Raw genomic sequence first — 55,327 nt, forward strand, 5'->3', positions numbered from 1 at the left:
GGGTGCGCAGATAACGACGGACGAGATCGCCGGCCGACAGATCCGCCTCCGCTGCCTCGCGCAGCGCCGTGGACACCCCGTCGCCCCGGGCCCACCGCTGGATCGCCCGCATTGCCACCGGGTCCGGTTCGGGGCTCGCGGGCAGGCCGTGCCGGCGCTCGGCGTCCGACACCTCCCGCCACAGCCGGACCGTCGCACGGTAGGCGGCGTCGACGCCGGCCGTGAGGGCCCCACCGCCGGGAGCCGGACGGCGCGATTCGCCGAGCACGCTCGACACGACGGCGGCCAGCTCCGCCGGGTCGAGGCCCGCCCACACGCCGGTCCGCAGGCACTCGGCAACGAGAAGGTCGCTGCCGCAATAGATCCGGCCCAGAATCCGGCCGTGGTCGGTGACCACTGCCTCGCCGGAATACGGATCGGACAGCAGGTATCCGCGTTCGTCGAGCAGTCCGAGGACCCGGTCGAACGTGCCCACCAGCCGGCCGGTGGCGGCCGCGACCTGTCCGCGCAGCACATCGGTGTCGGCGGCCAGTGCCCGCCGGCGTTCGGCGACGGCGATCAGGCGTTCCCGATCGGGGTACCGGTGACCGGGGTGCGAACGCACGGCCCGCGCAAGCGCGGTCACCGCGTCGGCGGTCCCGGTGGTGCGCGCGACGGCCAACCGTTCCCGCAACTGCTGGTACTCGGCGAAACCCTCGGCGTCCCCGAGTTCGTCGTCGAGCAGACGCAGCGTCGCGGCGTTCGTCGTCGCGGCGGAGGCGAGCGCGGCCACCGAATGCTCCGCCTGGAACTGGGCGAAGGATCGCCCCAGCAGGTCCCGGGCTCCGGCGACACCGAGCCTGTCGACGAGGTTGACGGCGGTGTTGTAACCCACCCGCAGGGAGCTGTTGAGCGGATAGGTGCGGGTGGAGGCGAGTCCCGCGACGGTGGCCGGCTGCACCTCGGGGCTCCACAACACGACCGCGTGCCCCTCCCGATCGACGCCGCGACGGCCGGCCCGTCCCGTCAATTGGGTGTACTCCCCGGCGGTGAGCCGGACCGGTCCCGCGGCAGTGTGCTTGACGAGGCGTTCGAGCACGACGGTCCGGGCCGGCATGTTGACGCCCACGGCGAGGGTCTCCGTGGCGAAGACGATCCGGACGAGGCCGAGGCCGAACAGTTCCTCCACGGCATGCCGGAAGACCGGCACCATGCCCGCATGGTGGGCGGCGAAGCCGCGTTCGAGCCCGTCGAGCCAGTCGGCGAATCCGAGCGCATCGAGGTCGGCGGGGGAGACCCCGGCCGTGTGCCGGTCGACGATGCGGCGGATGCGGGTGACGTCGGCGGCCTCGGTGAGCCGCAGCGACGAACGCAGGCATTCGGCGACGGCCTCGTCGCAGCCGCTGCGGCTGAAGCGGAACCAGATCGCCGGCAGCAGCGATTCGGCTTCGAGCCGCGCCACGAGTTCGGGCCGGTCGACGCCGGCCGGTCCGGGCGTGGCCGAGCGGCGACGCCGGCGTCGGGACGACACCGCGGGGGCGGCGTCGACGAGCTGGCGATGCGCGACGTACCGCACGAGATTCTCGTCGACCGCCCCGGTGGTGGGGGAGAACAGGTCGAACAGCCGCCCGCCGGCGAGCACGTGCTGGTGCAGCGGTACCGGTCGGGTCTCCTCGACGACGACGGTGGTCGCCCCGCGGACGAGGCCCAGCCACGCGCCGAACTCCTCGGCGTTGCTGACCGTCGCCGACAGGCTCACCAGCCGCACGGGGGCGGGGAGGTAGAGGATGGCCTCCTCCCACACCGCCCCGCGTTCGCGGTCGGCGAGGTAGTGCACCTCGTCCATCACGACGTGGGTGAGCCCGTCGAGCAGGGGCGAGCGGCCGTGCAGCATGCTGCGCAGTACCTCGGTGGTCATCACCACGACGGGTGCGTGCGGGTCGATGGAGACGTCGCCCGTGAGCAGCCCCACCTGCTCGTCCCCGAGCCGCGCGACCAGATCGGCGTACTTCTGGTTGCTCAGGGCCTTGATCGGGGTGGTGTAGAAGCACTTGCCGCCCGCGGCGAGCGCGAGGTGGACGGCGAACTCGCCGACGACCGTCTTGCCGGCTCCGGTGGGGGCGCACACGAGCACGTCCCGATCCTCGTCGAGGGCGCGGCAGGCGCGGACCTGGAAGTCGTCGAGGGTGAATCCGAGTCCCGCGGTGAACTGCGCGAGCCGCGGCCCGTCCTGCCTGCACACGCACTCCACGCTACGCGTGCCCGCCGGCGGGCCGCGCTCGTGTCAGTCCTCGGTGACCTCGAGCTCCACCTCGACGTTGCCGCGGGTGGCGTTCGAGTACGGGCACACCTGATGGGCCTTCTCGGTCAGTTCGAGGGCCTGTGCGCGCGGCACGTGGGGGAGGGACACCTCGAGGGTGACCTTCAGACCGAAGCCGCCGCCGTCGGTACGGCCGATGCCCACGCGTGCTCCGACCGCCGAGTCGGCGACGTCGGCCTCGTCCTGCCGGGCGACGAGCTGCAGCGCCGAGTGGAAGCAGGCAGCGTACCCGGCGGCGAAGAGCTGCTCGGGGTTGGTGCCCTTGCCGTCGCCACCCATCTCGGTGGGGACCGACAGGTTCACGTCGACCTTGCCGTCGGAGGTGCGGGCGCGGCCGTTGCGGCCCTCCCCGGTGGCGAGGGCTTCGGCGGTGTAGAGCACGTGCATGTGTTTCTCCTGTCGGTGGGGCGGGTCAGTTGTCCCGGTCGGGTGTGTCGTCGGTGATGCCGTGCAGGGCGGCGGTCAGGCGGTGGAGCGTGTCGCGCAGGCCGGCGAGTTCGCCGGGGTCGAGACCGATGGCGCAGGCCAGCTGCGCCGGAATGTCCTCTGCCTGTGAGCGCAGCGCGCTCCCGGCGTCGGTGAGGTGGATGCGCACGCGGCGCTCGTCCGTGCTCTGCCGGCGGCGTTCGACGAGACCGGCGGCCTCGAGCCGCTTGAGGAGCGGCGAGAGGGTGCCGGTGTCGAGGTGGAGGGCGTCGCACAGCTCGCGCACCCCGCGACTGTCGCGTTCCCACAGCGCCAGCATGACGAGGTACTGCGGATAGGTGACCCCGAGCCGGTCGAGCATGCCGCGGTAGGCGGCCGTGGTGGCCCGGGAGGCGGAGTAGAGCGCGAAGCAGACCTGCCGGTCGAGCGCGAGATCATCGGACACGAGAAATAAAGTAGCGCACCGCTATGTTGTGCACAATCGAAATCGGCGGGAGCCTACCGTGACGCACATCACTTCACGGTTGGAATTGACAGACGGCCCGCCACGTTAGTTGAGTGAGAAAGACTCAAGTCCGAGAGAAAGGCTTCGGAATGCCGGCATTCTTCGGGCCCGGTGGCCCTGGGCGTATCGACATCACCCGCTACCTGAGCCGTGGCACCCAGGAACTCATGGCCGCTGCGGCCCGATTCGCCGCCGAACGCGGTGACACGGACCTCGACGCCCTCCACGTCCTGCACGTGATGGCGGAGCAGGACCCGGTCCGGTCCGTCATGACCCGCGCCGGAGCCGACCCCGCCGAGGTCCTGGCCGCGGTGGAACAGCGCCTCCCGCAGGAACAGAGCCGCAGCGCAGTCACCGCTCCCGCCCTCACCGGGGCGATCAAGACGGTGCTGCTCGAGGCGCACCAGCTCACCCGCGCCCTCGGCGCGACCTACATCGAACCGCAGCACCTGTTCGTGGCTCTCGCCGCCGACCAGGAGCACGGGGTCGGGGGCCTGCTCGTCTCGGCCGGGATCACCGCGCAGTCGCTCCAGGCCGCGCTGCAGCCCGGTGCGGCGACGGAAGCGGGGCAGGAACAGTCCGCCACCCCCACGCTGGACAAGTTCGGTGTCGACCTGACCGAGCGGGCCCGTGGCGGTGGCATCGACCCCGTCATCGGCCGTGCCGACGAAATCGAGCAGACCGTGGAGATCCTCTCCCGCCGCACCAAGAACAACCCGGTTCTGGTCGGCGAGGCCGGGGTCGGCAAGACCGCGATCGTCGAGGGCCTGGCCCAGCGCGTCGTCGACGGCGACGTCCCGGACAGCCTGCGCGGCAAGCGGATCGTGCAGCTCGACCTGACCGGCATGGTCGCCGGAACCCGGTACCGCGGCGACTTCGAGGAGCGCCTGACCAAGGTGCTCGACGAGATCACCGCGCACTCGGACGAGCTGATCGTCTTCGTCGACGAGATCCACACCGTCGTCGGTGCCGGCGGCGGCAACGAAGGCGCGATGGACGCCGGAAACATCCTCAAGCCCAAGCTCGCTCGCGGGGAACTGCACATCGTCGGTGCCACCACGCTCGACGAGTACCGCAAGCACATCGAGAAGGATCCGGCGCTCGAGCGGCGCTTCCAGCCCGTCACCGTCGGCGAACCCGGCCACGACGACGCGGTCGCGATCCTGCGCGGTCTCCGGGACTGCTACGCCGAACACCACGGCGTGCGGTACACCGACGACGCGCTCGACGCCGCCGTCGACCTGTCGGTGCGGTACCTGCCGGACCGGCACCTGCCGGACAAGGCGATCGACCTGATCGACCAGGCCGGTGCCCGGCTGCGGCTGCGCAGCCCGCGCGTCGACGAGACGGCGCTGCGCGAGCAGCTGTCCCGGCTCGAGGCCGAGAAGGACCGTGCCGTCGCGGAGGAACGCTACGAGCAGGCCTCGCGACTGCGCGACCAGATCACCGAAGTGCAGGCCCGTCTCGACGCCGGGGCGCCCGCCGATACCGAGGTGCCCGAGGTGACCGCCGAACTGATCGCCGAGGTCGTCTCCCGGGCCACCGGCATCCCCGCGACGCGGATGACCCAGGTCGAGAAGGAGCGGCTGCGCGGCCTCGAGGACGAACTGCACCGGCGGGTCGTCGGGCAGGACGAGGCCGTCCGGGCCGTAGCCCGGGCCGTGCGGCGCAGCCGCGCCGGCATGAGCGACCCGCACCGGCCGGTCGGCAGCTTCCTGTTCCTCGGACCCACCGGCGTCGGGAAGACCGAACTGGCGAAGGCGCTCGCGGAGGTGCTGTTCGGCGACGAGCGCAAGATGCTGCGGGTGGACATGAGCGAGTTCGGCGAGCGGCACACCGTCAGCCGTCTCGTCGGAGCGCCCCCCGGCTACGTCGGCTACGGCGAGGCAGGCCAGCTCACCGAGCAGGTGCGGCGCAACCCGTACTCGGTGGTGCTGCTCGACGAGATCGAGAAGGCGCACCCCGATGTGTTCAACACCCTGCTGCAGGTGCTCGACGACGGCCGGCTCACCGACGGTCAGGGACGCACGGTCGACTTCACCAACACGGTGGTGATCATGACCAGCAACCTCGGCTCGGACATCATCTCGAGCCGAGGCGGGGCGCTGGGCTTCAGCACCGGGGATGCCGAGGCGGCCGAGAAGCCGCTGCGGGACCGGGTGATGGGCCGACTGCGCGAGTCGATGCGCCCCGAGTTCCTCAACCGCATCGACGAGATCGTGATCTTCCGCAAGCTCGACACCGAGCAGCTGCACCGGATCACCGATCTGCTGCTGAACGACAGCCGTAAGCGTCTGCAGGCCAAGGGCATCGAGGTCGAGTTCACCGAGGCCGCCGTCGACTGGATCGCCGAGCACGGGCACCAGCCCGAGTTCGGAGCGCGGCCGCTGCGCCGGTCCATCCAGCGCGCGGTGGACGACCGCATCGCCGATCTGCTGCTCGACGACGTGCTCGTCGAGGGCGGTCAAGTCCGCGTCGATGTGGGCGACGACGAGCTCGAGCTCTCGGTGGGCTAGACACCGGCGCGCGACGTGCGGGCGGTGACCGGAATCCGGTCACCGCCCGCACGCTTCCGGGCCGCGTCAGTCGGCCTGGGTCATCCGGCGAATCGCGTTCAGGGGCAGACGGATCCACTGAGGACGATGACGAGCCTCGTACACGACCTCGTACACGGCCTTGTCCAGCTCGTACGCGCGCAGCAGCGCGGCGAACTCGCGCGGATCCACGCCGGACTCGCTCGCGTAACCGTCACAGAACGCCGCGGAGTTGCGCTGTGCCCACTCCTGCGCCCGGAACTCGCGTTGCGCGGCAGCGGCCTCGGACGCCGCATCGTGCAGGGAGTGGTGGGCCGCATAGTCGAACGAGCGGAGCATCCCTGCGACATCGCGCAGGGCGCTGTCCGGTTCCCGGCGTTCGTCGAGAGACTTGGCGGGCTCGCCCTCGAAATCGATGAGCAGCCAGTGTTCCGGGGTGCGGAGCACCTGCCCGAGGTGCAGGTCGCCGTGGACCCGCTGGGCCGTCGTCGTGCCGGTGGCCGCAGCCTCCGCGAACCGCGCCCGCACCGCCGGGGCGACCTCCGCCAGTTCGGGTACGACGGCGCCGGCGGCCTCCAGGCGGCGCAGCATCCCGTCGACGATGTCGCCCACGTCCCGCTGGGACGTCCCGAGGGACTGCGCCAGCAGCGCGTGCACCTCGGCCACCGCCGCGCCCATCCGCTGCGATTCACCCGCGAAATCCGTGCCCACCTCGTCCGCCCGCAGGTCCGCCTCGAGCAGCAGGTCCCGCACACTGCCCAGTGCCATCGACCAGCCGTCGGCGGAGTTGGCCGCGAAGTCCTGCACCATCGCCAGGGTCGTGCGCACCCCGCCGATCTCGGCGTCGATCCACGCCCGCACCGGGGCCACCGACCGGCAGCCTGCCTCCCCGAGGGCGAGATGCAGTTCCACATCGGGGTTGACCCCCGGAGTGATCCGGCGGAACAGCTTGAGCAGCAGCTGCTCGCCGAGCACGACGGAAGTGTTGGACTGCTCGGCGCTGAGCGCCCGTCCCCGCAGTCCCTCCTCGATGACCGTGCCGGGCACGGTGTGCAGCTCGACCGGGCCGTACACCTGGCCGGTGGCGATCGAGTGCGCGTACAGGTCGATGATCTCCTGGTCGCGCAGACCGTCGTAGGCGTGGGTGCGGTCGTCGCCGCTGCCGTCGGGCCGCGGCAGCGCCCAGTGCGCCAGCTCGTCGGGCAGGTGCGTGCGGTAGCCGAGCGGCACCTGGTAGAGCTGCTCGTCGCCGGATTCGAACTCGACGGTCACCAGCAGGTGGTCCGCCCCGAACGCGGGCGTGTCGGTGAGGTGTTCTCGCAGCATGATCCGGACCGCGGCGACGGTCCGGCCCTTGGCGGCGAACCAGCGCTGGTGGGGGAGCCACTCGGCCAGCAGGGTCTCGAGCTCCGCGTCGGAGTAGTGCTGCAGCTGTGGGTCCGTCATGGCTGAACCGCCGCCTCGGCCTCGCTGCTCACCGGATGTTCGCCGACGCCTTCCTTCGTCGGATCCGGCTGTAGCGCAAACCAGTAGAAGCCGTGACCGGGCAGGGTGACCATGTACCCCTCCTCCGTGATCGGTGGGAACGGGACGGAACCGGTGAGCTCCACCGGAATCCACCCCGCGAAGCGCGACAGGTCCAGGATGACGGCCTGCGGATACCGGGACAGATTGTTCACGCACAGGATGACGTCGCTGTAGTTGCGGTCCGGTCCGAGCGGCATCTCCCGCAGGTACGACAGGACGGCCGGGTTGGCGCTGCCGAGTTCGGTGAACGCGGCCTTGCCGAACGCCGGATGCTGCTTGCGGACCTGGATCATCCGCCGCGTCCAGTGCAGCAGGGTGTTCGTCGAGTTCATCTGCCGCTCGACGTTCACGGACTGGTAGCCGTAGGTCGGGTCCATGATCGTCGGCAGGTACAACCGGGCCGGATCCGCCCGCGAGAAGCCCGCGTTGCGGTCCGGGGTCCACTGCATCGGCGTGCGCACCGCGTCGCGGTCACCGAGCCAGATGTTGTCGCCCATCCCGATCTCGTCGCCGTAGTAGAGCACCGGTGAGCCGGGCAGGCTCAACAGCAGAGCCGTGAACAGTTCGAGCTGGTTGCGGTCGTTCTCGAGCAGTGGCGCCAGCCGGCGGCGGATGCCGATGTTGGCCCGCATCCGGGGGTCGGTCACGTACTCGGCGTACATGTAGTCACGCTCTTCGTCCGTGACCATCTCGAGGGTCAGCTCGTCGTGGTTGCGCAGGAAGATGCCCCACTGCGCACTGCTCGGAATCGGCGGTGTCTGGGCGAGGATCTCGGAGATCGGGAACCGGTTCTGGCGACGGACCGCCATGAAGATGCGCGGCATGAGCGGGAAGTGGAAGGCCATGTGGCACTCGTCGCCGACCTCCGGTTCGCCGAAGTACTCCACCACGTCGCTGGGCCACTGGTTCGCCTCGGCGAGCAGCACGCGGCCCGGGTACTCCGCGTCGATCACCGCACGGCACTTCTTCAGGAACGCGTGCGTCTCGGGCAGGTTCTCGCAGTTGGTGCCTTCGCGCTCGAACAGATAGGGCACTGCATCGAGCCGGAACCCGTCGATTCCCAGATCGAGCCAGAACCGCAGGACGTCGATCATCGCGTCCTGCACCTCGGGATTGTCGTAGTTCAGGTCCGGCTGATGCGAGAAGAAGCGGTGCCAGTAGTACTGCTTGCGTACCGGATCCCACGTCCAGTTCGACGACTCGGTGTCGACGAAGATGATGCGCGCATCCTGGTAACGCTCGTCGGTGTCGGACCACACGTAGAAGTCGCCGTACGGACCCTCCGGGTCCGTCCGCGACTCCTGGAACCACGCGTGCGTGTCCGACGTGTGGTTCATGACCAGATCGGTGATGACCCGGATGCCGCGCTTGTGCGCCTCGTCGAGGAACAGGACGAAGTCGTCGACCGTGCCGAACTCCGGCAGCACCGCCCGGAAGTCCCGGATGTCGTACCCGCCGTCGCGTAGCGGGGAGTCGTAGAACGGGGGCAGCCAGATGCAGTCGGCGCCCAGCCACGCGATGTAGTCGAGCTTCTCCGTCAGCCCGCGCAGATCACCCGTCCCGTCGTGGTTCGAGTCGTTGAACGCGCGCACCAGGACCTCGTAGAACACCGCGGTCTTGAACCAGTCCGGATCCACCGCGAGATTTCTGGCGTGGGAGAAGTCCTCGGACTGGGCCTCGACCAGGTGGCCGTCGGCGGTGTGTTCCGGTCCTGTCCCCCGGGCGTGCTCGTCGGGTGAACTCGCTCTGGGCGGGTTGACGCCCAGGGATGGGGCGGCAGTTCCGCCGTCCAGGTCTGGCATGGCACCTCCGTGCTCGTCGCTTCGCGGGACAGACTCTCCAAGGGTGCCCCGGTTCGCGGGTTTCCACACCCCGAAGCGGCCCGACGGTCGAGCATTGTCGTGGTGCCGTCCCCCGTCCGGATTCCGGCCACGTTCCGCGGTCGGCCGCCGGACCCGATCGGCGTGCGCCGGAAATGCGGTGAAAGACGTTGTCGCACAGTAAGTCATGCGTGGAATCCGGGGCAGCCTGCGAACCCGCCCCCATACCCGTGCGCGTTTCTGGTAGCCCCCGCTACCGGAACCGCGCACGGGGGTGCCGTGGCGCGGGGGAGGGCGGCCTGTTACGGTGGTCCGCATGCAGCGCGCATATTTCTGGTTTAGCAGGCCGGCCCGGGGTGGGTCGGTCGGCGTAACCGCGCGCTGACCTCTTCCACCTACGAGCCGGACACGGACCGGCTCGCTGGAATCACCGAAGGTTCAGCCAGGGTCGGCCCGGGAACAGGAACCGAACCCCGATGACCACCAGCACCTCCATCTCCACCGCGAATCTCGACGAACAGCGGACCGTGCGGATCAGCCCGCTCGTCGCGCCGGCCGTCGTCCGCGGCGAGCACGCCCCCGACGAGGTCGCTGCCGCGACCGTGCGCTCGGGCCGCGCCGACACCGTGGCGATCCTCGACGGCACCGACGACCGGCTGCTCGTCGTGGTCGGGCCGTGCTCGGTGCACGACCCCGCCGCCGCGATGGACTACGCGCGACGTCTCGCCGCGAAGGCCGAAGAGCTGCGTGACGACCTGCACGTGGTGATGCGGGTGTACTTCGAGAAGCCGCGCACCACCCTCGGGTGGAAGGGCCTGCTCAACGACCCGCACCTCGACGGCACCTACGACATCAACACCGGACTGCGCATCGGCCGCAAGCTGCTGCTCGACGTCTCCGGCCTCGGTCTGCCCGTCGGGTGCGAGTTCCTCGATCCGATCCTGCCGCAGTACTACGCGGATCTGGTCACCTACGGCGCGATCGGTGCCCGCACCGCGGCCAGCCAGGTGCACCGGCAGCTGTGCAGCGCCCTGTCCATGCCGGTGGGCATCAAGAACTCCACCGAGGGCGACGTGCAGGTGGCCGTCGACGGTACCCGAGCCGCCGCCGCGAGCCACGTGTTCCCCGGCACCGACCTCGACGGGCAGGCCGCCCTCATCGAGACGGTCGGCAATCCGGACTGCCACGTCATCCTGCGTGGCGGCTCCGCGGGCCCGAACTACGATGCCGAGACCGTCGCGGACACGATGGCCCGCCTGCGCAAGGCCGGTCTGCCCGAGCGCGTCGTGATCGACGCCAGCCACGGCAACAGCAGCAAGAACCACGAGAAGCAGGTCGACGTCGTCACCGACATCGCGGAGCGGCTCGAGGCCGGCGAGCGGGGCATCGTCGGCGTCATGCTGGAGAGCTTCCTCGAGGCAGGCCGGCAGGACCTGACGCTCGGCCGGGCGGACGAACTCGACTACGGCAAGTCCATCACCGATGCGTGCCTCGACTGGGCGACCACGTCCGTCCAGCTCGACCGGCTGGCCGACGCCGTGCGCCGCCGTCGCTCCTGAGGTCGGAGCGGGGAACCGTGCCGGGGTGTCCCGCCACGGTCCCTGCCTTCGGCGCTCCGAGACCACGGTCCCTGCCTTCGGCGCTCCGAGACCACGGTCCCTGCCTTCGGCGCTCCGAGACCACGGTCCCTGCCTTCGGCGCTCCGCGGCGCGCGGACGGTCGAGGTAGCGTCGGAGGCATGCATCAGCACACGCTGTCGGTGGTCGTGCCGGCGTACAACGAGGAGCAGTACATCGGTCCGTGCCTGGCGGCCCTGCTGGAGCAGGAGGCGGACATCCACGAAATCGTGGTGGTGGACAACAACTCGACGGACCGGACGGGCGAGATCGTCGACGCGATCGCCGAGCGGTCTCCGATCGTCCGCCGGATCTCCGAGTCCCGTCCCGGTGTCGCATTCGCTCGAAACGCCGGATTCGACTCGGCGACAGGAGATCTTCTCGGCAGGATCGACGCCGACACGCGGGTCCGCCCCGGATGGGCCCGCACGATCCTCGACTTCTTCGCGCGTGCAGACGTCGAGAGCGTCGGAGCCGTCAGTGGACTCAACAACTCCTACGACTCGCCGTACCGGGAGCTCAAGCGCCGGTATATCGAGCAGCGCGTGCGCAAGGGCTTCTTCGGTGGTGAGCGTCGAATCGACAATCTGCACGGTGCCAACATGGCCGTGCGCCGGTCGGCGTGGCAGCGCGTCCGCGACGCGGTCAGCACGGATGCCGGGATCCACGAAGACCTCGACCTGGCCTTGTGCCTGCGTGAGGCCGACATCGAGATCGCCCAGCTCTCCGAATTGTTCGTCGACATCTCTCCCCGGCGTGCGCTGACGCCGCCGCGGGAGTACACCAAGTACATCCGCTCCGGAACCGCCACGTTCGAACTGCACGGCCGGATGAATCCGGTGCTTCGCCGGATTCTGCGGGCGCACTGGGTGTTCCACGTGCTCGTGTATCTGGCCTACCGCCCGTACGATCCGGAGCAGGGCCGGTTCACGCTCACCCGGTTGCTGCGCACACCGCGTGCCCGCACGCTGCCGATCGACGTGGCCGACACCGTCCGCGTATGAGTCCCGCGATGCGGGGTGCGCCCGGCCTGTCCCGGGCGCACCCCGCATCCGATCGGGTCAGCGCAGCGGGGTGAAGTCGCGGCTGCCGAGGTAGTCCGGTCGCGGCTTCGGCGCCGAGAACGGCTCGCCGAGCGTGTTCTCGACGCTGTTGAACACCACGAACAGGTTCGACCGGGGGAACGGGGTGATGTTGCCGTTCGAGCCGTGCATGCAGTTCGAGTCGAACACCGTCGCCGAACCGGCCGAACCGGTGAACGTGGCGATGCCGTGCTCGGCGGCCATCGAGGTCAGCGTGTCCTCGTCGGGCGAACCCGTGGGCGGGACGTGCGTGACCAGCGACTGCTGGTAGTAGTCGTCGGGCGTGGTGCCGGCGCACGAGACGAAGGTCCGGTGCGAACCGGGCATGATCATCAAACCGCCGTTGTAGCCGTAGTTCTCGGTCAGCGCGACCGAGATGCTCAGCGCCCGCGGACGCGGCATCCCGTCCTCGGCGTGCCAGGTCTCGAAGTCGGAGTGCCAGTAGAACGGACCGCCACGGAATCCCGGCTTGACGTTCAGCCTCGACTGGTGGATGTAGACCTCCGAGCCGAGGAGCTGGCGGGCGATACCGGTGATCTCCGGTCGCCGGATGATCTCGGCGACGGTGTCGGAGAGGCGGTGCACGTCGAACACGGAGCGCACGTCCCCGCTTCCCGCCTCCCGCACGACCCGCTCGTCGTCGGCCAGGTCCCGGCCCAGACGCGCTGTCTCGTCGAGCAGATTTCCGACGTCGTGCGCCGGCAGGAGCGCGTCCACGGTGTGGAACCCGCGCCGGTCGTATTCGGCGACGGCCGAGGCGTCCAACGGGCCCGCGGCCGATCCCCACACCACCGGATCCGGCCGGGACACACTCACGCACTTCGTGCGGTTCCGGGTGGGGTAGTCGTCGATGACGGCCGTCTGCATTGGTGCGAATCACCCTCTCGAAGTCGATATCGGTTCTCCTCGACGCTCTCACTCACCGTCGGCGGATGCAACCCGTCTCGGAGATCCGCGGCACGAACGTGCGCACTCGCGCTTGCGGCGGGAGTAGGGTCGCCCCTGGTTGCCGCCGCACAACAGGATGAGGGGACCATGACCGGGACGATGCGCGCCGCGCGCTTTCACGCCGACACCGGAACCAATGTGCTGGAAGATGTTCCGATTCCCTCGCCGGGCCCCGGCGAGGTACTCGTCAAGGTGGCGTTCTGCGGGATCTGCCATTCGGATCTGAGCCTGCTGGACGGGACCTTCCCGGCCTTGCTGCCCGTGGTCACCCAGGGGCACGAGGCCGCCGGAATCATCGCCGCCCTCGGGGACGGGGTGACGGGTTGGGCGGTCGGGGACCGCGTCGTTCCCGCGGCGGGGCGACCGTGCCTGCAGTGCCGCTTCTGCCGGCGGGGCGACCTGACCAACTGCCCGAACATTCAGCTGATGGCGTTCGCGTACGACGGGGCGTGGGCCGAGTACACCGTCGCCCAGGCCGGCGGTCTCACCCGCGTGCCCGACAACGTCCCGCTCGAGCAGGCGGCGATTCTCGCCGACGCGGTCTCGACCCCGTTCGGTGCGGTCGTGCGCACCGGGCAGGTGGCGGTGGGCGAGGCCGTCGGCGTGTGGGGAGTCGGCGGGGTGGGCACCCACATCGTGCAGCTCGCCCGGCTGGTCGGTGCCGTGCCGATCCTCGCCTTCGACATCAACCCCGCGGTGCGGGAGCGGGCCCTCGAACTCGGCGCCGACCACGTGTTCGATTCCCGCGACCCGGACCTGGTCCAGAAGGTCGCCGAGGCGACGGGTGGGAAGATGCTCGACGTGGCCTTCGACTCCGCGGGTCTGAAGGTCACCTTCGACCAGGCGCTGCAGTGCGTCATGACGGGTGGCCGCGTGGTGGTGGTCGGGCTGAGCGGGCAGGAGGCCTGCCTGGGCCCCACCGCCACGTTCGGCCTCTCGCGCAAGCACGTCATGGGACACCTCGGGTACCAGAACGTCGACATCGAGACGCTCGCGGCACTCGTCTCCCGCGGGCGGCTGGACATCTCCCGCTCCGTCAGCGAGGTCGTCCCGCTCGAGAACATCGCCGAGGGCATTGCGAAGCTGCGCGACCACGTCGGGAATCCGATCCGGATCCTCGTGCAGCCCTGACGTGTCGGAGGGCCGACGTACCGTCACCGCATGGGTTACGGATTCCAGGTGACGGTCGATTCGAGCAGCCCGCACACGCTGGCGAAATGGTGGGCGGCGGCGCTGGGCTGGCGGGTCGAGCCGAGCAACGAGGACTTCATCCGCGGGCTGGTCGCGGCCGGGCACGCCCGGGAGGAGGACACCGAGATCTTCGAGGGTGTCCTCGTCTGGAAGGCGGGCGCCGCGATCTCCGATCCCGAGGTGCCCGCGCGTCCGCGCGTGCTGTTCCAACTGGTGCCCGAGGGCAAGACGGTGAAGAACCGGCTGCACTTCGACATCCGGGCGGGGGAGGACCGCGAGGCGCTGGCCGGACGGCTCGCCGAGGCGGGCGCGACCGTCCTGCACCGGGGCCGGCAGGGACCGAACGAGTGGATCACGATGACCGATCCGGAGGGCAACGAGTTCTGTGTCGCGTGAACCGGTGACCTACCGGTAGGCGCGGGGCGTCTTACCGGTCCATCGCTTGAAGGCGCGCCGGAACGCACTCGGCTCGGAGAAGCCGAGTCGGGCCGACAGGGCGTCCACCGCCTCGCCGCGGCGCAACCCGGCGATCGCCGTATCCCTCAGCACCTCCTCGCGCAACTGCCCGAGAGAGGTGCCCTCCTGCCTGAGCAGACGCCGCAGATGCGGGGCGCTCACCGACAGCATCTCCGCAACCTCCTCGGCGGTCGCCGTGCGACCCTCCATGCCCGACTCGAGGATCCGCCGCACCTGCGACGCGGCGGTGGAGTCGTAATCGCGTTCCGACATCATCAGGTTCGGTGATTCGCGCAGGTAGTCCTCGAGGGTCTCCTCGGTCTGGACGATGGGCGACCGCAGGGCCGCGTTGTCGATCTCGAGTATCGCGCCGGCGGCGTCGAAGGTGACCGGCACCCCGAAGATCGCGTCGTAGTTCTTCGCCAGCACCGGATCGGGCTCGCCGTAGGGGACCGAGACCGAGGCCAGCCGTACGCGTCCGCCGACGAGCCAGGCCGCGAAGCGGTGCAGCAGGATGAGCAGGAAGTCGATGATGACGCGGCTCTTGTCGTCGCACGACTCCAGCACCACCTCGAGCCGGGTCGTCTGCGGGCCCGGCGTGAGCCGTAGTCGTGGCAGCGTCGGCAGCACCTGGTTGACCTGGATCATCCGTTCGAGGGCCTGCGCGAGGTCCCGGCAGTGGATCAGCGTCAGGCACATCACCCGGAATGTGCCGCGGGGTACGGGTCCAGGCCCGAGTCCGAACAGTTCGTCACCGGTCAGTTCCCAGGTCTTCTGGGTGAACCGGGTGACCTGCTCGGGGGTCAGGCGCGCGTGCGGGTGGGCGAGCACCGCGCGGCTGATCCGTGCCGCGTCCAGGGCCGGGGCCAGATCCACCCCGTTCGCATCGGCCAGCACCACCGAGCGGCGCACGAAGTCGGAGGGAATGGTGGCGGGGGCGGTCATGGTCAGCCGTGCTCCCGCAGGCTGCGCAGCCGCCGGACACCCTCCAGCAGGACGTCGTCGCGTTTGCAGAAGGCGAACCGGACCAGGTGATTCCACTGCCGGGGGTCGTCGACGAAGGCGCTGACCGGGACCGCGGCCACGCCGATGCGCTCGGGCAGGGTTCGGCAGAAGGCGACACCGTCCGTCACGCCGACGGGGGTGACGTCCGCGCACACGAAATACGTTCCGGCCGAGTCCAGCACACCGAATCCGGCGTCGGTGAGCGCTGCGGAGAGCAGGTCGCGCCTGCGCTGCAGATCGTCGCGCTGGGCGGCGACCCACGCCTGCTCGTGGGTCAGCGCGTACGCCACGGCGGGCTGGAACGGTGCTCCGGCGACGAACGACATGAACTGTTTCGCCGTGCGCACCCCGTCGATCAGTTCGCGGGGGCCGAGCGCCCACCCGATCTTCCAGCCGGTGACGTTGAACATCTTCGCGGCGCTGGACACGGTGACGGTGCGTTCGGCCATGCCGGGCAGCGACGCGATGGGCCGGTGCTGCCGGCCGTCGAACACCAGATGCTCGTACACCTCGTCGGACAGCACCAGCAGGTCGCGTTCGCACGCCAGTTCCGCGAGCGAGCGGAGCGCGTCGTCGTCGTAGACCGTCCCCGTCGGATTGTGCGGGGTGTTGACCACCAGCATCCGGGTGCGGTCGGTGACCGCGGCGCGCAGCGCGTCGACGTCAAGGACGAACCCCGAGCCGGCCCGAGTGAGCGGAACGGTGCGGCGGGTCGCCCCGGCGAGTGCGACGGACGCGGCGTAGGAGTCGTAGTAGGGCTCGGTGAGCAGCACCTCGTCACCGGGCTCGACGAGACCGAGGATGGCGGCGCTGATCGCCTCGGTGGCGCCGACGGTGACGAGGACCTCGCCGTCGGGGTCGTGTTCGAGTCCGTACCGGCCGGCCCGGTCCGCTGCGATCGCCCGCCGCAGTTCGGGCATGCCCGGCCCGGGCGGGTACTGGTTGACACCGTCGGCGATGGCCTGGCGCGCGACGTCGAGCATCGCGCGGGGGCCGTCCGTGTCGGGAAAGCCCTGGCCGAGGTTCACGGCGTCGTGCGTCACAGCCAGGGCGGTCATCTCGGCGAAGATCGTGGACGCGAACGGACGCAGCCTTTCGACCGTGCGGACCCGGCGTGAGGGCGCGATTTCTGCCATTTCGGCAGCTTAGCCGCGTCCTTCACGGCAACCGGCAGCGGTCGTGTCACATCCGGCGGGGCTGTCTCGTCCGAAGAGGTGAACGGTCCCGTCCGGGACCCGGGGAACGGAGTAGGAACATGGCGCGTATTCCTGCGGTGACACCGGCCGAGGCCGGTGTCACTACGAAGATCGCCTATCGGATGGCCCGGCGCCGCTTCGGGGAGGTGCCCGAGCCGTTCGCCGTCTACGCCCACCATCCGGCGCTGATGCGGGCGAGCGCCGTGCACGAGACGCTCGTCGAGCGCGCCTCGACGGTGCTGCCGCCCCACGTGCGCGAACTCGCGGTGTACCGGGTGGCCTGGAGCGTCGGGTGCTCCTGGTGCGTCGACTTCGGCACGATGCTGCAGCGGCTCGACGGCCTCGACGTGGACCGCCTCGAGCACATCGCCGACTACGCAACCTCCGACGCCTACAGCGACGACGAGCGTGCGGCCATCGCGTACGCCGACGCGATGACGGGAGCCGGCGGCGCCGGCGGCGCGGCCGTCACGGTGACGGACGAGCAGGTCGCCGACCTCGAGCGGCGCTTCGGGCGGGCCGGGGTGGTGGAACTGACCTACCAGATTGCGCTCGAGAACATGCGGGCCCGCATGAACTCGGCCCTGGGCATCCACGAGCAGGGGTTCAGCACCGACGCGTGCCGGGTGCCGTGGCTGCAGGACGACGCGGCTCAGGGCAGCACGAGCTGACCGATGGGACCCGGATTCCAGGCGATCTCCCACCGGAATCCGTCGGGGTCCGCGAAATACCCTGTGTAGCCGCCCCACTCACGCTCGACCGCGTCGGAGACCGGATCGGCTCCGGCGCGGCGGGCGGTGTCCAGCACCCGGTCGACCTCCGCTCGGTCGGCGACGTTGTGGGCGAGCGTCACGGGCGGGACGCCGCTCCATCGAACGGGACCGACCTCGGCTGCGAAGTGCTGTTCGTCCCACAGGGACAGGACGAGGTGCGGTCCGACCTGGAACATCAGCACCTCGCCGGGCACGTCGACGACGGGCGACCAGCCGAGCCCCTCGACGTAGAAGCGCCGGGTGCGCTCGAGGTCGGCGACGGCAAGGGTGACGAAGCTCAGTCGGGGCTCCATGACCGCGACTCTAGCCGTCGAGGCGGACGCCGCGGAGCTTGTCGGGATTGGCCATGTCGTAGGCCGCCCACACCCGCCCGTCACGTACGGTGCAGCCGATGACCCGTCCGGCGAAGGCGCGGTGGGTCCCGTCGCCGGGGGAACCGGCGCTGACGAACCCCAGTTCGCCGTTGACGAGCGCCGGCGTGCCGGCCAGGAACGCCTCGGCGCCGTAGCGCTGCATCAGGCCGAGGAAGAACCGGGCGAACCGCTCGGCGCCGACGACGACGTTGATCGCGGTGCGGGTGGTGCCGCCCGCGTCCCCGATGACCCGGGCCTCGGGGTCGAGCGCCGCAACCACCGCCGCGAGGTCCCCGGAGGCGAGGGCCGTCATCAGCCGCTGTACCGCCTCGACGTGCTCGGCGGCCGGCACGGGCGGCGGCGCGGCCGCGGCGGCCCGGCGGCCGCGGGAGGCGAGCTGGCGCGCGGACGCCGGCGTGACGTCGAGAACGGCGGCGATCTCGTCGAACGGCACCGCGAACCCGTCGTGCAGGACGAACGCGACGCGCTGGGCCGGGGTGAGCGTGTCCAGCACGACCATCGCTGCCATCCGGCTGTCCTCCTGCTGCACAACGGCTTCCAGGGGATCGGGGGGTGCCGGTCCGCCGAGGGGAGTGACGATCGGCTCGGGCAGCCACTGGCCGACGTAGCTCTCGCGACGTACCGCTGCCGACCGCAGCCGGTCCAGGCACAGACGTCCGACCACGGTGGTCAGCCACGCCCGCAGATCGTCGATGCCGTCCGCGTCCGCGCGGTCGAGACGCAGCCAGGCGTCCTGGACCGCGTCCTCGGCGTCGGCGACGCTGCCGGTCAGCCGGTAGGCGACGGAGAGCAGGTGCGGCCGATGCTGCTCGAAGGCGTCGGCGAGCACGGCGGTGCGCATGGGCCGATCGTACGGGCATCGGGAGCGCGGCCGTTACGGTAGCGGATCGGGCATGTCAAGGGATTCGCACACGGATGCGCCGAAGCGTTGACCCCTCGTGGCGGCCCGGGCCAGACTTCCGGAGTCCGATCGCCGCAGAAGGAGACCACCGTGTACGAGTGTCCGGACTGTTGTCGCTGACCCTCCCGGTGTAGCCCGCCCGTCCGGCCCGTCCGGCCGCCGGCGCTCGATCTTCCGTTGCTGCACCGCGAATCCCGGTGTCGTGGACGCCTCGCCGTCGCCGCACCGCACTTCTCCGTGCCCGCTGTGCCGGGCCTCTTCGCCGAACGTAAGGGACAACTCTCGCGATGTCGTATTCCACGCTGCGCAGCCGGCTGGTCCGGTCGGCTGCGGTCGCAGCCACTCTCGTCACCCTCGCCGCGGGGGTCGCGGCCTGCTCCTCGGGGTCGGAGACCACCACCACCGAGGACGGTCGCACCGTCCTGCGCTACCAGGGCTCGGCCGGCCAGGTCACCTATCCCGAACTCGCGGAGAACCTCGGTTACTACGAGAACGTCGCGCTGGACTGGGTGGGTGACACCACCAGCGGTCCGCAGGACATCCAGTCTGCGGCCACCGGCCAGACCGAGTTCGGCGGCGCATTCAACGGCGCCGTCATCAAGCTCGCCGCCGCCAACTCGCCGATCACGTCGGTCATCAGCTACTACGGCTCCGACGAGGAGTCGTTCAACGGCTACTACGTGCTCGAGGACAGCCCGATCCGCACCGCCCGGGATCTGATCGGCAAGAAGGTGGGGATGAACACGCTCGGCGCGCACCACGAGTTCCTCGTCCGCGAATGGCTCGCCCGGCAGGGACTGACCCCGGACGAGATCAGGCAGGTCGAACTGATCGTGGTGCCCCCGGTGAACACCGAGCAGGCGCTGCGGGAGGGGCAGATCGACGTGGGCACCCTGGGCAGCGTGTTCCGCGAGACCGCGGTCTCGCGCGGCGGGATCCGTCCGCTGTTCACCGACGAGTCCCTGTTCGGGGCGTTCAGCTACGGTACGTACGTCTTCCGAGACGACTTCATCGCCGAGAACCGGGACGCGGTGGTGGATTTCGTGCAGGGCACGGCGCGGGCCATTCGCTGGGCGCAGACCACCCCACGCGACGAGGTCATCGCCGAGTACAAGGAAATCATCAACGGCCGCGGCCGCAACGAGAACACCGACCTCGTCGAGTTCTACAAGAGCCCCGGCGTCGCCGGCCCGGGTGGGACGATCACCGAACAGGAGATCCAGACCTGGCTCGACTGGCTCGCCCGGAACGGCGAACTGCCCGAGGGCACGTTCACCCCGGCCGACATCTACACCAACGAATTCAACCCCTACGCCAACGGCACCTACGAACCGACGAGCGGTCCGAACGGTGAACCCGTCGAGGAGGCGAAATGAGCACCACCCCGAAGCTCCGTCTCGAGCACGTGACCAAGCAGTTCCCGGTCCGCGGTACGAACACCGCGTTCACTGCCCTCGAGGACGTCAGCCTCGACGTCGCCGACGGTGAGCTCCTCGTCCTCGTCGGTCCCAGCGGGTGCGGAAAGTCCACGCTGCTCGACCTTCTCGGCGGGCTGAGCAGCCCGACGTCGGGACGGATCCTGCTCGACGGACAGCCGATCACCGGGCCGGGACTGGACCGGGGCATCGTCTTCCAACAGTACGCACTCCTGCCGTGGCGCACCGCCCGGCACAACATCGAATTCGGTCTCGAAGCGAAGGGCCTGCCCCGGCGGCAGCGGCGCGAGCTCGCCGAGCACTACCTCGAGCTGGTGGGGCTGCGCGGGTTCGGCGATCGCTATCCGCACGAGCTGTCCGGCGGCATGAAACAGCGCGTCGCGATCGCCAGGAGCCTGGCGTTCGACCCCGAGGTGCTCCTCATGGACGAGCCGTTCGCCGCCCTCGACGCGCAGACCCGGGAGTCGTTGCAGGACGAGCTGTTGCGGATCCGGCACGAGACCGGCAAGACCATTCTGTTCATCACCCACGGCATCGACGAGGCGATCTACCTCGGACAGCGCGTCGCCGTGCTGACGTCCCGGCCCGGGCGGATCAAGACCGTCGTGGACATCGACATCGATCGAACCGTCGACGACGTCCGGTCCGGCGAGGCGTTCCGACACTACCGGCACCGGATCTGGTCGTTGCTGCACTCGGAGATCGAGCGCGCGCAGAACCACGGTGCCGCAATCCCGGAGGTGCAGCATGTCTAGTCCGAGCGCAACCCTGATCGCCCCGGCCGAGCTCGACGACGTCCTCGCCGAGGAGCGATCCACGCCGCCCGCGTCCGCACCGGGCGCCGGGGCCGGACGCCGGGTCGGTGCCTTCGTGTGGCGCAGGGTGAAACCGGCCGTCGCGATCCTCGCCTTCCTCGCGGTCTGGGAGACCGCGCCCCGGTTCGGGCTCGTCGACGAGGTGTTCCTGCCGCCCTTCACCGTGGTCGCCGAGGCATTCACCCAGCTGATCGGTAGTGGCCAGCTCGTCGAACACCTCGGCGCCAGCCTGTCCCGGGCCGTCACCGGATTCGTGATCGCAGTGCTCGTCGCGATCCCGCTCGGGGTGGCGATCGGCTGGTACCGGCCGGTGGCCGAGTTCCTCGATCCGATCCTGGAGCTGTTCCGCAACACTGCCGCGCTCGCACTGCTGCCCGTGTTCATCCTGATCCTGGGCATCGGCGAGACCTCGAAGGTGGCGCTGGTGATCTACGCGAGCACCTTCCCGATCCTGCTCAACACCATCTCCGGCGTGCGCACGGTGGATCCGCTGCTGGTCAAATCGGCCCGTTCCCTCGGTCTGCCTTCCTACCGCCTGTTCCAGAAGGTGATCCTGCCGGCTGCCGTGCCGACGATTTTCACCGGCATCCGGATGGCCGCGGCCTCGTCGATCCTCGTGCTCATTGCGGCCGAGATGGTCGGCGCCAAAGCAGGTCTCGGCTATCTCATCACCGCCTCGCAACTCAACTTCCAGATCCCGAACATGTATGCCGGCATCGTCGCCATCTCCCTCGTCGGCCTGACCTTCAACGGGATCCTCGTCGCGGTCGAGCGCCGGCTCTCCCGCTGGCGCGCGGACCGGTAGTCCCCTCGTTCCCACACACCCGGATAGGTTGTCATGTCCCAGTCCCCGAAGCAGTTCCACCTCAACGCGTTCCTGATGGGAGTCGGCCACCACGAGGCCGCCTGGCGGCACCCCCGCACCGACGAGCGCCGTGTCCTCGACGTCGCACACTTCCAAGAGCTCGCGCAGATCGCCGAACGCGGCAAGCTCGACTCGGTGTTCTTCGCCGACGGCCTCGCGACCGGTCCCCGCGTCGAACACAACATCCAGGCGGTCTTCGAGCCGATCACCCTGCTGTCCGCGATGGCCGTCGTCACCGAGCGGGTGGGCCTGATCGCCACCGCGTCGACCGGCTACAACGAACCCTTCACTCTCGCCCGCAAGTTCGCCTCGCTCGACCACATCAGCCACGGCCGCGCCGGCTGGAACATCGTGACCTCGGGTGGCGCCGACGAGGCAGCCAACTTCGGCTACGACGAGACCCCCGACCACGCCGGCCGTTACGACCGCGCCGCCGAATTCGTCGACGTCGCCGTCGACCTGTGGGACAGCTGGGACGACGACGCCGTCGAGCTGGACGTCGCCGGCGGCCGGTTCGCCGATCCGGCCAAGGTGCGCACCATCGACCACGACGGTGCGCGGTTCAAGGTGCGTGGCCCACTGAACTCGCCGCGCTCACCCCAGGGCCGCCCCGTCCTGGTGCAGGCCGGGTCTTCGGAGAGCGGAAAGGACTTCGCCGCCCGGTACGCCGAGGCGGTCTTCACCGCGCAGCGCACCCTGGCCGAGGGACAGGCGTTCTACCGCGATCTGAAGGCGCGGGTGGCCGGGGCGGGGCGGGATCCGCACTCCCTGAAGGTGCTCCCCGGGATCGTGCCGTTCATCGGCGACACCGAGGCCGAGGCGAAGGCGCTCGAGCAGGAGTTCACCGACCTGATTTCACCGGCATACTCGTTGCGTCAGCTCTCGGGGATGGTGGGGGTGGACCTCACCGAACATGCTCTCGACGCACCGCTGCCCCCGTTGCCGCCGCTCGACCGGATCCAGGGCAACAAGAGCCGCTACGAACTGGTGAAGAACCTCGCCGAGAACGAGCACCTGACCGTGCGCCAGCTCATCGGGAAGCTCGGCGGCGGCCGCGGGCACCGCACCGTCGCCGGCACCCCCGAACAGATCGCCGACGATCTGCAGCTGTGGTTCGACCGCGAAGCCGCCGACGGTTTCAACGTCATGCCGCCCTACCTGCCGGGTGGTCTCGAGGACTTCACCACCCGTGTGGTCCCCATCCTGCAGGAGCGCGGATTGTTCCGCACCGAGTACACGGCCACGACGCTGCGCGGCCACTACGGACTCGACCGTCCGGCCGCCCGCTTCGGGGCTGCGCGGGCTCGAGCGGCGACGGCCTGACTGCGCGGCCCCGCTCGCGCGGAGGCAACCCCGCGCGAGCGGAGCCGGTCCGCGATACTGGGGATCGGCCGGCGGGCGGCGTCGCCGTCACCGGCCGGCATGCAGGCCCCGACCTCGAAGACAGGAATCCCCCATGCGATTCGGAATGTTCGTCCCCCAGGGCTGGCGGCTCGACCTCGTCGGCATCGAACCCGCCGAGCAGTGGCGGGTGATGCGTGATCTCGCCCGGCGCGCCGACAGCGGACCGTGGGAGTCGATCTGGGTGTACGACCACTTCCACACCGTGCCGCTGCCCACCGACGAGGCCACCCATGAGGCATGGACGCTGGTGTCGGCGTTCGCCGCGGTCACCGAGAAGGTGCGGATCGGGCAGATGTGCACCGCCATGGGCTACCGCAACCCCGCCTACCTGGCGAAGGTCGCCGCGACCGCGGACATCGTCTCCGGCGGCCGCATCGAGATGGGCATCGGCGGCGGATGGTACGAGCACGAATGGCGCGCCTACGGGTACGGCTTCCCGTCCGCGCCGGAACGGTTGCGCCGCCTCGACGAGGGTGTGCAGATCTTCCGTCAGGCCTGGACCACCGGCACGGCCACCCTGCACGGCCGGCACTACCAGGTGGACGGTGCCGTCGTGCGGCCGCTGCCGCTGCAGGAGGGCGGCATCCCGTTGTGGATCGCCGGTGGCGGGGAGAAGGTGACGCTGAAGATCGCCGCGAAGTACGCGCAGTACACCAACTTCGACGGCACCCCGGAGGGTTTCGCGCACAAGTCGGAGATCCTGCGGGGACACTGCGCCGACGTGGGCACCGATTTCGACGCCATCGTGCGCTCGGCGAACTACAACGTCGCCATCGGCCGCACCGAGGCCGAGGTGCAGGAGCGTCTCGACACGCTGCGGGCCCGGCTCGAACCGTACGTCGGGCCGGAGAAGGCCGACGGTGCGCTCGACGCCTTCCGGGGTCTGCCCGCCGTGGGAACGCCCGAGCAGATCGTCGAGAACTTCACGGCGCTGAAGAAGCAGGGCATGACGTACGCGATCCTCTACTTCCCCGAAGCCGCCTACGACACCTCGGGCATCGAGCTGTTCGAGAAGGAGGTCCTGCCCGAACTGCTCTGACCGGCCCCGCCGATCACATCGGCCATCCGTCGGCCGGTACGCGTGGGTCGTCGGGCAACAGGCCCGCGACCCACGCGTCGTGCCGTACCCCGCGCTGCAATATTCCCCGCCGCTGTACGCCTTCGAAGCGGAAGCCGACGCGGCGGGCCACCGCCGCCGACGCGCGGTGCCCGGCCAGCGCCCGCCACTCGATGCGGTCCAGTTTCAGTCCGTCCGATCGGAAAGCGAAGTCGCACAGCAGGTTCACCGATTCCGTCGCGAGTCCGCGGCCGCGAGCGGCCGGGGCGATCCAGTACCCGATCTCCGCTGCCGATGCGTCCCGCTCGATCAGCCCGATCGTGCCCAGCAGCGGACCGTCGGCGGACGTCCGCACCGCCCATACCGGGCTGTGCGCCGCCCAGCCCGCAGGCACCACGTCGCCGACGAACCGTTGCGCGTCCGCCCGCGTGTAGGGGTCCGGGACCGTCGTCCACCTCGCGATCGACCGGTCCCGGCAGGCGGCCGTGATCGCATCGACGTCGCCCGGCCGGGGCACCGTGAGAACGACGGTGCTTCCGGTGAGGACGACGGGGCGCATGGTCAGCGCAGGTCGGCGGGCAGGTCCTCGGGGTCCAGCACGAGCCGGCGCTCCTCGCTGGCCGCGACCTCGTCCGAGCGGGACAGCTTGCTCTCGAGCACCTTCCACTCGGTCTCGTCGATCGCGGCGGCGGCCTCGCGCAGCACCGACGCGTCCCGGGTGCCCCACGCAATCGGCATCGGGCTGACCATCTGCCATACGCCGCTCGTGTTGCGGGTGGTGCGGTCCGACAACACCGCGACGGACGGCACGCGCTCGCCGACTCGCACCCGATGTCCCGGTACGGCCGTGACGTCCCGGGCGACCAGGGCGTAGCGGTGGCCGCCGGTCTCCGGCTTGGCAATGTCGACGAGTGCGAGCAGCGTCATCCCCCGCGGCCGGAGTTCGGAGACCACGGCCGGAACCAGCGGGCTGTCCCGGTACAGGTCCTGGATCGCGCCCACCTTGCGCGGAGCCCATACCGCGACCCACGCGGCGGTGAGCGCGGCGACGACCACCACGGCCGCGACGACGAAGGACCACGCCCGGCCGATCAGGATCAGCCATACGGCGGCTGCGGCGAACAGCACCGCCAGCACGATCGCCGACACCCGCAGTCGCCGCACCTCGGCGACGGTCTGGTTCACGGCCTTGGCGTGGGGCAGGTCCACGGGAAAGTCGAAACGACGCACGAGGTCAGCTTATGCGACCGGCCTGCCACGGTGGAGCCCTGTCGGGGCTGTCTGTGGGTGGTGTCGAGGGGAGTGGTGTCGAGGGACGCTCACCGGGTGGCGGCCCGTACCGCCGCGACCAGCCATGCGACGAGCAGGACCAGCAGGGCGACCACGAGCAGGACCGGAGCCAGCAGCGCGACGAGGACGACGAGGAGGGCCAGCAGGATCTTGGTCCTGGTGCTCAGACCGGAGAGCAGACCCTTGACGGCGACCCACACGGGGTTCTTGCCGGTCAGGGCGGCCTTCGCGCCTTTCAGGACGGCTCTTCTGCTCGCATTGCCCTCGGTGACGGAATCGATGAGCCGGTCCGTCGAGCCGGGGACATCGCGCATCACCGCGTCCAGGCGCTTCCGCACCGCTCGGGTGAGTCGGCGAACGTGGGTCTTCAGCCACTCGACGGCGGCCGCGAAGGGCCGCCGCTTGCGACGCGGAGCGTGGTCGGCGTGTCCTGTCGATCCCCGGCGTTCCGATGCCGCGACCGGCGGACGCTCGGAGGACGGGGGCCGGGAGCCGGTGGACGTATGCGGCTTTTCCCGAGTCCGCGAGCGGGCCTGCCCCTCGGCGGTCGGCGTCCGTGGACGGGTCCGGCGTGTGGCGGTGTCCTGCCTCCGGCCGCGCCGTGGGGCATCCGTACGGGTTCCGGCTGCGCGTCCAGCTCGCCGATCCGGATCCGTCCGCCGTGGCGCAGTCGTGCTCGACCGCGCGGTGCTCGATTTCGCGGTGGCCGATTTCGCGGTGTCCGTCCGCCGTGGCGCAGTCGTGCCCGACCGCGTGGTGGCCGATCTCGCGGTGCCTGTCCGTGCGGTGGTCGACTTCGCGGTGGTCGATTTCGCGGTGGTCGATTTCGCGGTGGTCGATTTCGCGGTGGTCGACCTCGCCGTAGTCGATTTCGCCGTGGCCGGTGTCGCGGTCGTCGATTTCGTGGCGGCCGTCCGTCTGCGGGGCGGTCGTTCCCTGCTGCCGGTCGTTCGGCCGGCGTCGCTGCGGGTGGTCCGTCCCTCTGCTGTGCCCCGTGCACCCATGCATACGGCTACCCCGGGAACGGCCGGAGAAACCCGCCGCGAGGGGTCGAGTCGACTCGAGCAGAATGCGCACAACGGGGCTATCGCACGCAACGGTGACCACTCGTAGTGGGCGGCCTCACACTTCGGTGTAGCAGGGATCACACCGGGCAGCGACCCGGTTCTCGAACCTCCTCCGCACCGTCCCAGACGAAAGCGAGCAGATCATGCTTGTCTTCCTCGGCTTCCTCATGGTCGCCGTCTTCATGTACCTGATCCTGTCCAAGAGGGCCACGCCCGTCGTCGGTCTCATCCTGGTCCCGGTCGCCTTCGGGCTGTTCGCCGGCGCCGGACTCGATCTCGGCGACATGATCATCGACGGCGTCACCGACCTGGCCCCGACCGCGGCGCTGCTGTTCTTCGCAATCATCTTCTTCGGGATCATGATCGACGTCGGCCTGTTCGACCCGCTGGTGCGGCTGATCCTGCGACTCGTGCGCGACGACCCGGCGCGGCTCGTCGTCGGCACGGCGGTGCTGGCGATGATCGTCTCCCTCGACGGCGACGGCTCGACCACGTTCATCATCACGACGTCGGCGATGTTGCCGCTGTACCTGAAGCTGCGGGTGAGCCCCGTGATCCTGACGGTCGTCGCGGGCCTGTCGAACGCGACGATGAACATCATCCCGTGGGGCGGGCCGACGGTCCGTGCCGCCAGCGCCCTGGGCCTGTCCCCGTCGGACGTGTTCGTGCCGATGATCCCCTCGCTGCTCGTGGGCCTCGTCGTCGTGCTCGGCTTCGCGCTGCACCTCGGCGTCATGGAACGCCGGCGTCTCGGCAAGCTGGTGTGGACCGCGGAACCGGTCCTGGCGGGTGTCGGCCGCGGCGGATCGACCGGCTCCGGCGGATCGGGCGGATCCCGAGCGACCGGGACCGGTCCGGGCGCCGACGCCGACGGCAGCGACGACGAGACCGGGAGATTCGCCGCCGCCCTCGATCCGAACCGCGCGACGCTGCGACCGAAGCTGCTGCCGTTCAACGCCCTGCTCACCGTCGCCCTGCTCGTCGTCCTCGGCCTCGACGTCCTGCCCATCCCCGTGCTGTTCATGATCGCCGCCGGTCTGGCGCTGGCGGTGAATTTCCCGCGCGTGGCCGACCAGTCCGAGGCGATCGTCCGGCACTCGTCGAGCATCGTGTCGGTGGTCGCCATGGTGTTCGCCGCGGCCGTGCTGACCGGGGTGTTCCAGGGCACCGGCATGGTGGAGTCGATGGCGCTGTGGCTGACCGGGGTGATCCCGGACGCGCTCGGACCGTTCCTCGCGGTGATCACGGGTGTGCTCAGCATTCCGTTCACGTTCTTCATGACCAACGACGCCTTCTACTTCGGGGTGCTGCCGGTGCTCGCCGAGACCGCCGCCCAGTACGGGATCGAACCGGTCGAGATGGCCCGCGCCTCGATCACCGGCCAGCCCGTACACATGCAGAGCCCGCTCGTGCCCGCGATCCTGCTGCTCGTCACCCTCGCCGGCGTGCAGCTCGCCGACCACCACCGCAAGGTGCTGTGGCGTGCGACGATCGTCTCGCTCACGATGCTGGTCGTGGGCGTCGCACTGGGTCAGATCCCGCTCGGCTGAGCCCGGCGGCGACGTACCGTCGCGGGAAACGGATCGATCGTGTCGGACCCGGAACCACCGGAGGCGTCGTGAGGCTGCGGACCCAGGTGCTGCTGTTGCAGTCCGCCGTCGTCGCGGCGGCCCTCGGGCTGGGATTCGCGGCGTTCGTCACCACCACCGAGCACCGCGTCACCGACGAGCACGGACAACGGGCCCTTGCCGTCGCCCGGACCGTGGCAGTCGATGCCACGGTCCGGGCCGAGGTGGCCCGGCTCGCCGCCGCCGACGACGGGGTCGTCGCACCCGGCAACCCGGAACTCGCCTCCGGTACCGTCCAGCAGGCCGCCGAGGCGGTCCGTGGCGCCACGGGCGCGCTGTTCGTGGTGGTCACGGACGAGCAGGGGCTGCGCCTGGCCCATCCCGACCCCGACCTGCTCGGACTGCGCGTCAGCACCGACCCGGACGAGGTCCTGGCCGGCCGGGAAGTGGTACGTAGCGAGCGCGGCACCCTGGGCGACTCCGTCCGCGCCAAGGTGCCGGTCGTCGCCCCCGGCTCGGACCTGGTCGTGGGCGAGGTCAGCGTCGGCATCGCCACCGACCGCATCCGGTCGGAACTACGCGAGGACGTCGCGCAGGCGTCTCTCGTCGCAGCCGGGGCCCTGGCCTGCGGTGCCGCGGGTTCGGCGCTGCTGGCCCGGCGGTGGAAGCGGCTGACCCTCGGCCTCGAACCCGAGCAGCTGGCCGAGCTGGTCCGCGAGCAGGAGGTCGTGCTCCACGGCATCGGGGAAGGGGTGATCGGTGCCGACACCGAGGGGACGGTCACCGTCGTCAATGCAGAGGCCCGCCGGCTGCTCGACCTGCGGGGCGGGGCGGGGGACCGGCTCGAGGACGTCGGTCTGACCCCGCGCCTGCTCGACGTCGCGCGCAGCCCCCGCGACGAGCCGGTGGCGGCGGCCGTGGGTGACCGGATCGTCCTCGCCGTGGCGCGTCGCGTCCGGCGCGACGGGCGCGACCTGGGCACCGTGATGTCGGTACGCGACCGGACCGACGTCGAGAAGCTCACCCGTGAGCTGGACGCCGTGCAGTCGCTGACCACCGCGCTGCGGGCCCAGCGCCACGAGACCGCCAATCGTCTGCATCTGCTCTACGGCCTGCTGCAGCAGGGACGCAGCGTGCAGGCCACCGAGTACCTCGAGCAGCTCCTCGGCGCCGGACCGGCCGGCCGGCCCCTCGATGGGCTCGACGCCGTCGCCGATCCGTATCTGCACGCCTTTCTCACCGCCAAGGCTGCCCACGCGCGGGAGAGCGGGGTGGCGCTCGTTCTCGGTGAGAACACCTGGGTGCGGGGCACCGTCCGATGCCCCGTGGACGTCACGACCGTGCTGGGCAATCTGCTCGACAACGCGATCGAGGCGGCTCGCGAACACGGGCACGACCCCGCCGAGGTGGAGGTCGAACTCGTCGAGGCCGGCCGAGACCTGCACGTGGCCGTCGCGGACACCGGGGCGGGGATCGCGGCCGGACGGACCGGGGAGATCTTCGGCGAGGGCGTCACCACCCACGCCGACGGTGCCGTCCCGGGTGGTCGCGGCATGGGCCTGGCCCTGGCGCGGCAGGTGGCCCGGCAGCACGGCGGCGATGTGACCCTCGCCGACCCCGGCGGGCGGCGCACCCCGGACAATCCCACGGGTGGCGCGGTGTTCGTCGCCACCCTGACCGACATACTCGACGAAGGAGACACCGGATGGGCGGATCCGATCTGACGGTGCTCGTCGTCGACGACGACTTCCGGGTCGCGGAGTTGCACGCGAGCGTGGTGGCCGCGGTCGCCGGGTTCCGGGTGGCGGCGGTCGCCGGCACCCTCGCGGCCGCCCGCGCCGCGGTCCGCGAGACCGCGATCGATCTCGCGCTCGTGGACGTGTACCTGCCGGACGGTTCCGGCATCGGGTTGATCCGAGAACTCGACTGCGACGCATTCGTACTCGGTGCGGCGTCCGAGGGCGCGACGGTGCGGGCCGCGCTGGCCGCCGGTGCCTCGGGCTATCTGGTCAAGCCGTTTCCCAATACCGAACTGGCCCGCCGGTTGTCGGCGTACGCGCAGTACCGGCGTCTGGTAGCCGGAGCCGAACTCACCCAGGCCGAGATCGACTCGGCGCTCGCCGCGCTGCGGCCCGCGCCGTCGGGCACCGCCGACCGAGCGCCCCGTTCGGTGACCAAAGAACTTGTCCTGCAAGCACTCTCGTCGTCGTCGACGCCCATGTCGGCGGGGGAGGTGGCGGTGACGATCGGGGTGTCCCGCGCGACGGCTCAGCGTTATCTCGCCGCGCTCGTCACCAAGGGGCAGCTGCGGATGCAGCTGCGGTACGGCAGCACGGGACGCCCGGAACAGGAGTACCGCCTCCCGGCCGGCTGAACCAGTCAGCCGATGGTGGGCCCGAGCAGATCGTCGGCGTCGGTGATCCGGTACGCATAGCCCTGCTCGGCGAGGAACCGCTGCCGGTGCGCGGCGTACTCGGCGTCGAGGGTGTCGCGCGCGACGACCGAGTAGAAGTGCGCCTGCCCGCCGTCGTGTTTGGGACGTAGCAACCGGCCGAGACGCTGCGCCTCCTCCTGCCGCGAACCGAACGTGCCGGACACCTGCACCGCCACGGAGGCCTCGGGCAGGTCGATCGAGAAGTTCGCGACCTTGGACACGACGAGCACCTTCAGCTCACCGGCGCGGAAGCGGTCGAACAGCTCCTCGCGCTCCTTGTTCCGGGTCGAGCCCTTGATCACCGGGGCGTCCAGCGCCTCGCCCAGCTCGTCGAGCTGATCGAGGTACGCGCCGATGATCAGGGTGGGGGAGTCGCGGTGCCGGTCGAGGATCGACTTCACCACCGCGATCTTCGTGTGCGCGGTCGAGCACAGCTTGTACCGTTCCTCGGGCTCGGCGACCGCGTACGCCATCCGTTCCGCGTCGGTCAGGGTCACCCGCACCTCGACGCACTCCGCGGGCGCGATCCAGCCCTGCGCCTCGATGTCCTTCCACGGCGCGTCGTAGCGCTTGGGGCCGATCAGCGAGAACACGTCGCCCTCGCGGCCGTCCTCGCGCACGAGCGTCGCAGTGAGGCCGAGCCGGCGCCGGGACTGCAGATCGGCGGTCATCCGGAACACCGGTGCGGGCAGCAGATGCACCTCGTCGTAGATCATCAGCCCCCAGTCGCGGGAGTCGAACAGCTCGAGGTTGCGGTACTCGCCCTTCGACTTGCGCGTGATCACCTGGTAGGTGGCGATGGTGACCGGGCGGATCTCCTTCTTCTCCCCGGAGTACTCGCCGATCTCCTCCTCGGTGAGCGACGTGCGCGCGATCAGTTCGCGCTTCCACTGCCGTCCAGCCACGGTGTTGGTCACCAGGATCAAGGTGGTGGCACCGGCCTTGGCCATCGCGGCCGCACCCACCATCGTCTTGCCCGCGCCGCAGGGCAGCACGACCACACCGGAGCCGCCGGCCCAGAACGAGTCCGCGGCCATCTCCTGGTAGTCCCGCAGATGCCAGGGGTGGGACTCGAAGTCGAGGCTGATCGCGTGCGCCTCCCCGTCGACGTAGCCGGCGAGGTCCTCGGCGGGCCAGCCGACCTTGAGCAGCACCTGCTTGAGCCGGCCGCGCTCGCTCGGATGCACGATCACGGTGTCGTCGTCGATGCGGGCGCCGAGCATCGGGGCGATCTTCTTGTTGCGCATCACCTCCTCGAGCACTGCCCGGTCGAGGCTGACCAGGGTCAGACCGTGCGCGGGGTTCTTCACCAGCTGCAGCCGTCCGTAGCGGGCCATGGTGTCGACGATGTCGACGAGCAGCGGCTGCGGGACGGCGAACCGGGAGTGGGTGACGAGCGCGTCGACGACCTGCTCGGCGTCGTGCCCCGCGGCCCGGGCGTTCCACAACGCCAGGGGGGTGACGCGGTAGGTGTGCACGTGCTCGGGGGCGCGTTCGAGTTCGGCGAACGGAGCGATCGCCTGTCGGGCCTCGTTGGCGAGCGCATGGTCGACCTCGAGGAGCAGGGTCTTGTCGGACTGGACGATCAACGGTCCGTCGGGCACGGACGCCTCCTAGCACGGGAACAGAGAACAACCTCTCCATTCTCCAGGCGGGACGGCCGGGCCGCCACCGCCGCCGTCAGTCGACGAGGGCGACCGTGGTGATGCGGTGCAGCACGAAACTGCGGACCGTGCCCGCGGCCGGGTCGAACGCCTCGAGCTGTCCGCCGCCGACGGCGACCGGATCGACGATGCGATGAGTGGCGACACCCTGCGCATCGACGTAGCCGATCCGGACGCTGCGCTTGTCGCGCGCGGCGAGCTGCAGCAGTGCCATCGTCGCGGCACCGCCGGTGCGGGAGCCGTCACCACGGACCGTGGTCCCACGCGGGGCGGCCGCGGCCCGGTCCCCGGCGCGCAGCGTGCGGATCAGGTTGTCGAGCTGCTCCCCGGTCGGCGGGGTCGGGCCGGCGTAACGGGGCCGTGCCCGCGGCACCGACACCCGTGCGCCTCGCGGCCGCAGATCGAGCACCGCACCGGTTGCGTCCTCGCCCGCGGGCGCAAATCCCGCACCGCGCAGCTCGGCGAGCACCTCCGCCAGCGGCGCCTGCGAGATCGCGACCGTCGGCGCGACGGCTCGCAGGGCGAGGTGGACGGCGACGGGGTGCCGGAGCACCTCGGCCAGCAGCGCGGGGTCGTCGGAGCGGACGAACGAGGCGGCGACCCCGGCGCGGAGCCGGCCGTGACGGCGGGCGACGTCGTCGATCAGGTAGGTCAGCGCCTGGGGGACCGGCGTTCGCGAATGCGTGGCGAACAGGGCGTGCAGGTCGGCGGCGCCGGTGCCGGCATCCAGGGCGCGGCGCACACCGGCCTCGGTCACCCGGTACACGGTCGCGGCGCCCGCCGACTCGACGTCGGCGACCAGAGCGATGCGGTCCGCGAGTTCGGGTACCAGCGGACCGGGCGCGACCACCGTCAGGTCGGCCTGGACGAGCACGTAGTCGACCGGCTCGGGCAGGACCGCGGCCATCTCGGCGTCGGGGTCGCCGCCGTGCAGCAGCGCCTTACCGGGGGAGGCGAGAGCACCGTGCGCGACGACGGCCAATGCCGTCGCTTCGCGCAGCGTCTCGGCCACCGTGTCACCGCCGAGCCGGGCCGCCCACCGCGGCCGCCGCCAGGCCAGCACGGCTCGCGCCACCTCCGCGTCGGGCGCCGACCCGGGTACCTCGGCGAGCAGCTCGAGCAGCAGACGTCGCTCTCGGGGTGCGGCGGTGGACCGGACCTCGTCGGAGAGTGCGGCGATCGGCTTGTCCGTCGCATCGCGGCGCCCGACGAGCCACATGCGGCGCGGCGCGTCGAGCCACGCGCCGGCGAGCACGGCCCAGCGCTGCGCGGGGGGCGCGTTCGACCAGCCGTCGGCGGCGGTGGTCGGCGCCCAGTAGTCGTCGATGTCCGTGGTCGGCGCGGGCTGCGGCATGCCCCGCGCGATCAGGCCGGCGGCGGCGAGCAGCTCGACGAGCAGTGCGGCGAGCTGCTCGTCCACGTCGACGGTCTTGGCGAGGCGACGCAGCTCCCGCACCCCGAGACCCCCGGCTTTGAGCGCGGGAGCGGGAAGGGCACCGAGCGCGTCGATCAGATTCTCGCAGTGCCGCAGCAGTTCGAGGGCGGCTCCGGCCGCGGTGGCATTGACGTCGGCGACGACGTGCGTCGCGGGCAGCGGCCGGGGCGGGGTGAGGGCTGCGGGGTCGAAAGGCGCCTCCTCCCGCAGCGCCTGACCGACGCGGTGCGGCAGTTCGACGGTCTCGTCGTCGAGCCGGATCAGCAGGCCGGCCGCGATCAGGCGCTGCACGGGCCGGTCGGCGGGGGTGCCCGGGGCGGCGTCGCGGGTCCGGCCGACGGGGGAGGTGCGCGCCAGCGTGTCGAGCAGGCTGCGCCGGGCCGGGTCGAGATCGGCGAGGACGGCGCCGAGTTCGTCGGGCAGCCCGTCGGGGTCGGGACCGCGGCCGAGGCGCCACGGCACCGTCGCCGCGGCGGCCTCGACGACCCGCAGCCCGTCGGCCGGGCCCCACACGAGGGAGAGCCGCCGCAGTGCCTCGAGGGACCGGTCGACGTTCTTGGCCGTGACCCGGCCGGAGAGGGAGTCGAGCAGAGCGCGTCGCGTGACGGGCTCCCGGTCGGCACCCAGCCGGGTCAGGGCCTCGACCACCCCGAAGTCGAGGACGGAGAGCTCGTCGGCGGCGCGGAACACCGACGCGCGCTGCTGTGCGCGGCCGGCCAGGACGCTCATCGTGGCAGGTGGCGGGACCACCAGGTCGGGGCGGGCGCGCAGCAGCTCGCCGAGGTCGGCATCGCGGCGGTCGGCAAGCCAGTGGGCGAGTGACTCCGGGCCGGTCTCCGGCGCGGCGGGGTCGGTGGCGGTCATCGACACCAAGATTAGAGACCTGAAGTGGCTGTCCGTGAACCTGCCTGCCAAAATGAGCGCATGGCTGACAATTCGAAGAAGCAGTACGTCGATCCGGGGTGGCCCAAGGTGGCGGACGGGGACCACGCCGTCACCGAGTTGTCCTCGACTCGTTCCGGCCCGCTGTCCCCGTACGGTGAGGAGATGGAGTTCCCGCTGCCCGTCGACGCCCTCCCGTACACCCATCCCCGCACCGTCATCAACCGCTGATCCGGATTGCGAAGAGCCCCGCACCTGCAGGTGCGGGGCTCTTTCGTGCGGCTGTGCCGGGTGTCAGTTCGGCAGGGCGGCGTTGACCGCGTCGACGAGGTTCTGGTCGACGGCGATACCGGCCTGGCGCAGGGCCTCGAGACCCTGTTCGAAACCGGCCCGCAGGCCCTGGGCCTCGGCGGGCAGGGCAGGCACCTGGGGCACCTCGGGGGCGGCCTCGACGACCGGGGCGTTCTGGACGGTGCCGGCGCTCGTGGACGGGGCGCTGCGCTCCGTCGGCGCACTGCTCAGGCCGAGGCTCGAGGAGCAGGACGGCCATGCGCCCCAGCCCTGGCCGGCCAGCACGCGCTCGGCGACGACGATCTGCTCTTCACGGCTGGCCTGGTTGGCGGTCGCGGCGTACTCGCCGCCGCCGTAGGCGTTCCACGTGCTGGGGGAGAACTGCAGGCCACCCTGGTAGCCGTTGCCGGTGTTGATGGCCCAGTTGCCGCCGGACTCGCACTGCGCGAGGCGATCCCAGTCGGAGTCGGGAGCGGCGTTGGCGGTGCCGCTGAAGGCGACCCCCGTGACGCCGAGAACAGCGCTGGTCAGCGCGAACTTGGCGACGGTGCGGCCGGTGTTGGTGGGTTTGCGATGGCGTCCGCTCATGTCGGTTCCGGTTCCTCTCCGTACGCGCCTGCGAGGTCAGCTGTCGGGTTCGGGCTGAAGAGGTAGCCCGGCCTCCTCGCCGGTGGGCGATTCGGCTTCACCCCGAGGACCGTCGCGTGGCGACGATCCGGGTGCCTCCTGGGAATCGGTGTTCCCTGGGAGACCGTTGGGTCCCCCGCTTCCTGCTCCCGTGGATCGTTCGTCGGGACACCGGGATTCCGCGGAGCAGGATTTGGCGCGACGGACCCGGGGTGGCCGAACCAACCGGCCGGACATGACGGTAACGGCTCGGGACGGTGATTGTCACCAATTGATAACGCCGGGCGTCGCACGCACGATGCAGAGGTGGCCGGTGTGGCGCGATGAAGCCGCAGGTAGGGCCGAAAGTCCATCGCCGGTTCCGGTCTGCGACCTCCCCGTTATTCCCGCGTTATGTGAGGAACGTCACACGTAACCCGGCCGGGTGTCCACCGGGACGATGTCCTTCCCGAGCGGCAGCAGCGAGATCGGCACCATCTTCAGATTCGCGAGCGCCAGCGGGATGCCGATGATCGTGATCGCCATCGCGATCGCCGTCACCACGTGCCCCAGGGCGAGCCAGATGCCGGCGACGACCACCCAGATCACGTTGCCGATCAGCGAACCCGCCCCCGCCGTGGGCTTGTCCACCACCGTCTTGCCGAACGGCCACAGCGCGTACACGCCGATGCGGAACGCCGCGATGCCGAACGGGATGGTGATGATCAGCACGAAGCAGATCAGGCCCGCCAGGAAGTACCCCAGCGCCAGCCACAGACCGCCGAAGACCAGCCAGATGATGTTGAGCAGAATCCTCACGTGCGGTCCCTTCCGCGGGCGCGCCGGCCGGAGCGCAGCGCGAAGGTCAAGGCCAGCACGAAACCGAGCGGCCAGGCGAGAGTCAGCAGATACAGGACCAGGCCCGGCCGGCCGTCGGTGACGACGGGGGTCAGGAAGATCGCCACGACGGCGACGACCCCGACCACGAAGCAGGCCAGCGCGGCCTTGAGCAGGCCGTTGCCCGGTACGGAAGAACTGGAGGTACCCACGCGTTCCACCGTAGTGCTTCCGCGGCCCGGCGCGCCTTCGCCGGACTTTCGGAAGCGGACTCCGCCACGGGTACACTGACGCATGTCTGCGCGTCCCGCACTCGAAGCGGGGCGCGTTGTTTTGCATATCCACTCGTGCCCTGCGGGGCACGGCTGTCGAGGAGCGGGTGAACGCAGTGCCTACCGGCAAGGTGAAGTGGTACGACGTGGAGAAGGGCTTCGGCTTCCTGTCCCAGGAGGAGGGCGAGGACGTCTACGTACGCGCGTCCGCGCTCCCGGCCGGGGTCGAGGGCCTCAAGCCGGGGCAGCGGGTCGAGTTCGGCATGGCCGCGGGCCGCCGCGGGCCGCAGGCCCTCAGTCTGAAACTGCTCGAGCCGTTGCCGTCGGTCCGTCAGGGTGGCCGGCGCGAGGCGGCCCCCCAGAAGCGGCACACCCCCGACGAACTGCACGGCATGGTCGAGGACATGATCAAGCTCCTCGAGGCCACCGTGCAGCCGGAGCTGCGCAGGGGCCGTCATCCCGAGCGCAAGACCGCCCAGCGGATCTCCGAGGTCATGCGCGCCGTCGCGCGCGAACTCGACGCCTGACGCCTGAGCGAGAGGGGCCTTCCGGTGCAGCACCGGAAGGCCCCTCTCGCGTGCGCTGTGGCTCGGAACGCGTGCGCGTTGTGGCTCGGAACGCGTGCGCGTTGTGGCTCAGAACGTCTGGATGGCCCAGACCGGCGCCTGCTCCCCGGTCGCGGGCAGCTGCAGCACCACGTTCAGCAACTGCGCTCCGGGATCGGACGGCACCGTCACGGCACGGGCCTGACCGGGCGTGTAGTCACGGAACCCCTCGAAGATCTCACCGGTGCGCGGATCACCGTAGGTGACGTTGAGCCGCCAGTCGGACTCCGCGATCTCCGACGGCAGCGACAACTGCAGCGGCATGCCGGCCGGAACCTCGAGCATCACCGCCTCGAGGCCGGCGCACGTGCCGTCGGCGCTGCACAGGCCGGGATCGACCGTGACCGTACGGCCCTGCGCATATGCCGTCACCGTGGGCAGGCTCGGCGGTGCCGACCGGACGAGGGAGACCACGACCGCGGTGAGCCCGCCGATCGCGATCAGCGCCACGACCACCAGGATCGCGATCGTCTTCTTCGTCCGGGGCTGCAGTCTCATCGGGTTCCGTTTCTCGTCGTACGTCCGCCTGGCCGCGGGATGCGACCGGTGGTCTCCTGGGTGGCGTGTTCCGGGCGTTTTCCTCCGAAGCCCGGAACGACGGTGCCTCCACGGTAGGTGAGGATCGTCTGCGTCAGCCCGAGGGCCAGCACGACCGTGATCACGGTGAACCCGAGCCAGTACTCGGTGGGCAGCAGCACCCCCAGCGCCCCACCGAACACCCAGCTCAGTTGCAGCACCGTCTCCGAACGACCGAACCCGGACGCGATGGACTCCTCCGGGAGGTCCTGCTGCAGGGACGCATCCAGCGACACCTTCGCCAGGGCGCTCGCGCAGGCCCCCACCAGCGCCACCAGCGCCGCGGTGAACAGGCTGCCCGTCGCGGCGGCCAGCGCCGCGACCACCGTCACGGCCGCGGTGCAGCGCACCACGATCAAGGCCGGCCGGCCCAGGGTGAGTCGCGCGCCGGTCGCGTTGCCGGTGAAGTTGCCGACGGCGGCGGCCGCGCCGACCAGGCCCAGCATCGCGGCCTGGACCAAGGGCTCGTGCTCGGTCCTCGACTTGGCGACGAAGGCGATGAACAAGGTCAGGAAACCGGTGAGCACCCGGATCGTGCCGTTACCCCACAGTCCGGTGAGCACGGCCCGTCCCAGCGGCTGGCGACGGCCCTTCCCGCCGCCGGTGGCGCGCCCGGGTGCCGCGACCTTTTCGGTGCGGGCCTCGGCACCGTGATACGACAGCGTGGCCGGCACCTCACCCTCGGTGACCTCCACCCACGAGGGGATCCGCATGCTCAGGTACGCGCCGAACGCGGTGATGACGGCACACAGCCACAGGGCCCCGGACGAGCCGAACAACCAGGCCGCAGCGGCGGCGACCGCCCCGGCGCCCATCGTGCCGCCCACCAGGCCGAAGACCGTCAGCCGCGAGTTCACCCGGACGAGATCGATCTCGGGTGGCAGCACCCGCGGTGTCACCGCCGACTTGAGCACGGCGAACGATTTGGACAGCACCATCATCGCGAGGGCGGCGGGGTACAGGCCCCAGCTGTCGAAGTTGAACACCAGCACCACCGCGAGCACGGTGCGGGCTGCGAACGAGGTGGCCAGCGCCAGCCGGCGGCCGTGCTGCAACCGGTCGAGCAGCGGGCCGATCAGCGGGGCGATCACCGCGAAGGGGGCGATCGTGATGAGCAGATACAGGGCGACCTTGGTCTTGTCCTCACCCGTCGCCGCGGAGAAGAACAGGGTGTTCGCCAGGGCCACGGCGACCGCGGCGTCGCTGGCGAAGTTCGCCATCGTCGCGTAGGTCAGGGCCGTCAGGCCCGAGCGGTCCGCGCCGTCCGCCGTGGCGGCCCGGCGGAACGTCGCGATGCCCTTGCTCGTCAGCTCCCGGCTGCGTAGCGCCGCGACGCGCGTGACCGTGAGCTTGCGCGGCATCCGCGGGGCCCGTGGGGCGTCGGCCCGCTCGCCGCGGGACGTGTCGTCGCCCCGGTGCCGGCGGGCGTCCTCGACCGGGTGCAGCGGTGGCAGGGGAGTGCGCCGCGCGGACGTGCGCCGCGGCGGCGGATAGTTGCCGTTGCCGGGGTGCGGGGCCCGGGCCGACGGGCGGGGGCGACCGCCGACGTCGGCACGACGGTCCGCGTCGTCGTGCGCGCGTTCCTCGTCCGAATCGGTCACGGCACAATTCTGTCGCACCGGGCGGATCGGCGTTCGTCGACGTACCCCACCGGTGCCGCGGTCACGGCACGAACCGCACCTCGAACATCGACGGCCAGTACTTGCCGGTGACGAGGAAGCGATCGGTACCGGGCAGGTGGGCGATTCCGTTGAGCACGTCGATGCGCTCGCGCCGGCCTTCGGTCAGGTGTTCGCGCAGTGCCCCGGCGTCCACCACGGCGGTCACCCGGCCCTCGTCCGGGTCGATGCGCAGGATCTCGTCGGTCTTCCACACGTTCGCGTACACCGCACCGTCGTCGGTGCACTCGAGTTCGTTGAGCCGGGTGGCGGCGCGGCCCTCACGCAGTACCGTGACCCGGCCCGTCTCGGCGAAGGTCCCGGGGTGCCGGAACGTCAGTTCCGCCGTGCCGTCGCTCATCACCAGCCGGTCGTTCTGTGCGCACAGTCCCCAGCCCTCCCCGTCGTAGCCGGCGCGGCCGCGTTCGGCCAGGGTGTCCCGGTCCCGAGCGATCGCGACCCCGTCCTGCCACGTCAGCTGCCACACGGTGGCGCCGGCGACCGTGATGCCCTCGCCGAACATGTCGTCCGGCACGGGGACCCGGACCCGTTCGGCGCCGGTGGCCAGCGACCGCGCCGCGATCCACGATCGGCCGGACAGGCCGGTGCCCTCGAGCAGTTCGTCGCCGGACACCTCGAGGCCCTGAGTGAACGCGGCAGGATCGTGCGGGTACACGGCCACGATCTCGGTGCGCAGCCGCTCGGCCGGCGGACCCGGATCCGCCGGGGCGGAGCCGCACGCGGCGGCCGCGACCGCGGCTGCGACACCGGCCGCGATCGCGGCTGCGACGGAGAGCGGACGTCGGCGCATGCCCACATGATGGCAGCCGAGGCTCGCGGCGACGGTTCCGTGCGGCAGAATGGGCTCCGTGAGTGGTGTGCCTTCCTCAGTTGCTTCCGGCTCCGCGTCCGCCTCTACCGAACAGCTCGTCCAGCCTCGGCTGGCCGACGCCGTCGACGTCGCGCGGGCCGCGCTGCTGGACGCCGGTGAGACCGGCGTCGGCGCGTACCTGGGCGTCGCCGCCGAGGACGACTGCGCCGCCACCCACCGGTTCGCCGCGGACCTGCCCGGGTACCGAGGCTGGCAGTGGGCGGTCGTCGTCGCCGCCGCGCCCGGCTCGGATCGGGTGACGGTGAGCGAACTGGCGTTGCTGCCCGGACCGGACGCCCTCGTCGCGCCCCGGTGGGTGCCGTGGAACGAGCGGATCCGGCCCGGTGACCTCGGCCCCGGCGATCTGCTCGCCCCGCCGGCCGGGGATCCGCGCCTCGTGCCGGGCTATGTCGCCACCGGCGATCCCGAGATCGACGAGACGGCCGGCGAGATCGGCCTCGGCCGCAAACAGGTCATGAGCCTCGAGGGACGTCTCGAGGCGGCCCAGCGCTGGCACGACGGCGACTACGGTCCGGAGTCGGAGATGGCCAAGGCGGCGCCCTCGACGTGCCGGCTGTGCGGGTTCTACCTTCCCCTCGCGGGTTCCCTGCGCGCGGCGTTCGGGGTGTGCGGCAACGAGTTCGCCGCCGACGGCCACGTGGTGCATTCGGGGTACGGGTGTGGAGCCCATTCGGACACCACCCTGCCGACCGGCGCCGGATCTCCGGTCCACGAGCCCTACGACGACTCCGCTGTCGAGGTCGTCGCCCTGCCGCCCGCCGGCGAAGGTGCGCCGGCACAGGCCCAGCCCGGCGCGGACGACCGTGACGGCGCCTCCGTGGTGGTCGGCAGCGAGGCCACGGCGGAGAACGGGACCGCCGGCACCGGGACCGCGGAGACCACCGGGACCGCGGAGACCACCGGGACCGCGGAGAACACCGGGACCGCGGAGTCCACCGAGACCGCCGCGGTCGAGCCGCCGGAACAGACCGACTGACGATGCCGCGCCCCGACCCCTTCGGGACAGCGGCGCTGCGCGAGGGCATCCTGCTGGCCTGGGCGTCGTCCCCGACCCGGCTGCGGGAGGACGCCGCCACCGAGGCCGACCTCGTCCGGGCCGGCTACCGGAACCGGGTGCTGACCGAACTCGCGCAGAATGCGGCCGACGCCGCTGCGCGCGCGGGCGTGCCGGGGGCGCTGTGCCTGTGGCGGGACGGCGACGACCTGCACGTCGCGAACACCGGCGCGGTGCTCGACGAGACCGGCGTGCAGGCGTTGACGGCACTGCGCGCGTCGAGCAAGACGAGCGGTGTCGGCCGGTTCGGGGTCGGGTTCACCGCCGTCGCCGCGGTCAGCGCGGACATCGAGATCCGTTCGCGTTCCGGCTCGATCCACTTCTCCGCCGAACGCACCCGGGACGCGCTCGCCGACCGCGACCTGCCCGTCCCGGAGTCCGGCGTTCCGGTGCTGCGCCTCGCCTGGCCGGGGCCCACGCCGCCCGCACCGGGCTGGGACACCGAGGTGGTGCTGCGGCTGCGTGCCGGCATCGACGCCGACGCGCTGCTCGGCGGGTTCGCCACGGAGGCCGTCGACCTGCTCCTCGAGCTGCCCGCCCTGACCACCGTCACGGTCGGCGATCGCGCGCTCCCCCGCACCTGCACCGACACCGAGTCCGGACTGCGCGTCGTTGCCGTGGGGGAGCGGACCTGGTGGGAGTACGCGGGCCCGCACGCCCGCTGGCTCGTTCCGGTCGTGGACGGGGTGCCGGTACCGGTGTCACAGGACGTGCTGCGTGCTCCCACCCGCTCGGACGAGGAACTCTCGCTGCCCGCGCTGGTGATCGCCGACGTGCCCATGCAACCCGACCGGCGCCGCCTGCTCCCCGGCGCCCCCGTGGCCGGGCTCGCCCGCGGTTACGCCGACTTCGTCGCGGCCCTGCCCCCGCGGCAGCGGCCGTCGATGGTTCCGGTTCCCGGTTTCGCACGCAGCGAGGTCGACGCGCTGCTGCGGGAGGCCGTGCTGCAGGAGCTGCGCGCGCATCCGTGGCTGCCCCCGGCCGACGGTGGCGACGATCTGCTCCCGGACCGCGCCGCCGCGCTGACCGGTCTGACCGACGAGCTCGCCGGTGTCCTCGCCGACGTCGTGCCCGGCCTGATCCGGCCCGATCTGTGCGGACCGCGGCACGCGGCGGCGCTCGGTGCCGTCGACGTGCACCGGCTCGGGCCGGCGCGGATCGCCGAGCTGCTCGCCGGTGTCGAGCGTGAGCCCGCGTGGTGGCACCGGCTGTACGAGGCGCTCACCCCGTTGGTCGTCGACGCGGTGGTCGCCGAGGAACTCGCCGCGATCCCGGTCCCGCTGTCGGACGGGCGCACCGTGACCGGGCCGAGGACCGTCGTGCTGGGCACGGACGTCGGGCCGCTGCGGCTGCCGTGGATGCGTCTCGTGCATCCGGACGCCGCGCACCCGCTGCTCACCCGGCTCGGCGCCGGCACGGTCACGGCGGCGGATCTGCTCGCGGATCCGGCGCTGCTCGCGGCGGTCGAGGACGTCGACGCCGCGGACTCCGAGGCGACGGCCGAACTGGCGGACGTAGTGCTCCGGCTGGCCGCGCAGGTACCGGCCGGGGCGGTGCCCCGGGAGCTCGGAGCGCTGCTGCTGCCCGACGTCGACGGTGAACTCGTGCCCGCGGACGAACTGTTGCTGCCGGAGGCCCCCCTCGCCGAGGTGCTGGTGGCGGACGCGCCGTTCGCCACCCTCGATCCGCAGGTGGCCGAACGGTACGACGTCGACGCGCTGCGGGCGGTCGGCGTGGGATGGGGTTTCACGGTGCTGCGCGCCGAACTGCCCACCGGTCCCGATCACGACCTGCCCGACGAGGAACAGTGGTGGGAAACCCTCGACGGGGACCCCGAACTGCTCGTGGCCGTGCGCGATCTCGACCTGGTCGACGATGCGTGCTGGGACCGGGCCCTGTCGCTCCTCGTCGCCGATCCCGGCACCGCCGCGGCCCTCGACGACCGTCACGGCTACACCGCCTGGTGGCTGCGTACCTTCGCGACGCTGGACGGCCGGAACCTCGGGCACCTGCGTGCCCCCGACGACGACGCGTTCGCCGGGCTGCTCGACCCCTGCCCGCACCCGGAGGCGGACCGTCTGCGGTCGTGTCTGGCCGCGACGGACGTCGAGAGCACCGAGACCGCCGCGCTGCTCCTCGACCTCCTCGCCGATCCTGGCCGCACCCCCGCCCCGGCCGTCACCGTCCACGCCCACGCCGCCCTGACCGCGGCGAGCGCCACCGGCGTACTCGACCTCGACGACCTGCACCTGCCCGACTCCGTCCGCAGCCTCGCCGGGACGACCGTCGATGCCGCGCACGCACTGGTCCTGGACCGGCCGTGGCTTGCCGCCGTGATTCCCGCCGACCGGCTCGTGCTCGGCACCCTGCCCACCGCGCCGGTCCTCGCCGACCTCCTCGACGTGCCCCTCGCCTCGGCCGAGGTGTCCGGCCACGTCACGGGCCCGGGTCGCGCGACCGAATGGCGGAACGAGCCGGCCGCGGTGCTCGCGGCGGCCGCCGCGGGGCGGACGCTGCCGCGCGGACCGCTCGTCGTGCACGAGCGGCTGACCGTGCGCTGCTCGGGCGCGGTCACCGGCGAGCACGAGGTCGCGTGGTGGGTGGACGGCAGCGGCACGACGCACTGCACCGCGCCGGGACTGGCCGCCGCCGTCGCGGCGCTCTCGCCGGTGGAGCCGCGATGAGTATCGACACGACGACCCTCGAGGGTGTGGTGGAGCTGCGCGAGCCCACGCTGACCGCCCTCGTCACCGCCGTCACCCACTCGGGAGGCATGACCGCGATCGCCGTCGTCACGGCGGCGCTGACGGTGCTGATGCTGCGTGCAGGCCGCCGCGACGATGCGCTGCTGCTGTCCGCGACGATCCTGACGGGCTGGCCGTTGATGAGCCTGCTCAAGCTGCAGTTCGGCCGGGAACGCCCGCCGCAGCCCGAACGACTGATCGACCTGACCACCCACTCGTTCCCGTCCGGGCACGCCATGATGACCGCGATGCTGGCGACGGTGCTCGCCGCCGTGATCGCCCGCCGGTCGCCGCCCCGCAGCCACCGGGCGCTCGTGGCGTACTGCGCTCTCGGCGCCTACACGCTCGCGGTCGGGCTCTCGCGGGTCTACCTCGCGGCCCACTGGCTGACCGACGTCGTCGCCGGGTGGGTGCTGGGGTCGCTGTGGGCGTTGCTGTGGGTGGGGTTGATCACGCGGGTGCGGGCCCGGCTGTCGCCCCGGCCGTGACACCGGGCGGCACGGCCCCTCGTCAGTCGAGTCCGACCTGCGCGCCGCGCCGGCCCAGCCGCGCGGCCCGGCGCTGCACGAGGAACACGGCGAAACCCAAGAGTCCCACGACGATTCCCGCTACGCACACGGGCAGTGCGGCCGACCACCGGTCACCCGCGGCGAGCACGACGATCGTCGCGACCGTCCACAGCGCCGTGCCGATCGCCAGTGCGGGACGGGGGTCGGCGAGGCGCCGGGTCCGCTCGGCGACCGTGTGTGCGTCGTTCACGATTTCAGGCTAGTCCAGCCCGATTGCAATAATCTCCCGTTGCGACGCACCCCCACCCCAGAGCGGAAGTCGATATGGCCCAATCCTCAGAGCGGAAGTCCGGCACGGTGACCGGCACCTCCTTCCTCGACACCTACTTCAAGATCACCGAACGGGGATCGACGGTCTCGCGGGAGGTGCGCGGTGGTGTCGTCACGTTCGTCGCGATGGCCTACATCGTGGTACTCAATCCGCTGATCCTGGGCAGCTTCTCCCCGGACGACGCCACGGCCAAGGTCGACGTGCTCGGCAACATCCTGCCCGTCAACCAGGTCGCGGCCGTCACCGCGCTGGTGGCCGGACTGATGAGCATCGTCTTCGGCATCGTCGCCAACTATCCGTTCGCCATCGCGGCCGGCCTGGGCATCAACACCCTGCTGGCGGTCACCATCGCGCCCCAGGTCACCTGGCCCGAAGCGATGGGCCTCGTGGTGATCGACGGCATCATCATCGTGATTCTCGCCGTCACCGGCTTCCGCACCGCGGTGTTCAACGCGATCCCGCCCGAGCTGAAGGCGGCCATCGCGGCCGGTATCGGCGCGTTCATCGCCCTGATCGGCATGGTCGACGCCGGATTCGTGCGCCGCCTGCCGGACGCGGCCGGCACCACCGTCCCCGTCGGGCTGGGCATCGACGGTTCGATCGCCTCGTGGCCGACCGCGGTGTTCGTGTTCGGTGTGCTGCTCATGGGGGTGCTCGTCGTGCGCCGGGTGCCCGGCGGCCTGCTCATCGGCATCGTCGCGACCACGGTGGTCGCGGCGATCGTCGAAGCGGTCGCCGGGGTCGGGCCGTCGCAGGGCACCGACCCGAAGGGCTGGAACCTGAGCACCCCGGAGGTGCCCGAGAAGGTCGCCGGTGTGCCGGATCTGAGCCTGGTGGGCAATGTCGACCTCTTCGGTGCGTTCACCCGGATCGGCGTGATCGCCGCGACCCTGCTCGTGTTCACCCTCGTCCTCGCCAACTTCTTCGACGCGATGGGCACGATGACCGGCCTGGGTAAGGAAGCCGGCCTCACCGACAAGGACGGCAACCTGCCCGGCATCGGCCGTGCCCTCGTCGTCGAGGGCACGGGGGCCATCGCCGGCGGTGTGGGCTCCGCGTCGTCGAACACGGTGTTCGTCGAGTCGGCCTCCGGCATCGCCGAGGGGGCGCGCACCGGTCTGGCAAACGTGGTGACCGGCGTGCTGTTCCTCGCCGCGATGTTCCTCACCCCGCTCTACGAGATGGTGCCCGTCGAGGCCGCCGCTCCGGCTCTCGTGGTGGTCGGCGCCCTCATGATCGGGCAGGTCCGCGACATCGACTTCACCCAGTTCGCCATCGCGTTGCCCGCGTTCCTCACGATCGTCGTCATGCCGTTCACGTACTCGATCGCCAACGGCATCGGCGTCGGCTTCATCACGTGGGTCGTCCTGCACGCAGCGGCCGGGAAGGCGCGGTCGGTGCACCCGCTGCTCTGGGTGGTGGCGGGCTTGTTCGTCGCCTACTTCGCGGTGGACCCGATCACCGAACTGCTCACCTGACATGCGGCGCGATGTGTCCGGTCGGTCCCGTATTGTGCACGCCATGACATCGGAACATCGCACGCTCGCCGGCGACCTTTCGTTGGCAGTCGTGCGCCTGACGCGCCATTTGCGGGGGCGGCGCTCCGATTCCCGAGTGTCCCTGACTCAGCTGTCGGCCATGAGCACGCTGAGGCAGGAGGGAGCGATGACCCCCGGTGTGCTGGCCGCACGCGAGAAGGTCCAGCCGCCGTCCATGACGCGGGTGATCGCCTCGCTCGACGAGCTCGGGCTCGTCGAGCGGACCCCGCATCCCACGGACGGCCGGCAGATCATCGTCTCGCTCTCGGATGCGGGCCGGGCACTGCTGATCGACGAACAGCAGGCCCGCGAGGCGTGGCTGACCGAACGCCTCGCCACCTTGGACGAGGCCAGCCTCGCCACGCTCGGGGACGCGGTGGAGATCATCAACAAGCTGGTCAGCGAAGCGGAATGAGCCGATCCCGGTCCTCGTGGCCGGGATGTGTTCGGTGAACCCGCCGACGGGTCCGCGACGTGGCCTGGGAGAATCGACGGCGTGGTGCACATCGTCGACATCGAGGATCCCGCCGACCCCCGGCTGGGCGACTTCCGAGACCTCAACTCGTCGGATCGCCGGCCCGACCTGCCGGCCGGCAAGGGACTGGTGATCGCGGAGGGCGTGCTCGTCGTCCAGCGGATGCTCGACTCGCGGTTCACCCCCGGCAGCCTGCTCGGGGTGGATCGTCGTCTCGGTGAACTCGCCGACGACCTGCGCGACGTCGACGTGCCGTTCTACCGCACCTCGGCCGAGGTCATGGCTGAGGTCGTCGGCTTCCACCTCAACCGCGGGGTGCTCGCCGCGGCGCACCGGCCACCGGCGCTCGACCTCGACGACGTCCTGGAGAAAGCCACCACCGTGGCGGTGCTCGAGGGTGTCAACGACCACGAGAACCTCGGCTCGATGTTCCGCAACGCCGCCGGCCTCGGTGTCGATGCCGTCGTGTTCGGCAAGGGCTGCGCCGACCCGCTGTACCGACGGTCGGTGCGGGTCTCGATGGGCCATGTGCTGCGAGTGCCGTTCGCGCACGTCGAACGGTGGCCGCACGATCTGGACCGGCTGCGGGGGCGCGGCTTCCAGCTCATTTCGCTCACCCCGAATCCCGAGGCCGTGCCGCTGGCCGAGGCGATGACGGGGGAGAAGGTCGCGCTGCTCCTCGGTGCCGAGGGTCCGGGGCTGACCGAGCACGCGATGCGCGCGACGGACGTGCGGGCGCGCATTCCGATGGCCCCGGGCACCGACTCGCTCAACGTCGCCACGGCCGCGGCGATGGCGTTCTACGAGCGGGTACGGATCCCGCGGTGATCGCGCCCCCGCGCGCCCCGTCGACACCGTGGTCGACGGGGCTGACGCTGACGGGTTTCGCCCTCGTCGTCACGGTGGTGACGATTGTGGCGTTCGGGCTCGAACTCGGGCGCGTGCACCCACTGCTCGCGGTGATCGTCAACCTCGTCGTCGCCGCCGGGATCGCCCCCACCCTGTGGTGGTGGCGTCGGATACCGCTGTGGCGGTGGATCGCCGCCGGTGTCGCCGCCGGTGTCCCGGTCGGCTGGATTGCACTGCTCGCCGCGGCGGCGTTCTGAGCCGATCCACAGCCGCGAACGAATCTACCAGCTGCACCGGCTATTCCGCGCGCGTACGTCCGGACAGTGCGCGGCCGGGCGCGGAGATCCGGCGCGGCCACCACCGCCGTCGTGCGGGCCGGGCGCCCGGCGCGTCCCGGTCGGTGGGCGGCCGCTCGCCCTCGCGGTACAGCTCGAAGTCCCACACTTCGATCTCGTGGGGGTCGAGCTCGCCGTCGGCGCGGCCCGTGTAGCGGAACCCGAGCCACGCGGCGTTGGCGGCCTCGGCGAACCGGCGGGGGTGGAACGGTAACGCCTCGGGGTGGGGCAGCACGTCCAGTGGCCAGCGGATGGGGAACTCCCCGCCCCAGAACGGCCGCTCCCACACGAACGGCAGCCCGTCGTCCTCGACGATGTCGACGGGCGTGGCGTCGAACGCTCGTCGCAGCGTGCCGCGCCGCCAGGCACCGACGGCGCCACGTGCCCCGGCGGGATCCGACACGACGAGATAGGTGTTCTCGGACGCGACGGTGTGCCTCCAGCGTTCGGGCAGCTGCGACGGACGCGTGGCCGCAAGGTCCGGACTGCACACCACCGTCACACCCGGGAAGCTGCCCACGTAGACCCGGCCGGCCGCCCCGGTCGCGGCCTGCGCGAGCGGCACCCGGCCCAGCGGCTCGGACGACAGTCCCGGATGCAGCCGGCCGACGAGTGCGTGGGCCGTCGTGCAATCGGCCCGCGCATCGCGCAGCACCTCGCCGGGGTCGGGGGCGTCGACGTACCAGATGGTCGACACCGTCGCGGCCGCCATCGGTGGGTCCGGCTCTCAGCCGCGCCCGTTGCTGCGCACGCCGAGCAGCACGTCGTCCCACGAGGGCAGGGCAGGCTTGCCGCGCTTGTCCTTACCCGGATTCTGCTGCGGCGCCAGCTTCGGCCGGTCCTCGTCCACGGCGGGGTCGGGCAGGCTCGCCGCCGCGGGACGGACCTCCTCGACCTCCGCGTCGATGACCGCGGGCGGCGGATCGAGAGTGAGCGTCTCGGCGACGACGTCCTCCCGGTCGGACCCGTCGTTGTCTCCGGTGTCGTCGACGTCGCGCGCCGTGTACACCGGCGTGAGGCAGCGCAGCGGCCGCCCGCAGTCCGGATCGATCAGCTCCGTGGCGGTGTCGTCGAGCGGCAGGATCGTGCCGCCGTGGGCGTCGGGCTGGTAGCGCCAGTGCGCCGCGTTGGTGGACCGGCCGGCGTCCCACTGCAATTGAGCCACCCAGTGACCCTCGTCGTCGCGCCACGCGTCCCAGGTGGCGGCCTCGATGCTGTGCCCGCGGGCCCGGAACGCCTGGGCGACGATCTCGGCGAGGGTGTGCACGGCCGGGCCGTCCGGACGCACCGGATGACCCTGCTGAGCCATCTCGGCCGCGCGGGAGCGCTCGAGCAGCACCGGGTAGGCGAACCGCTCCACCTTCGCCAGCGGGATCCCGGCCTCCTCGGCGACCTGCTCGACGGAAGCGCCGCAGCGGATGCGGGCCTGGATCTCGCGGGGGCGCAGCTGACTGGTGGTCTCGATCTGGATCTGCCCGAGGCGGGCGAGGTCACCTCGGGAGGCGGCGCGGAGCGTGTCGTCGATCGGGATGCGGAATCTGTCGCCGTTTTCGGGATCGGCGAGCACGACGTGCGTTCCGTCGGGCTCGAGGCCGACCACTCGAAGCTCTCGCACCATGACCTCCTCGCGGGGAATCGCGATTGACCCGCCCGACTGTAACGGACTCGTGATCCCTGCGGAGCAGGACACGCCGACACGCCGGGGGCCGGTGGCGCGAATCCGCCGACGTGGCGCTATTGTCCAAGGTTTCCCCGAAAGTCTCGACTCGTTGTCGAGAGTTCGGGGAGGCTCCCGGACGGCGAACGGGGCCGGACCCGACCCGGATCCGACCCCGCCCCGAACGGTCGCGCGACCGTTCTACATCCGGTCGACCACCCAGTCGATGCACTTGGTCAGCGCAGTGATGTCGTCGGGGTCGATTGCCGGGAACATGCCGACGCGCAGCTGGTTGCGGCCCAGCTTGCGGTACGGCTCGGTGTCGACGATCCCGTTGGCGCGCAGGATCTTCGCCACCTGCGCAGCATCGACCGAGTCGGCGAAGTCGACGGTGCCGACCACCTGGGAGCGCAGCGCCGGATCGGCGACGAACGGGGTGGCGTACCGGGACGCCTCGGCCCACGCGTACAGCCGCGACGACGAGTCCGCGGTACGGGCCGTCGTCCAGGCCAGGCCGCCGTTGCCGTTCATCCACTCGATCTGGTCGGCCAGCAGCAGCAGCGTGCCCACCGCGGGGGTGTTGTACGTCTGATCCTTCGTGCTGTTGTCGACGGCGATCGGCAGCGACAGGAACTCGGGGGTGAAACGGCCCGAGGCCTTGATCTCCTCCACCCGCTCCAGCGCGGCCGGGCTCATCAGTGCGATCCACAGGCCACCGTCGGCGGCGAAGCACTTCTGCGGCGCGAAGTAGTAGACGTCGAAGTCCTCCGCGGCGACGGGCAGGCCGCCGGCGCCGGACGTCGCGTCGATGGCGATCAGGGCGTTCTCGGAGCCGGCCGGACGGGTGACCGGCACCGCGACACCGGTCGAGGTCTCGTTGTGGGCCCAGCCGATGAGGTCGGCCGATCCGTCGGCGACGATCTCCGGTGCGGTACCCGGCGCGCTGTCCACCACGATCGGGTCACCGATCAGCGGGTTCTTCTTGGCGACGGTGGCGAACTTCGACGAGAACTCGCCGTAGGTGAAGTGCTGAGACTTCTCCCGGATCAGGCCGAACGCCGCAGCGTCCCAGAACGCGGTGGTGCCGCCGTTGCCGAGCACCACCTCGTAGCCGTCGGGGAGGGAGAACAGCTCGCGCAGACCCGAACGGATGCGGGCGACGACGTCCTTGACGGGCTTCTGCCGGTGGCTGGTACCGAACACCGAGGCACCGACCTCGACCAGGGACTGCAGCTGCTCGGGACGAACCTTGGAGGGACCGCAGCCGAAGCGGCCGTCGGCGGGCTTGAGATCGGCGGGAATGATCGGTGTAGCGTCAGCCATCGGTATGCGTGTCCTAAACGTCGAGGAACGAGTGCACCGGTAGTCTAGACGGCCCCCGCGGAACGGCCGGACGGACGGGCGCCCGGTGCGGGGCCCGTCCGTCCGGCTCGGTGGATCAGTTGTGGGTGATGGAATCCCAGCCCTCGACGCTCTCCGGGCTGCGGGCATCCGGGCCGGTGTAGATCGCGGCCGGGCGCACCAGCTTGCCCAGGCGCTTCTGCTCGAGGATGTGCGCGCACCAGCCGGCGGTGCGGCCGCAGGTGAACATCGCCGGCATCATCGCGGCCGGGACCTCGGCGAAGTCGAGGATCACCGCGGCCCAGAACTCGACGTTGGTCTCGATGGCCCGGTCGGGGCGACGCTCGCGCAGCTCGGCGAGGGCGGCCTGCTCCAGCGCGGCGGCGACCTCGTAGCGCGGCGCGTTCAGTCGCTTTGCGGTGTCGCGCAGCACCCGCGCGCGGGGATCCTCGGCGCGGTAGACGCGGTGCCCGAAGCCCATCAGCTTCTCCTTGCGGTCGAGGATGCCCTTGACCAGCGCGCGGGCGTCGCCGGTGCGCTCGGTCTCCTCGATCATCGGCAGCACCCGCGCCGGGGCCCCACCGTGCAGCGGGCCGGACATCGCCCCGACCGCACCGGACAGTGCGGCGGCGACGTCGGCGCCGGTGGAGGCGATGACGCGGGCGGTGAAGGTGGAGGCGTTCATGCCGTGCTCGGCGGCCGAGACCCAGTACGCGTCGATCGCGGCGACGTGCGCCGGGTCGGGCTCACCCTTCCACCGCACCATGAACCGCTCGGTGACGGTCGCGGCCTCGTCGATGCGCTTCTGCGGCACGGCGGGTTGGTAGATACCGCGCGCGGACTGCGCGACGTACGACAGGGCCATCACCGCGGCGCGGGCGAGATTCTCCCGCGCGGTGGCGTCGTCGATGTCGAGGAGCGGCTCGAAGCCCCAGATGGGGGCGAGCATCGCCAGGCCGGCCTGGACGTCGACGCGGACGTCGCCGGTGTGGATCGGCAGCGGGAACGGCTCGGCCGGGGGCAGGCCCTGGCCGAACTTGCCGTCGACCAGCAGGGCCCACACGTCTCCGAACGTGACCCCGCGCGTGACGAGGTCCTCGATGTCGACGCCGCGGTAGCGCAGCGAGCCGCCGTCCTTGTCGGGTTCGGCGATATCACTGGTGAAGGCGACGACGCCTTCGAGGCCGGCGACGAAATCCTCGGGTACAGACGCGCGCGATGCCATGACGGTTGGGCTCTCCTCGTTCGGTGCAACCCGGTCCGGGCAGCACTGCCGGTGAAGCGGGACTCGGCGGATGTGATCGGCGCCCCACTCCGTTCGTCGGTGCGACTGTAGTCCCCCGGGCGGGAGGATCGGCGCCCGGATACCCGGGAGTAGTGTCCAGCATCGTGTCCACCGATCCACGGCCCGGCGCCGAGAACACCGAGGGGCTGCCTGCGAGTGCGGCCGAGCACGCCGATCTGGCGTCGATGCGTGTCGACTACACCCCCGCCGGACCTCAGAGCGCGTCCGCCGTCGACGAGGACCTCGAACCCGAGTGGCTCACCGACGGGTGGTTGCCGGTGCTGCGCCGCTGGCTCCTCGACGCCGCCGCGGCAGGGCTGCCCGAACCGAACGCGATGGTGCTCGGCACCGTCGACGAGCACGGCCGGCCCGTCACCCGCACCGTGCTGTGCAAGGGGGTCGACGCGGACGGGGTCACCTTCTTCACCAACTACGACTCGGACAAGGGCCGGCAACTCGCCGCGACGCCCTACGCGTCGGCCACCTTCACCTGGGTCCCGATCTTCCGCCAGGTCACCGTCCGCGGGCCCGTCGAGCGGGTCGGCGCGGAGGAGACCGCCGAGTACTGGCATTCCCGGCCACGCGGCTCCCGCCTGGGCGCGTGGGCCTCGCAGCAGTCCCGGCCGATCGAGTCCCGGGCGGCGCTCGAGCATGCGCTCGTCGAGGTCGCCGAGCGCTACGGCATGGACGCCGAGATCCCGGTGCCGCCGCACTGGGGCGGGCTGCGGATCCGCCCCGAGTCGGTCGAGTTCTGGCAAGGCCGGCCCAACCGCCTGCACAACCGGGTGCGGACCCGGCTGGTGGACGGGCGGTGGATCACCGAGCGTCTGCAGCCGTGAGGCGGCTGCTCGCCGACACCACACCGCTCGAGAACCGCGACTACCGCCGGTTGTGGACCGCCGGCATCGTCACGGTCGTCGGCGCCCAGCTCAGCGTCGTGGCGGTGCCCCAACAGATCTACGAGATCACCCGCAGCTCGGCGTACGTCGGCCTGACCGGTGTGTTCGCCCTCGTCCCGCTCGTGGTGTTCGGACTGTGGGGCGGTGCGCTGGCCGACGTGATGGACCGGCGCCGGCTGCTCACCTTCACCACGCTGGGCATGGGTGTGACGTCGCTGCTGCTGTGGGCGCAGGCCGCCGCGGGCCTGGCGAACGTGTGGCTGGTGCTGGTGCTGTTGTCGCTGCAGCAGGCCTGCTTCGCGGTCAACCAGCCCACCCGTGCCGCCGTGATCCCGCGCCTCATCCCGAACGGCCAACTGGCGGCTGCCAATTCGCTCAACATGACGGTGATGCAATTCGGGGCGATCGCCGGGCCGCTGCTCGCGGGCGCCCTGATCCCCGTGCTCGGTCTGCCCACCCTGTATCTCATCCACACCGTCGCACTGCTCGCGACGCTGTGGGCGGTGCTCGCGCTGCCGCCGATCCCCCCGACCGGGCAGGCCCGGCGTGCCGGCCTGCGTGAGGTGCTCGACGGGTTCCGCTACCTGTCCACCCAGAAGATCCTGCTCGCCTCCTTCGTCGTCGACATCGTCGCGATGGTGTTCGGCATGCCGCGGGCGCTGTTCCCGCAGATCGCGCACGACTCGTTCGGCGACCCCGCCGAGGGCGGGTTCGCGCTCGGGTTGCTGTTCGCCGCGATGTCGGTCGGTGCGGTGCTCGGTGGGGTGTTCTCTGGCTGGTTGCCGCGGGTGCGCCGGCAGGGGCTGGCGGTGATCGTGTGCATCGTCGCCTGGGGCCTGGCGATGGTCGGCTTCGGCGTCGCGGTGGGCCTCGCCGAACCGGGCGGCACCGCGGTGTGGTTGTGGGTCGCCCTGGCGTTCCTCGCGTTCGGCGGCGCGGTCGACATGGTCTCGGCGGCGTTCCGTTCGACGATGCTGCAGTCCGTCGCCACCGACGAGATGCGGGGCCGGCTGCAGGGCGTGTTCATCGTCGTCGTCGCCGGCGGACCCCGCATCGGCGACGTCCTGCACGGCGGGGCGGCGGCGCTGGTGGGCACCGCGGTCGCCGCGGCGGGCGGCGGGGTCCTCGTCGTGGTCGGTGTGCTGGTGTGTGTGCTCGCCTTCCCCGCGTTCGTGCGGTACCGGGTGGACCGCACGATCCGCTGATGTTCACCGGCCGCAGTGAAAACGCAGTACGGTGACATCCGAGGCATTTTCCGTCAGCTGCGAGCGCCTTGCTGTGACGGCAGTGCGCAGGCGTGGACCGCTGCGGAACGTCGGATCGTCCGAGGGACGGAGGGACACCGGCTGTGGATTCCGACCCGTCGATGGCCGCCCAGGTCGAATTCTGGACCGATTGGGTACGTCAGGCCGCCGGACGCGACACCGACCCGGACAACATCCGACGCGCCGCGCACGTACTGGAGGCGGTGGAATCGGTGGGCGGACCGGGCCTGCGCATCCTGGAGGTGGGCTGCGGAACCGGATGGCTGGCGCGGCTGTTGACCTCGTTCGGGCACGTGACCGCGGTCGATCTGCCCTCCGAGGCGCTGACACGGTTGCGCGAGAGCGATCCGCAGATCGAATGGATCAGCGGCGACTTCCTCCACCTCGAACTGCCCGGCACCTACGACGTGGTGGTCTCCCTGGAGACCATTGCCCACGTCCCGGACCAGGCGCGGTTCGTCGACCGGATCGCGGAGGTGCTCGACCCGTACGGCACGGTGGTGCTCACGACGCAGAATCCGACGGTCTGGAACCGCACCAGCGCCCTGCGCCCGCCCGGAGCTGGACAGATCCGCAACTGGCCGTCACGTCGCCGGCTGCGCGCCTTGTTCGCGCCGCGGTTCGTAGTGCGGTCGCTGCACACCTGCGCTCCGGGTGGTGATCGCGGATGGGTCGGGCTGGTACGCAATCGATACCTGAACGGACTCGGCCGCCGAGTCCTGGGCCCGCAGCGGTGGA

General features: G+C 71.1%; 53 protein-coding genes and 1 riboswitch (2 of these 54 running past the window's edge). Of the genes, 27 read left to right on the top strand and 26 right to left on the bottom strand.

Annotated features, from left to right (window positions below; genetic code table 11):
* The 3 genes in view from AC2IPW_RS05295 to AC2IPW_RS05305 are tightly spaced (at most 42 nt apart) and all read right to left on the bottom strand, a layout consistent with a single transcriptional unit that may run on beyond the window.
* Window positions 1–2,221, bottom strand: partial view of a DEAD/DEAH box helicase gene (locus AC2IPW_RS05295; RefSeq protein WP_371382897.1) — the 5' portion only. Its footprint begins 95 nt before the window's first position; 2,221 of the gene's 2,316 nt are visible here — the first part of the coding sequence; the start codon lies at window positions 2,219–2,221; its stop codon lies beyond the left edge, outside the window.
* Window positions 2,222–2,263: 42 nt separating this feature from the next.
* Window positions 2,264–2,686 (bottom strand): organic hydroperoxide resistance protein, encoded by a 423-nt coding sequence (locus AC2IPW_RS05300; RefSeq protein WP_003936449.1) that lies wholly within the window; start codon window positions 2,684–2,686, stop codon window positions 2,264–2,266.
* Between the two features lie 25 nt (window positions 2,687–2,711).
* Window positions 2,712–3,170, bottom strand: a complete 459-nt coding sequence (locus AC2IPW_RS05305; RefSeq protein WP_289378150.1) for a MarR family winged helix-turn-helix transcriptional regulator — start codon at window positions 3,168–3,170, stop codon at window positions 2,712–2,714.
* Window positions 3,171–3,319: 149 nt separating this feature from the next.
* Here AC2IPW_RS05305 and AC2IPW_RS05310 point away from each other — a divergent pair, with 149 nt between their 5' ends.
* Window positions 3,320–5,746, top strand: a complete 2,427-nt coding sequence (locus tag AC2IPW_RS05310) for an ATP-dependent Clp protease ATP-binding subunit (protein ID WP_486376434.1) — start codon at window positions 3,320–3,322, stop codon at window positions 5,744–5,746.
* A 66-nt stretch (window positions 5,747–5,812) separates the two neighbouring features.
* On the opposite strand, the gene AC2IPW_RS05315 is transcribed toward AC2IPW_RS05310, so the two are convergent.
* Window positions 5,813–7,210 (bottom strand): maltokinase N-terminal cap-like domain-containing protein, encoded by a 1,398-nt coding sequence (locus AC2IPW_RS05315; RefSeq protein WP_371382892.1) that lies wholly within the window; start codon window positions 7,208–7,210, stop codon window positions 5,813–5,815.
* On the bottom strand, window positions 7,207–8,928 hold the full coding sequence (gene treS, locus AC2IPW_RS05320; RefSeq protein ID WP_003936445.1) for a maltose alpha-D-glucosyltransferase: 1,722 nt from the start codon (window positions 8,926–8,928) through the stop codon (window positions 7,207–7,209). Before treS ends, AC2IPW_RS05315 begins: the two co-directional genes overlap by 4 nt.
* Before the next feature lie 659 nt (window positions 8,929–9,587).
* Here treS and AC2IPW_RS05325 point away from each other — a divergent pair.
* Complete coding sequence (locus AC2IPW_RS05325) at window positions 9,588–10,670, top strand: 3-deoxy-7-phosphoheptulonate synthase (RefSeq protein ID WP_486376435.1); 1,083 nt, start codon at window positions 9,588–9,590, stop codon at window positions 10,668–10,670.
* Between the two features lie 179 nt (window positions 10,671–10,849).
* The gene (locus AC2IPW_RS05330) at window positions 10,850–11,731 is read left to right on the top strand and encodes a glycosyltransferase family 2 protein (protein ID WP_486376436.1); all 882 of its coding nucleotides are present in this window, start codon (window positions 10,850–10,852) and stop codon (window positions 11,729–11,731) included.
* A 57-nt stretch (window positions 11,732–11,788) separates the two neighbouring features.
* Here the strand turns inward: AC2IPW_RS05330 and thpD are convergent, their stop codons facing one another.
* Window positions 11,789–12,676: an ectoine hydroxylase gene (gene thpD, locus AC2IPW_RS05335; protein WP_486376437.1), complete on the bottom strand. Its 888-nt coding sequence runs from the start codon at window positions 12,674–12,676 to the stop codon at window positions 11,789–11,791.
* A gap of 168 nt (window positions 12,677–12,844) precedes the next feature.
* On the opposite strand from thpD, the gene AC2IPW_RS05340 reads away from it, so the two are divergent.
* Both AC2IPW_RS05340 and AC2IPW_RS05345 read left to right on the top strand, forming a co-directional pair.
* Complete coding sequence (locus AC2IPW_RS05340; protein ID WP_003936441.1) at window positions 12,845–13,888, top strand: zinc-binding dehydrogenase; 1,044 nt, start codon at window positions 12,845–12,847, stop codon at window positions 13,886–13,888.
* Between the two features lie 30 nt (window positions 13,889–13,918).
* The gene (locus AC2IPW_RS05345; RefSeq protein WP_003936440.1) at window positions 13,919–14,344 is read left to right on the top strand and encodes a VOC family protein; all 426 of its coding nucleotides are present in this window, start codon (window positions 13,919–13,921) and stop codon (window positions 14,342–14,344) included.
* A gap of 9 nt (window positions 14,345–14,353) precedes the next feature.
* Here the strand turns inward: AC2IPW_RS05345 and AC2IPW_RS05350 are convergent, their stop codons facing one another.
* Together AC2IPW_RS05350 and AC2IPW_RS05355 are read right to left on the bottom strand one after the other, a co-directional pair.
* Entirely contained in the window at window positions 14,354–15,349 is a 996-nt protein-coding gene (locus AC2IPW_RS05350; RefSeq protein WP_486376438.1) for an AraC family transcriptional regulator, read from the bottom strand.
* Window positions 15,350–15,351: 2 nt separating this feature from the next.
* Window positions 15,352–16,545, bottom strand: a complete 1,194-nt coding sequence (locus AC2IPW_RS05355) for a pyridoxal phosphate-dependent aminotransferase (RefSeq protein WP_289380873.1) — start codon at window positions 16,543–16,545, stop codon at window positions 15,352–15,354.
* 119 nt (window positions 16,546–16,664) lie between these two features.
* Between AC2IPW_RS05355 and AC2IPW_RS05360 the strand changes: the two genes are divergently transcribed.
* Window positions 16,665–17,276, top strand: coding sequence for a carboxymuconolactone decarboxylase family protein (locus AC2IPW_RS05360; protein WP_040782174.1), 612 nt, complete (start codon window positions 16,665–16,667; stop codon window positions 17,274–17,276).
* Here AC2IPW_RS05360 and AC2IPW_RS05365 read toward each other — a convergent pair.
* Both AC2IPW_RS05365 and AC2IPW_RS05370 read right to left on the bottom strand, forming a co-directional pair.
* The gene (locus tag AC2IPW_RS05365; RefSeq protein WP_486376439.1) at window positions 17,258–17,671 is read right to left on the bottom strand and encodes a VOC family protein; all 414 of its coding nucleotides are present in this window, start codon (window positions 17,669–17,671) and stop codon (window positions 17,258–17,260) included. The genes AC2IPW_RS05360 and AC2IPW_RS05365 overlap by 19 nt on opposite strands.
* A 10-nt stretch (window positions 17,672–17,681) precedes the next feature.
* The gene (locus AC2IPW_RS05370; protein WP_416062849.1) at window positions 17,682–18,593 is read right to left on the bottom strand and encodes a sigma-70 family RNA polymerase sigma factor; all 912 of its coding nucleotides are present in this window, start codon (window positions 18,591–18,593) and stop codon (window positions 17,682–17,684) included.
* 347 nt (window positions 18,594–18,940) lie between these two features.
* On the opposite strand from AC2IPW_RS05370, the gene AC2IPW_RS05375 reads away from it, so the two are divergent.
* The 5 genes from AC2IPW_RS05375 (at window position 18,941) to AC2IPW_RS05395 (ending at window position 24,212) form a co-directional block, all read left to right on the top strand.
* A complete protein-coding gene (locus AC2IPW_RS05375; RefSeq protein WP_371382885.1) occupies window positions 18,941–20,029 on the top strand; it encodes an ABC transporter substrate-binding protein in 1,089 nt (362 codons plus the stop codon).
* Window positions 20,026–20,844 (top strand): ABC transporter ATP-binding protein, encoded by an 819-nt coding sequence (locus AC2IPW_RS05380; protein WP_416062851.1) that lies wholly within the window; start codon window positions 20,026–20,028, stop codon window positions 20,842–20,844. Before AC2IPW_RS05375 ends, AC2IPW_RS05380 begins: the two co-directional genes overlap by 4 nt.
* Window positions 20,837–21,709 carry an ABC transporter permease gene (locus AC2IPW_RS05385; RefSeq protein ID WP_416062852.1) on the top strand — a complete coding sequence of 291 codons (873 nt, stop codon included), beginning with the start codon at window positions 20,837–20,839 and terminating at the stop codon, window positions 21,707–21,709. Before AC2IPW_RS05380 ends, AC2IPW_RS05385 begins: the two co-directional genes overlap by 8 nt.
* Before the next feature lie 33 nt (window positions 21,710–21,742).
* Entirely contained in the window at window positions 21,743–23,092 is a 1,350-nt protein-coding gene (locus tag AC2IPW_RS05390) for an LLM class flavin-dependent oxidoreductase (protein ID WP_416062853.1), read from the top strand.
* 133 nt (window positions 23,093–23,225) lie between these two features.
* A complete protein-coding gene (locus AC2IPW_RS05395; protein ID WP_486376440.1) occupies window positions 23,226–24,212 on the top strand; it encodes an LLM class F420-dependent oxidoreductase in 987 nt (328 codons plus the stop codon).
* 13 nt (window positions 24,213–24,225) lie between these two features.
* On the opposite strand, the gene AC2IPW_RS05400 is transcribed toward AC2IPW_RS05395, so the two are convergent.
* The 3 genes from AC2IPW_RS05400 to AC2IPW_RS05410 form a co-directional block, all read right to left on the bottom strand.
* Window positions 24,226–24,789 carry a GNAT family N-acetyltransferase gene (locus tag AC2IPW_RS05400; protein WP_416062855.1) on the bottom strand — a complete coding sequence of 188 codons (564 nt, stop codon included), beginning with the start codon at window positions 24,787–24,789 and terminating at the stop codon, window positions 24,226–24,228.
* Window positions 24,790–24,791: 2 nt separating this feature from the next.
* The gene (locus AC2IPW_RS05405; RefSeq protein WP_486376441.1) at window positions 24,792–25,460 is read right to left on the bottom strand and encodes a DUF3239 domain-containing protein; all 669 of its coding nucleotides are present in this window, start codon (window positions 25,458–25,460) and stop codon (window positions 24,792–24,794) included.
* An 89-nt stretch (window positions 25,461–25,549) separates the two neighbouring features.
* Complete coding sequence (locus AC2IPW_RS05410; protein ID WP_486376442.1) at window positions 25,550–25,834, bottom strand: hypothetical protein; 285 nt, start codon at window positions 25,832–25,834, stop codon at window positions 25,550–25,552.
* A gap of 358 nt (window positions 25,835–26,192) precedes the next feature.
* Between AC2IPW_RS05410 and AC2IPW_RS05415 the strand changes: the two genes are divergently transcribed.
* The 4 genes from AC2IPW_RS05415 to AC2IPW_RS05430 all read left to right on the top strand — a co-directional run bounded on the left by AC2IPW_RS05415 (window position 26,193) and on the right by AC2IPW_RS05430 (window position 30,529).
* The gene (locus AC2IPW_RS05415; protein ID WP_486376443.1) at window positions 26,193–26,633 is read left to right on the top strand and encodes a hypothetical protein; all 441 of its coding nucleotides are present in this window, start codon (window positions 26,193–26,195) and stop codon (window positions 26,631–26,633) included.
* Window positions 26,634–26,730: 97 nt separating this feature from the next.
* On the top strand, window positions 26,731–28,137 hold the full coding sequence (locus AC2IPW_RS05420) for a CitMHS family transporter (RefSeq protein ID WP_054371181.1): 1,407 nt from the start codon (window positions 26,731–26,733) through the stop codon (window positions 28,135–28,137).
* 68 nt (window positions 28,138–28,205) lie between these two features.
* Window positions 28,206–29,879 (top strand): sensor histidine kinase, encoded by a 1,674-nt coding sequence (locus AC2IPW_RS05425; protein ID WP_486376444.1) that lies wholly within the window; start codon window positions 28,206–28,208, stop codon window positions 29,877–29,879.
* Entirely contained in the window at window positions 29,861–30,529 is a 669-nt protein-coding gene (locus AC2IPW_RS05430) for a response regulator (RefSeq protein WP_486376445.1), read from the top strand. Before AC2IPW_RS05425 ends, AC2IPW_RS05430 begins: the two co-directional genes overlap by 19 nt.
* Window positions 30,530–30,534: 5 nt before the next feature.
* Here the strand turns inward: AC2IPW_RS05430 and AC2IPW_RS05435 are convergent, their stop codons facing one another.
* Together AC2IPW_RS05435 and AC2IPW_RS05440 are read right to left on the bottom strand one after the other, a co-directional pair.
* On the bottom strand, window positions 30,535–32,193 hold the full coding sequence (locus AC2IPW_RS05435) for a DNA repair helicase XPB (RefSeq protein WP_003936423.1): 1,659 nt from the start codon (window positions 32,191–32,193) through the stop codon (window positions 30,535–30,537).
* A gap of 76 nt (window positions 32,194–32,269) precedes the next feature.
* Window positions 32,270–34,552, bottom strand: coding sequence for a helicase-associated domain-containing protein (locus AC2IPW_RS05440; RefSeq protein WP_486376446.1), 2,283 nt, complete (start codon window positions 34,550–34,552; stop codon window positions 32,270–32,272).
* A 60-nt stretch (window positions 34,553–34,612) separates the two neighbouring features.
* On the opposite strand from AC2IPW_RS05440, the gene AC2IPW_RS05445 reads away from it, so the two are divergent.
* A complete protein-coding gene (locus tag AC2IPW_RS05445; protein WP_003936421.1) occupies window positions 34,613–34,801 on the top strand; it encodes a hypothetical protein in 189 nt (62 codons plus the stop codon).
* A gap of 63 nt (window positions 34,802–34,864) precedes the next feature.
* Here the strand turns inward: AC2IPW_RS05445 and AC2IPW_RS05450 are convergent, their stop codons facing one another.
* From AC2IPW_RS05450 to AC2IPW_RS05460, 3 genes are all read right to left on the bottom strand, one after another.
* Window positions 34,865–35,449 (bottom strand): transglycosylase family protein, encoded by a 585-nt coding sequence (locus AC2IPW_RS05450; RefSeq protein ID WP_486376447.1) that lies wholly within the window; start codon window positions 35,447–35,449, stop codon window positions 34,865–34,867.
* A 9-nt stretch (window positions 35,450–35,458) separates the two neighbouring features.
* Window positions 35,459–35,682, bottom strand: a riboswitch (cyclic di-AMP (ydaO/yuaA leader).
* Window positions 35,683–35,893: 211 nt separating this feature from the next.
* Entirely contained in the window at window positions 35,894–36,286 is a 393-nt protein-coding gene (locus tag AC2IPW_RS05455; protein ID WP_486376448.1) for a YccF domain-containing protein, read from the bottom strand.
* Window positions 36,283–36,525: a hypothetical protein gene (locus AC2IPW_RS05460; RefSeq protein WP_054371187.1), complete on the bottom strand. Its 243-nt coding sequence runs from the start codon at window positions 36,523–36,525 to the stop codon at window positions 36,283–36,285. The genes AC2IPW_RS05455 and AC2IPW_RS05460 overlap by 4 nt, the downstream gene beginning before the upstream one ends.
* Window positions 36,526–36,692: 167 nt before the next feature.
* On the opposite strand from AC2IPW_RS05460, the gene AC2IPW_RS05465 reads away from it, so the two are divergent.
* On the top strand, window positions 36,693–37,103 hold the full coding sequence (locus AC2IPW_RS05465) for a cold-shock protein (RefSeq protein ID WP_193788702.1): 411 nt from the start codon (window positions 36,693–36,695) through the stop codon (window positions 37,101–37,103).
* Between the two features lie 108 nt (window positions 37,104–37,211).
* Here the strand turns inward: AC2IPW_RS05465 and AC2IPW_RS05470 are convergent, their stop codons facing one another.
* The 3 genes from AC2IPW_RS05470 to AC2IPW_RS05480 all read right to left on the bottom strand — a co-directional run bounded on the left by AC2IPW_RS05470 (window position 37,212) and on the right by AC2IPW_RS05480 (window position 40,226).
* Window positions 37,212–37,679 (bottom strand): DUF2771 family protein, encoded by a 468-nt coding sequence (locus tag AC2IPW_RS05470; protein WP_003936417.1) that lies wholly within the window; start codon window positions 37,677–37,679, stop codon window positions 37,212–37,214.
* Entirely contained in the window at window positions 37,676–39,358 is a 1,683-nt protein-coding gene (locus tag AC2IPW_RS05475) for an MFS transporter (RefSeq protein WP_486376449.1), read from the bottom strand. The genes AC2IPW_RS05470 and AC2IPW_RS05475 overlap by 4 nt, the downstream gene beginning before the upstream one ends.
* Before the next feature lie 61 nt (window positions 39,359–39,419).
* Window positions 39,420–40,226, bottom strand: a complete 807-nt coding sequence (locus tag AC2IPW_RS05480; RefSeq protein ID WP_486376450.1) for a glutaminyl-peptide cyclotransferase — start codon at window positions 40,224–40,226, stop codon at window positions 39,420–39,422.
* Window positions 40,227–40,275: 49 nt separating this feature from the next.
* Between AC2IPW_RS05480 and AC2IPW_RS05485 the strand changes: the two genes are divergently transcribed.
* The 3 genes from AC2IPW_RS05485 to AC2IPW_RS05495 are packed head-to-tail and all read left to right on the top strand — an operon-like array spanning window position 40,276 to window position 44,593.
* Window positions 40,276–41,283, top strand: coding sequence for a DUF3027 domain-containing protein (locus tag AC2IPW_RS05485; protein ID WP_486376451.1), 1,008 nt, complete (start codon window positions 40,276–40,278; stop codon window positions 41,281–41,283).
* 2 nt (window positions 41,284–41,285) lie between these two features.
* Window positions 41,286–44,045, top strand: coding sequence for a sacsin N-terminal ATP-binding-like domain-containing protein (locus tag AC2IPW_RS05490; RefSeq protein ID WP_486376452.1), 2,760 nt, complete (start codon window positions 41,286–41,288; stop codon window positions 44,043–44,045).
* Window positions 44,042–44,593, top strand: coding sequence for a phosphatase PAP2 family protein (locus AC2IPW_RS05495; protein WP_040782219.1), 552 nt, complete (start codon window positions 44,042–44,044; stop codon window positions 44,591–44,593). The genes AC2IPW_RS05490 and AC2IPW_RS05495 overlap by 4 nt, the downstream gene beginning before the upstream one ends.
* Before the next feature lie 22 nt (window positions 44,594–44,615).
* On the opposite strand, the gene AC2IPW_RS05500 is transcribed toward AC2IPW_RS05495, so the two are convergent.
* The gene (locus AC2IPW_RS05500; protein WP_486376453.1) at window positions 44,616–44,864 is read right to left on the bottom strand and encodes a DUF2530 domain-containing protein; all 249 of its coding nucleotides are present in this window, start codon (window positions 44,862–44,864) and stop codon (window positions 44,616–44,618) included.
* Between the two features lie 74 nt (window positions 44,865–44,938).
* On the opposite strand from AC2IPW_RS05500, the gene AC2IPW_RS05505 reads away from it, so the two are divergent.
* The 4 genes from AC2IPW_RS05505 (at window position 44,939) to AC2IPW_RS05520 (ending at window position 48,064) form a co-directional block, all read left to right on the top strand.
* A complete protein-coding gene (locus tag AC2IPW_RS05505; RefSeq protein WP_486376454.1) occupies window positions 44,939–46,423 on the top strand; it encodes an NCS2 family permease in 1,485 nt (494 codons plus the stop codon).
* A gap of 43 nt (window positions 46,424–46,466) precedes the next feature.
* Complete coding sequence (locus AC2IPW_RS05510; protein WP_003936409.1) at window positions 46,467–46,898, top strand: Rv0880 family HTH-type transcriptional regulator; 432 nt, start codon at window positions 46,467–46,469, stop codon at window positions 46,896–46,898.
* 81 nt (window positions 46,899–46,979) lie between these two features.
* Entirely contained in the window at window positions 46,980–47,786 is an 807-nt protein-coding gene (locus tag AC2IPW_RS05515; protein WP_054375301.1) for a TrmH family RNA methyltransferase, read from the top strand.
* Window positions 47,783–48,064: a DUF2537 domain-containing protein gene (locus tag AC2IPW_RS05520; RefSeq protein ID WP_486376455.1), complete on the top strand. Its 282-nt coding sequence runs from the start codon at window positions 47,783–47,785 to the stop codon at window positions 48,062–48,064. The genes AC2IPW_RS05515 and AC2IPW_RS05520 overlap by 4 nt, the downstream gene beginning before the upstream one ends.
* 40 nt (window positions 48,065–48,104) lie before the next feature.
* On the opposite strand, the gene AC2IPW_RS05525 is transcribed toward AC2IPW_RS05520, so the two are convergent.
* The 4 genes from AC2IPW_RS05525 to AC2IPW_RS05540 form a co-directional block, all read right to left on the bottom strand.
* Window positions 48,105–48,854 (bottom strand): DUF6928 family protein, encoded by a 750-nt coding sequence (locus tag AC2IPW_RS05525; RefSeq protein ID WP_486376456.1) that lies wholly within the window; start codon window positions 48,852–48,854, stop codon window positions 48,105–48,107.
* A gap of 15 nt (window positions 48,855–48,869) precedes the next feature.
* Entirely contained in the window at window positions 48,870–49,757 is an 888-nt protein-coding gene (gene sepH / locus AC2IPW_RS05530) for a septation protein SepH (protein ID WP_486376974.1), read from the bottom strand.
* A 243-nt stretch (window positions 49,758–50,000) separates the two neighbouring features.
* Window positions 50,001–51,122 carry a phosphoserine transaminase gene (gene serC / locus AC2IPW_RS05535; RefSeq protein ID WP_003936404.1) on the bottom strand — a complete coding sequence of 374 codons (1,122 nt, stop codon included), beginning with the start codon at window positions 51,120–51,122 and terminating at the stop codon, window positions 50,001–50,003.
* 115 nt (window positions 51,123–51,237) lie between these two features.
* The gene (locus AC2IPW_RS05540; RefSeq protein ID WP_003936403.1) at window positions 51,238–52,365 is read right to left on the bottom strand and encodes a citrate synthase 2; all 1,128 of its coding nucleotides are present in this window, start codon (window positions 52,363–52,365) and stop codon (window positions 51,238–51,240) included.
* Window positions 52,366–52,610: 245 nt separating this feature from the next.
* On the opposite strand from AC2IPW_RS05540, the gene pdxH reads away from it, so the two are divergent.
* From pdxH to AC2IPW_RS05555, 3 genes are all read left to right on the top strand, one after another.
* Entirely contained in the window at window positions 52,611–53,264 is a 654-nt protein-coding gene (pdxH, locus tag AC2IPW_RS05545) for a pyridoxamine 5'-phosphate oxidase (RefSeq protein WP_054372933.1), read from the top strand.
* The gene (locus AC2IPW_RS05550; protein WP_003936401.1) at window positions 53,261–54,529 is read left to right on the top strand and encodes an MFS transporter; all 1,269 of its coding nucleotides are present in this window, start codon (window positions 53,261–53,263) and stop codon (window positions 54,527–54,529) included. The genes pdxH and AC2IPW_RS05550 overlap by 4 nt, the downstream gene beginning before the upstream one ends.
* A 143-nt stretch (window positions 54,530–54,672) precedes the next feature.
* A protein-coding gene (locus tag AC2IPW_RS05555) for a class I SAM-dependent methyltransferase (RefSeq protein ID WP_486376457.1) crosses the window boundary here: on the top strand, window positions 54,673–55,327 show its 5' portion. It continues 65 nt past the right edge of the window; only the first 655 of its 720 coding nucleotides appear in the window; the start codon lies at window positions 54,673–54,675; the stop codon falls past the right edge of the window.

Source organism: Rhodococcus sp. NS-SX18, from assembly GCF_057367935.1.

Coding starts and splice junctions, on each gene's coding strand:
- AC2IPW_RS05300 (WP_003936449.1), bottom strand. CDS start 2,686: ATGCACGTGCTCTACACCGCCGAAGCCCTCGCCACCGGGGAGGGCCGC.
- AC2IPW_RS05310 (WP_486376434.1), top strand. CDS start 3,320: ATGCCGGCATTCTTCGGGCCCGGTGGCCCTGGGCGTATCGACATCACC.
- AC2IPW_RS05315 (WP_371382892.1), bottom strand. CDS start 7,210: ATGACGGACCCACAGCTGCAGCACTACTCCGACGCGGAGCTCGAGACC.
- AC2IPW_RS05325 (WP_486376435.1), top strand. CDS start 9,588: ATGACCACCAGCACCTCCATCTCCACCGCGAATCTCGACGAACAGCGG.
- AC2IPW_RS05330 (WP_486376436.1), top strand. CDS start 10,850: ATGCATCAGCACACGCTGTCGGTGGTCGTGCCGGCGTACAACGAGGAG.
- thpD (WP_486376437.1), bottom strand. CDS start 12,676: ATGCAGACGGCCGTCATCGACGACTACCCCACCCGGAACCGCACGAAG.
- AC2IPW_RS05340 (WP_003936441.1), top strand. CDS start 12,845: ATGACCGGGACGATGCGCGCCGCGCGCTTTCACGCCGACACCGGAACC.
- AC2IPW_RS05345 (WP_003936440.1), top strand. CDS start 13,919: ATGGGTTACGGATTCCAGGTGACGGTCGATTCGAGCAGCCCGCACACG.
- AC2IPW_RS05350 (WP_486376438.1), bottom strand. CDS start 15,349: ATGACCGCCCCCGCCACCATTCCCTCCGACTTCGTGCGCCGCTCGGTG.
- AC2IPW_RS05355 (WP_289380873.1), bottom strand. CDS start 16,545: ATGGCAGAAATCGCGCCCTCACGCCGGGTCCGCACGGTCGAAAGGCTG.
- AC2IPW_RS05360 (WP_040782174.1), top strand. CDS start 16,665: ATGGCGCGTATTCCTGCGGTGACACCGGCCGAGGCCGGTGTCACTACG.
- AC2IPW_RS05365 (WP_486376439.1), bottom strand. CDS start 17,671: ATGGAGCCCCGACTGAGCTTCGTCACCCTTGCCGTCGCCGACCTCGAG.
- AC2IPW_RS05370 (WP_416062849.1), bottom strand. CDS start 18,593: ATGCGCACCGCCGTGCTCGCCGACGCCTTCGAGCAGCATCGGCCGCAC.
- AC2IPW_RS05375 (WP_371382885.1), top strand. CDS start 18,941: ATGTCGTATTCCACGCTGCGCAGCCGGCTGGTCCGGTCGGCTGCGGTC.
- AC2IPW_RS05380 (WP_416062851.1), top strand. CDS start 20,026: ATGAGCACCACCCCGAAGCTCCGTCTCGAGCACGTGACCAAGCAGTTC.
- AC2IPW_RS05385 (WP_416062852.1), top strand. CDS start 20,837: ATGTCTAGTCCGAGCGCAACCCTGATCGCCCCGGCCGAGCTCGACGAC.
- AC2IPW_RS05390 (WP_416062853.1), top strand. CDS start 21,743: ATGTCCCAGTCCCCGAAGCAGTTCCACCTCAACGCGTTCCTGATGGGA.
- AC2IPW_RS05395 (WP_486376440.1), top strand. CDS start 23,226: ATGCGATTCGGAATGTTCGTCCCCCAGGGCTGGCGGCTCGACCTCGTC.
- AC2IPW_RS05400 (WP_416062855.1), bottom strand. CDS start 24,789: ATGCGCCCCGTCGTCCTCACCGGAAGCACCGTCGTTCTCACGGTGCCC.
- AC2IPW_RS05410 (WP_486376442.1), bottom strand. CDS start 25,834: ATGCGCGATGTCCCCGGCTCGACGGACCGGCTCATCGATTCCGTCACC.
- AC2IPW_RS05420 (WP_054371181.1), top strand. CDS start 26,731: ATGCTTGTCTTCCTCGGCTTCCTCATGGTCGCCGTCTTCATGTACCTG.
- AC2IPW_RS05430 (WP_486376445.1), top strand. CDS start 29,861: ATGGGCGGATCCGATCTGACGGTGCTCGTCGTCGACGACGACTTCCGG.
- AC2IPW_RS05440 (WP_486376446.1), bottom strand. CDS start 34,552: ATGACCGCCACCGACCCCGCCGCGCCGGAGACCGGCCCGGAGTCACTC.
- AC2IPW_RS05445 (WP_003936421.1), top strand. CDS start 34,613: ATGGCTGACAATTCGAAGAAGCAGTACGTCGATCCGGGGTGGCCCAAG.
- AC2IPW_RS05450 (WP_486376447.1), bottom strand. CDS start 35,449: ATGAGCGGACGCCATCGCAAACCCACCAACACCGGCCGCACCGTCGCC.
- AC2IPW_RS05470 (WP_003936417.1), bottom strand. CDS start 37,679: ATGAGACTGCAGCCCCGGACGAAGAAGACGATCGCGATCCTGGTGGTC.
- AC2IPW_RS05480 (WP_486376450.1), bottom strand. CDS start 40,226: ATGCGCCGACGTCCGCTCTCCGTCGCAGCCGCGATCGCGGCCGGTGTC.
- AC2IPW_RS05485 (WP_486376451.1), top strand. CDS start 40,276: ATGGGCTCCGTGAGTGGTGTGCCTTCCTCAGTTGCTTCCGGCTCCGCG.
- AC2IPW_RS05490 (WP_486376452.1), top strand. CDS start 41,286: ATGCCGCGCCCCGACCCCTTCGGGACAGCGGCGCTGCGCGAGGGCATC.
- AC2IPW_RS05495 (WP_040782219.1), top strand. CDS start 44,042: ATGAGTATCGACACGACGACCCTCGAGGGTGTGGTGGAGCTGCGCGAG.
- AC2IPW_RS05505 (WP_486376454.1), top strand. CDS start 44,939: ATGGCCCAATCCTCAGAGCGGAAGTCCGGCACGGTGACCGGCACCTCC.
- AC2IPW_RS05510 (WP_003936409.1), top strand. CDS start 46,467: ATGACATCGGAACATCGCACGCTCGCCGGCGACCTTTCGTTGGCAGTC.
- AC2IPW_RS05525 (WP_486376456.1), bottom strand. CDS start 48,854: ATGGCGGCCGCGACGGTGTCGACCATCTGGTACGTCGACGCCCCCGAC.
- serC (WP_003936404.1), bottom strand. CDS start 51,122: ATGGCTGACGCTACACCGATCATTCCCGCCGATCTCAAGCCCGCCGAC.
- AC2IPW_RS05540 (WP_003936403.1), bottom strand. CDS start 52,365: ATGGCATCGCGCGCGTCTGTACCCGAGGATTTCGTCGCCGGCCTCGAA.
- pdxH (WP_054372933.1), top strand. CDS start 52,611: ATGCGTGTCGACTACACCCCCGCCGGACCTCAGAGCGCGTCCGCCGTC.